Annotated in this window: 51 protein-coding genes, 7 tRNA genes and 1 pseudogene (1 of these 59 running past the window's edge); 47 read left to right on the top strand and 12 right to left on the bottom strand. The window is 62.0% G+C overall.

Annotated elements, in window-relative coordinates; translation table 11 throughout:
* The 3 genes from PM2_RS30985 to PM2_RS29530 all read left to right on the top strand — a co-directional run.
* Window positions 1-2,312, top strand: a 2,312-nt coding sequence (locus tag PM2_RS30985; RefSeq protein WP_042132125.1) for a hypothetical protein, incomplete at its 5' end; no start/stop codon positions are given.
* A 60-nt stretch (window positions 2,313-2,372) separates the two neighbouring features.
* Window positions 2,373-5,474: an RHS repeat domain-containing protein gene (locus tag PM2_RS15840; protein ID WP_051564702.1), complete on the top strand. Its 3,102-nt coding sequence runs from the start codon at window positions 2,373-2,375 to the stop codon at window positions 5,472-5,474.
* Between the two features lie 17 nt (window positions 5,475-5,491).
* A complete protein-coding gene (locus PM2_RS29530) occupies window positions 5,492-6,295 on the top strand; it encodes an RHS repeat protein (RefSeq protein ID WP_051564701.1) in 804 nt (267 codons plus the stop codon).
* Between the two features lie 162 nt (window positions 6,296-6,457).
* Here PM2_RS29530 and PM2_RS15845 read toward each other — a convergent pair whose 3' ends face one another.
* The 3 genes from PM2_RS15845 to PM2_RS15855 all read right to left on the bottom strand — a co-directional run bounded on the left by PM2_RS15845 (window position 6,458) and on the right by PM2_RS15855 (window position 8,484).
* Window positions 6,458-7,006: a fimbrial protein gene (locus tag PM2_RS15845; RefSeq protein WP_016715117.1), complete on the bottom strand. Its 549-nt coding sequence runs from the start codon at window positions 7,004-7,006 to the stop codon at window positions 6,458-6,460.
* Window positions 7,007-7,138: 132 nt separating this feature from the next.
* Window positions 7,139-7,864: a fimbrial biogenesis chaperone gene (locus PM2_RS15850; protein WP_016715118.1), complete on the bottom strand. Its 726-nt coding sequence runs from the start codon at window positions 7,862-7,864 to the stop codon at window positions 7,139-7,141.
* Between the two features lie 65 nt (window positions 7,865-7,929).
* Complete coding sequence (locus PM2_RS15855) at window positions 7,930-8,484, bottom strand: fimbrial protein (protein ID WP_016715119.1); 555 nt, start codon at window positions 8,482-8,484, stop codon at window positions 7,930-7,932.
* A gap of 367 nt (window positions 8,485-8,851) precedes the next feature.
* Here PM2_RS15855 and PM2_RS15860 point away from each other — a divergent pair, with 367 nt between their 5' ends.
* Window positions 8,852-10,357, top strand: coding sequence for a hypothetical protein (locus tag PM2_RS15860; RefSeq protein WP_016715120.1), 1,506 nt, complete (start codon window positions 8,852-8,854; stop codon window positions 10,355-10,357).
* Between the two features lie 8 nt (window positions 10,358-10,365).
* Here the strand turns inward: PM2_RS15860 and PM2_RS15865 are convergent, their stop codons facing one another.
* Entirely contained in the window at window positions 10,366-10,776 is a 411-nt protein-coding gene (locus PM2_RS15865; RefSeq protein ID WP_016715121.1) for a PA2817 family protein, read from the bottom strand.
* A 161-nt stretch (window positions 10,777-10,937) separates the two neighbouring features.
* Entirely contained in the window at window positions 10,938-13,385 is a 2,448-nt protein-coding gene (locus PM2_RS15870) for an acyl-CoA dehydrogenase (RefSeq protein WP_016715122.1), read from the bottom strand.
* A gap of 221 nt (window positions 13,386-13,606) precedes the next feature.
* On the opposite strand from PM2_RS15870, the gene PM2_RS15875 reads away from it, so the two are divergent.
* From PM2_RS15875 to PM2_RS15885, 3 genes are all read left to right on the top strand, one after another.
* Entirely contained in the window at window positions 13,607-14,230 is a 624-nt protein-coding gene (locus PM2_RS15875) for a glutathione S-transferase (protein WP_016715123.1), read from the top strand.
* Between the two features lie 134 nt (window positions 14,231-14,364).
* Window positions 14,365-15,297: an ABC transporter ATP-binding protein gene (locus tag PM2_RS15880; RefSeq protein WP_016715124.1), complete on the top strand. Its 933-nt coding sequence runs from the start codon at window positions 14,365-14,367 to the stop codon at window positions 15,295-15,297.
* Window positions 15,294-16,073, top strand: a complete 780-nt coding sequence (locus PM2_RS15885; RefSeq protein ID WP_016715125.1) for an ABC transporter permease — start codon at window positions 15,294-15,296, stop codon at window positions 16,071-16,073. Before PM2_RS15880 ends, PM2_RS15885 begins: the two co-directional genes overlap by 4 nt.
* A 9-nt stretch (window positions 16,074-16,082) precedes the next feature.
* On the opposite strand, the pseudogene PM2_RS15890 reads toward PM2_RS15885, so the two are convergent.
* A pseudogene (locus PM2_RS15890) lies at window positions 16,083-16,589 on the bottom strand (DUF2062 domain-containing protein); the annotation flags it as partial.
* A 142-nt stretch (window positions 16,590-16,731) separates the two neighbouring features.
* Here PM2_RS15890 and PM2_RS15895 point away from each other — a divergent pair.
* The 8 genes from PM2_RS15895 to murB all read left to right on the top strand — a co-directional run bounded on the left by PM2_RS15895 (window position 16,732) and on the right by murB (window position 23,608).
* The gene (locus PM2_RS15895; protein WP_028699304.1) at window positions 16,732-18,945 is read left to right on the top strand and encodes a DNA internalization-related competence protein ComEC/Rec2; all 2,214 of its coding nucleotides are present in this window, start codon (window positions 16,732-16,734) and stop codon (window positions 18,943-18,945) included.
* Window positions 18,946-19,069: 124 nt separating this feature from the next.
* Window positions 19,070-19,705 (top strand): flagellar polar localization protein PocA, encoded by a 636-nt coding sequence (gene pocA, locus PM2_RS15900; protein ID WP_016391244.1) that lies wholly within the window; start codon window positions 19,070-19,072, stop codon window positions 19,703-19,705.
* On the top strand, window positions 19,702-20,136 hold the full coding sequence (gene pocB / locus PM2_RS15905; protein ID WP_012271149.1) for a flagellar polar localization protein PocB: 435 nt from the start codon (window positions 19,702-19,704) through the stop codon (window positions 20,134-20,136). The genes pocA and pocB overlap by 4 nt, the downstream gene beginning before the upstream one ends.
* On the top strand, window positions 20,136-21,137 hold the full coding sequence (gene lpxK / locus PM2_RS15910) for a tetraacyldisaccharide 4'-kinase (protein WP_028699303.1): 1,002 nt from the start codon (window positions 20,136-20,138) through the stop codon (window positions 21,135-21,137). The genes pocB and lpxK overlap by 1 nt, the downstream gene beginning before the upstream one ends.
* Window positions 21,138-21,181: 44 nt before the next feature.
* The gene (locus tag PM2_RS15915) at window positions 21,182-21,367 is read left to right on the top strand and encodes a Trm112 family protein (RefSeq protein ID WP_003247142.1); all 186 of its coding nucleotides are present in this window, start codon (window positions 21,182-21,184) and stop codon (window positions 21,365-21,367) included.
* Window positions 21,364-22,128, top strand: a complete 765-nt coding sequence (kdsB, locus tag PM2_RS15920) for a 3-deoxy-manno-octulosonate cytidylyltransferase (protein WP_028699302.1) — start codon at window positions 21,364-21,366, stop codon at window positions 22,126-22,128. The genes PM2_RS15915 and kdsB overlap by 4 nt, the downstream gene beginning before the upstream one ends.
* The gene (locus PM2_RS15925; protein WP_016715130.1) at window positions 22,128-22,592 is read left to right on the top strand and encodes a low molecular weight protein-tyrosine-phosphatase; all 465 of its coding nucleotides are present in this window, start codon (window positions 22,128-22,130) and stop codon (window positions 22,590-22,592) included. The genes kdsB and PM2_RS15925 overlap by 1 nt, the downstream gene beginning before the upstream one ends.
* Window positions 22,589-23,608, top strand: a complete 1,020-nt coding sequence (gene murB / locus PM2_RS15930; RefSeq protein ID WP_028699301.1) for a UDP-N-acetylmuramate dehydrogenase — start codon at window positions 22,589-22,591, stop codon at window positions 23,606-23,608. Before PM2_RS15925 ends, murB begins: the two co-directional genes overlap by 4 nt.
* Window positions 23,609-23,785: 177 nt before the next feature.
* Here murB and rne read toward each other — a convergent pair whose 3' ends face one another.
* On the bottom strand, window positions 23,786-27,040 hold the full coding sequence (rne, locus tag PM2_RS15935; RefSeq protein WP_028699300.1) for a ribonuclease E: 3,255 nt from the start codon (window positions 27,038-27,040) through the stop codon (window positions 23,786-23,788).
* Window positions 27,041-27,836: 796 nt separating this feature from the next.
* Between rne and rluC the strand changes: the two genes are divergently transcribed.
* From rluC to PM2_RS15950, 3 genes are read left to right on the top strand one after another with little or no spacing between them, the layout of a single operon-like run.
* A complete protein-coding gene (gene rluC, locus PM2_RS15940; RefSeq protein ID WP_025754829.1) occupies window positions 27,837-28,793 on the top strand; it encodes a 23S rRNA pseudouridine(955/2504/2580) synthase RluC in 957 nt (318 codons plus the stop codon).
* A gap of 3 nt (window positions 28,794-28,796) precedes the next feature.
* Entirely contained in the window at window positions 28,797-29,471 is a 675-nt protein-coding gene (locus PM2_RS15945) for an HAD family hydrolase (protein WP_028699299.1), read from the top strand.
* Window positions 29,472-29,477: 6 nt separating this feature from the next.
* Window positions 29,478-30,467: a S49 family peptidase gene (locus tag PM2_RS15950; RefSeq protein WP_028699298.1), complete on the top strand. Its 990-nt coding sequence runs from the start codon at window positions 29,478-29,480 to the stop codon at window positions 30,465-30,467.
* A gap of 89 nt (window positions 30,468-30,556) precedes the next feature.
* Here PM2_RS15950 and PM2_RS15955 read toward each other — a convergent pair whose 3' ends face one another.
* Window positions 30,557-31,135 (bottom strand): Maf family protein, encoded by a 579-nt coding sequence (locus tag PM2_RS15955; RefSeq protein ID WP_016715136.1) that lies wholly within the window; start codon window positions 31,133-31,135, stop codon window positions 30,557-30,559.
* 96 nt (window positions 31,136-31,231) lie between these two features.
* Between PM2_RS15955 and PM2_RS30135 the strand changes: the two genes are divergently transcribed.
* From PM2_RS30135 to PM2_RS16035, 16 genes are all read left to right on the top strand, one after another.
* The gene (locus PM2_RS30135; RefSeq protein WP_012313431.1) at window positions 31,232-31,759 is read left to right on the top strand and encodes a YceD family protein; all 528 of its coding nucleotides are present in this window, start codon (window positions 31,232-31,234) and stop codon (window positions 31,757-31,759) included.
* A gap of 13 nt (window positions 31,760-31,772) precedes the next feature.
* Entirely contained in the window at window positions 31,773-31,955 is a 183-nt protein-coding gene (gene rpmF / locus PM2_RS15965) for a 50S ribosomal protein L32 (protein ID WP_003247154.1), read from the top strand.
* A gap of 3 nt (window positions 31,956-31,958) precedes the next feature.
* The gene (plsX, locus tag PM2_RS15970; protein WP_016715138.1) at window positions 31,959-32,969 is read left to right on the top strand and encodes a phosphate acyltransferase PlsX; all 1,011 of its coding nucleotides are present in this window, start codon (window positions 31,959-31,961) and stop codon (window positions 32,967-32,969) included.
* A 127-nt stretch (window positions 32,970-33,096) separates the two neighbouring features.
* Complete coding sequence (gene fabD / locus PM2_RS15975) at window positions 33,097-34,035, top strand: ACP S-malonyltransferase (RefSeq protein ID WP_028699297.1); 939 nt, start codon at window positions 33,097-33,099, stop codon at window positions 34,033-34,035.
* 15 nt (window positions 34,036-34,050) lie between these two features.
* Window positions 34,051-34,791 carry a 3-oxoacyl-ACP reductase FabG gene (gene fabG / locus PM2_RS15980; protein ID WP_016715140.1) on the top strand — a complete coding sequence of 247 codons (741 nt, stop codon included), beginning with the start codon at window positions 34,051-34,053 and terminating at the stop codon, window positions 34,789-34,791.
* Window positions 34,792-34,993: 202 nt separating this feature from the next.
* Window positions 34,994-35,230: an acyl carrier protein gene (gene acpP, locus PM2_RS15985; protein WP_016715141.1), complete on the top strand. Its 237-nt coding sequence runs from the start codon at window positions 34,994-34,996 to the stop codon at window positions 35,228-35,230.
* Window positions 35,231-35,417: 187 nt separating this feature from the next.
* Window positions 35,418-36,662 carry a beta-ketoacyl-ACP synthase II gene (fabF, locus tag PM2_RS15990; protein WP_016715142.1) on the top strand — a complete coding sequence of 415 codons (1,245 nt, stop codon included), beginning with the start codon at window positions 35,418-35,420 and terminating at the stop codon, window positions 36,660-36,662.
* Window positions 36,662-37,477, top strand: coding sequence for an aminodeoxychorismate lyase (gene pabC, locus PM2_RS15995; protein WP_016715143.1), 816 nt, complete (start codon window positions 36,662-36,664; stop codon window positions 37,475-37,477). The genes fabF and pabC overlap by 1 nt, the downstream gene beginning before the upstream one ends.
* Window positions 37,478-37,481: 4 nt before the next feature.
* On the top strand, window positions 37,482-38,672 hold the full coding sequence (mltG, locus tag PM2_RS16000) for an endolytic transglycosylase MltG (RefSeq protein ID WP_016715144.1): 1,191 nt from the start codon (window positions 37,482-37,484) through the stop codon (window positions 38,670-38,672).
* Window positions 38,673-38,681: 9 nt separating this feature from the next.
* Window positions 38,682-39,314, top strand: coding sequence for a dTMP kinase (tmk, locus tag PM2_RS16005; protein WP_016715145.1), 633 nt, complete (start codon window positions 38,682-38,684; stop codon window positions 39,312-39,314).
* Complete coding sequence (locus PM2_RS16010) at window positions 39,307-40,293, top strand: DNA polymerase III subunit delta' (RefSeq protein WP_016715146.1); 987 nt, start codon at window positions 39,307-39,309, stop codon at window positions 40,291-40,293. Before tmk ends, PM2_RS16010 begins: the two co-directional genes overlap by 8 nt.
* Before the next feature lie 30 nt (window positions 40,294-40,323).
* Window positions 40,324-41,106, top strand: coding sequence for a TatD family hydrolase (locus tag PM2_RS16015; RefSeq protein ID WP_016715147.1), 783 nt, complete (start codon window positions 40,324-40,326; stop codon window positions 41,104-41,106).
* A gap of 365 nt (window positions 41,107-41,471) precedes the next feature.
* Window positions 41,472-42,107 carry a TetR/AcrR family transcriptional regulator gene (locus PM2_RS16020; protein WP_003260720.1) on the top strand — a complete coding sequence of 212 codons (636 nt, stop codon included), beginning with the start codon at window positions 41,472-41,474 and terminating at the stop codon, window positions 42,105-42,107.
* A gap of 107 nt (window positions 42,108-42,214) precedes the next feature.
* Window positions 42,215-43,183, top strand: a complete 969-nt coding sequence (locus PM2_RS16025; protein ID WP_028699296.1) for a GTP 3',8-cyclase MoaA — start codon at window positions 42,215-42,217, stop codon at window positions 43,181-43,183.
* A gap of 66 nt (window positions 43,184-43,249) precedes the next feature.
* A complete protein-coding gene (locus tag PM2_RS16030) occupies window positions 43,250-43,855 on the top strand; it encodes a DUF4823 domain-containing protein (RefSeq protein ID WP_016715149.1) in 606 nt (201 codons plus the stop codon).
* A gap of 10 nt (window positions 43,856-43,865) precedes the next feature.
* Window positions 43,866-44,426, top strand: coding sequence for a DUF1285 domain-containing protein (locus PM2_RS16035; RefSeq protein ID WP_016715150.1), 561 nt, complete (start codon window positions 43,866-43,868; stop codon window positions 44,424-44,426).
* Window positions 44,427-44,515: 89 nt separating this feature from the next.
* Here the strand turns inward: PM2_RS16035 and PM2_RS16040 are convergent.
* Window positions 44,516-44,591, bottom strand: a tRNA-Asn gene (locus PM2_RS16040).
* A gap of 62 nt (window positions 44,592-44,653) precedes the next feature.
* Window positions 44,654-45,850: an amino acid aminotransferase gene (locus tag PM2_RS16045; protein WP_016715151.1), complete on the bottom strand. Its 1,197-nt coding sequence runs from the start codon at window positions 45,848-45,850 to the stop codon at window positions 44,654-44,656.
* A 287-nt stretch (window positions 45,851-46,137) separates the two neighbouring features.
* On the opposite strand from PM2_RS16045, the gene uvrB reads away from it, so the two are divergent.
* On the top strand, window positions 46,138-48,153 hold the full coding sequence (gene uvrB / locus PM2_RS16050) for an excinuclease ABC subunit UvrB (RefSeq protein ID WP_016715152.1): 2,016 nt from the start codon (window positions 46,138-46,140) through the stop codon (window positions 48,151-48,153).
* 70 nt (window positions 48,154-48,223) lie between these two features.
* Here the strand turns inward: uvrB and PM2_RS16055 are convergent, their stop codons facing one another.
* Window positions 48,224-49,774: an MDR family MFS transporter gene (locus PM2_RS16055; protein ID WP_016715153.1), complete on the bottom strand. Its 1,551-nt coding sequence runs from the start codon at window positions 49,772-49,774 to the stop codon at window positions 48,224-48,226.
* The gene (locus PM2_RS16060) at window positions 49,764-50,819 is read right to left on the bottom strand and encodes an HlyD family secretion protein (RefSeq protein WP_028699295.1); all 1,056 of its coding nucleotides are present in this window, start codon (window positions 50,817-50,819) and stop codon (window positions 49,764-49,766) included. Before PM2_RS16060 ends, PM2_RS16055 begins: the two co-directional genes overlap by 11 nt.
* 144 nt (window positions 50,820-50,963) lie before the next feature.
* On the opposite strand from PM2_RS16060, the gene gltX reads away from it, so the two are divergent.
* From gltX to PM2_RS16120, 12 genes are all read left to right on the top strand, one after another.
* On the top strand, window positions 50,964-52,445 hold the full coding sequence (gene gltX / locus PM2_RS16065) for a glutamate--tRNA ligase (protein ID WP_016715155.1): 1,482 nt from the start codon (window positions 50,964-50,966) through the stop codon (window positions 52,443-52,445).
* Window positions 52,446-52,734: 289 nt separating this feature from the next.
* Window positions 52,735-52,810, top strand: a tRNA-Ala gene (locus PM2_RS16070).
* Window positions 52,811-52,882: 72 nt separating this feature from the next.
* Window positions 52,883-52,958, top strand: a tRNA-Glu gene (locus PM2_RS16075).
* 53 nt (window positions 52,959-53,011) lie between these two features.
* Window positions 53,012-53,087, top strand: a tRNA-Ala gene (locus PM2_RS16080).
* A 42-nt stretch (window positions 53,088-53,129) separates the two neighbouring features.
* Window positions 53,130-53,205 (top strand) — tRNA-Glu (locus tag PM2_RS16085).
* 61 nt (window positions 53,206-53,266) lie between these two features.
* Window positions 53,267-53,342 (top strand) — tRNA-Ala (locus PM2_RS16090).
* A gap of 42 nt (window positions 53,343-53,384) precedes the next feature.
* Window positions 53,385-53,460 (top strand) — tRNA-Glu (locus PM2_RS16095).
* Between the two features lie 171 nt (window positions 53,461-53,631).
* A complete protein-coding gene (locus PM2_RS16100) occupies window positions 53,632-54,171 on the top strand; it encodes a TetR/AcrR family transcriptional regulator (protein ID WP_016715158.1) in 540 nt (179 codons plus the stop codon).
* 15 nt (window positions 54,172-54,186) lie between these two features.
* Entirely contained in the window at window positions 54,187-55,020 is an 834-nt protein-coding gene (locus tag PM2_RS16105) for an alpha/beta hydrolase (RefSeq protein ID WP_016715159.1), read from the top strand.
* Between the two features lie 69 nt (window positions 55,021-55,089).
* Window positions 55,090-55,524: an acyl-CoA thioesterase gene (locus PM2_RS16110; protein WP_015269427.1), complete on the top strand. Its 435-nt coding sequence runs from the start codon at window positions 55,090-55,092 to the stop codon at window positions 55,522-55,524.
* 51 nt (window positions 55,525-55,575) lie between these two features.
* Entirely contained in the window at window positions 55,576-56,547 is a 972-nt protein-coding gene (locus tag PM2_RS16115) for a tRNA dihydrouridine synthase (protein WP_016715160.1), read from the top strand.
* A 173-nt stretch (window positions 56,548-56,720) separates the two neighbouring features.
* Window positions 56,721-56,753, top strand: the 5' end (the start) of a protein-coding gene (locus PM2_RS16120; RefSeq protein ID WP_016715161.1) for an Hsp20 family protein. It continues 411 nt past the right edge of the window; 33 of the gene's 444 nt are visible here — the first part of the coding sequence; it begins with the start codon at window positions 56,721-56,723; the stop codon falls past the right edge of the window.

Raw genomic sequence — 56,753 nt, forward strand, 5'->3', positions numbered from 1 at the left:
TGATCGGCCGTGAGCTACAGGAGGCTTTTGGCTATATTCCAGCCTACCGGCGTAGCTATGCCATGGTGCGTTTTGACTTGCGTGACTTCGCACCGCTGAGCCCGGAACGCATGATGCTGCGAACGCAGGCCGCGCCATGGGGCGCAGACGCTGGTAAAAACCGTGAGGGCGATGGGGCCCTTCTGGTATTCATGAAACTGGGTGTCGACGTACGCGCAGGCGGGCAACCCGATCCTGAATTCGAATTCCCCTACCTCATCCCTGAAGAAGCCGTCGGCTTGCCGGCTACGCTCATTCTCGACCCAACGATCGAAGCGCTTGGTGCAGGTGGGCCGCTCGACGTACTGCGCACGATCAAGGTGGGCATTGATCATGTTTTCTCAGGCAAGGACATCCACCACCCGCTTGATTGGGTTATTTTCGGGGATTGGCAACCAGGTGAAAACAGCCTTGCGGTCCATCCCGGGGTTGCGCGTATTCGGGCAGGGCAACCGCAGGCCTTCCAGCTGCAAGGTGCGCCCGGGGAGGTAGGCTGGCAGGCAAGCAACTTGTTCCGGCCAGCGGTGTCCGGAACATTCCAGGGCAGCACCTACACGGCCCGGGGCGCTGCCGACTTTGTTCAGGATCAGCAATTGGTGGTGGTCACCGCTCGCTGTCAGCACGAGGGCGTGGAGGTCACGCGACACGCATTGGTGCAGGAGGGGCAAGCGGTAAGCATCGCCCCACGTATGGCAAGCTGGGTTGGCGGTCAGAAGGCTATCGAGTTGCGTGCCGACAGCCTCGACGGCGGAGAGTTGCGGTGGGAGCTGCTAGGAATCGCTTCGGGCGTGCTGACTGACCTGGGGGGCGGGAAAGCGACATTCCAACCTGACAAGCCTGACGATGTCGCGTCGCTCATCCGTGTCCAGCATATTCAGGTAACTGACAAGTCAACTGGCGAGAGAGCCATATGCTCTGTGGTCATCATGGACTGGCCGGCTGACCTGGTAATCGAGCCTGGCCATGTCGGACAACTGCAGTCCGGCGTGCCGATCAACTTCAGTGTCAGTAACTCCAATCGTCCGATCAAATGGTCAATGCTCGGTGAGGGGAACATCGATCAGGATACAGGTACCTATATTCCGAACGAGGAATCGACAGTGCCCGTCTGCGTGATCATTGCCGATGACGATGACGAACGCGCCGGCTATGCCATGGTGGAGTTCGTCCCGACCCACGGTGCCGCAGTGCCGCACAAGCAAGGCTGGACCGATTTGGCCACGTTCGAGCTGGTAGTAATCGGCCATGACACCTGTTATGCCAATGGCTGGCAGCAGATTGAAGTTGAAGTGAGGGTGGAGGCACAAACTGTCGGTGGGCAAGACGCAATCGTTTCGGACGCTGAACTGGCCACGTTGCAACTGATGGTGATGGGTTCGGACAATACGCTCCCGTTTCTGCAGGCGCACGAAGGGGGGATCGGCAAAGAGTCAGGAATGGAATGGGCTGTCAGCCGCTCAAGGAACGATGTCGATCCCCCGTCGACAAGTGACACTGCGGTGGCGGCATCGGTGCCGGTGTTGGGCGATAATGAAAGACGCGTTCGCTTCTTTATCCACTCTCGACAAGCAACCACGTTGGAAATCTATGCTGGCATTCAGAATGCCGACAGCCATGCGTGGACGTATTCAAAAGAGAAGAAAGAAGGCAAGGTAAACGTGAAGGCCAGGCCGGCGCTGAACTTTGCCAGGGAACAGTACGGGTTTGAGCGTGTACGACTTGTGGGTGAAAGTGACGCGTCACCTATCGCCGGTGATGACTTTATCTATGTCGATAATACGATGGACTACTGGCGCCTGAAACATGTTGTGGCGGGTGGGGTTGCGCGCAAGTTTATCAGTGCCTACATACCGCCAGGTGCAAACAAGAGCCTGCTGCGCTGGGCGTCGGAGCAGGCGGACGATCACTATTGCAGTTATACCGGCCTGCAATTCATTCCGTTTAAGGCGCCGGAGTCCGAACATCAGAGGCTGTTGATGGATGGGCTGCTTTATCGAATGGCCAAGCAGCGCAGTCACGTGCTCCCTGAACTCAATAAGGCGCTAGGCGCCAGGGCTGGCGAACTAATGATCAGCTTGCGTCGTACTGACGCCATGAAGCACTGGGATGATATCGCGACCGGTGAGCCTTACTACAGCCACCTCAAAGAGCCCATCACGATCGAGCTGATTGATCAGCAGGGTCATCAGCATACGTTGCATTTCGATTTTGGCGTGCCCGAGGGCGAAGATAAAGAAGCGCAAACACGTGATTGCCTGATCCTTACGCTCTGATGATGTCGGCCCTCCCTTGCGGAGGGCACTTAATAAATTTATTCAAGTCTGGAGGCCACTATGGCTAGCCGTAATATACTGCACTCCAATGCATTCAATTTTCAGAGTTTTATCCAGCGTAGTGTAGATCCCCGCACCGGGCAATATACGCTGGGCATCGCGTTGCCGGCCTTGATCGGCAATGATCTGGCCGGCCCACAACTACCGTTGCGCCTGCGCTTCAGTCCCATGAATGATGAAGACTCCGGCTTCGGCAAAGGCTGGAACTTGTCCCTTACCCAGTATGTGCCCGGTACCCACATGCTGACATTGCACACCGGGGAAGTGTTCAAAGTGACCGGTAGCGGTGCGCAGCCGGACATTCGGGAAAAAAAACTCGACACCTTCCACTTCCATGATGACAACCAGCACCCCACAGCCCCCCAGGACCGTTACCGTGTTGTGCATAAGTCTGGCTTGGTAGAAGTGCTGACCAAACAAGCCGGTACTTCTCCGGTTTACCTGGTGACCGAGGTTTATTCGCGCTCTCGCCATAAAGTTTCGCTTGACTATGGCCCAAGCACAGGCTACCTGGAACGCATCAGCTACCGTGACAGAGATAACGTGCTTTGCAAGCTGCTGGCACTGACCTATGCAACGGGTGGGGTGACCATTGACGTGCACCCCGATGCTGACCCAGGCAAGCCAGCGCATGCTCGTTATACGCTGGAAATGTCCAACCGCGAACTGCACAAGGTCACCCTGCCGACCGCGGACCTTGCCAACTGGCGCATTGCCTACGCCACGATAAAGGGCCTGACCTGCGTGACGAAACTGCATTCGCCATCCGGGGCGGTGGAAACCATCGCTTATGAAGACGATGGCCATGTATTACCTGTCAACGGCGAGCGTGTGGCCATACCGCGGGTCACTACCCATACGCTGGATCCAGGTGCCGGGCAAAAGCCTACCAAGACGACCTATACCTACCTTTATGTGGACCCAGAGACCCAGCAGTCCTTTGACCACAATTTTGTCGGTTACAACAGTGGCATCACTTGGAGCAATGACGGCGAAGACAACCTGTTCAGGGCTCAATCCAGCTACAAGTACGGTTCGACCGCGCACATCTGGAGCCTTGACCAAGACGGTAAAGAGGTTGAGTTGCGCACTGTAGAGCAGGTGTACAACCGATTTCACTTGATGGAGGCTGAAATCACCCGGCAGGCCGGGCACGTTCAGAGCGTGTTCACCGAGTACCATGGCGACGTAACCAAACCGTGGGGTGACCAACTGGGTAATTTCCAGTTGCCCAAGGTTTCTACCCGGAAATGGGAACTGCTTGATAAGCCGGGAAAATCCCGTAGCGAAGAGACCACAACCGTTTACAATCCCCTGGGTAACCTCATCGAAGAAATCCAGCCAAACGGGCAGCGTGTCGTCAATGAATACTACGCAGCCGAAGGTGAGGATGGCTGCCCGCCCGACCCGGAGCTGTTCGAGCGCTCGCTCAAGCACAGTACCGTGATTCCAGCTCCGCAGGGTGATGCTCCAGCCCCTGTGTTACGGACTGGCTACCGCTATCGGGCGCTCGCCACAGTGGGCGGCGAGGCTGAGACCTGGTTGGTGCAAGAGCAGATTTCACTGTGCGAGGTGATCGACGATGTAGAGCAGCCGCCTCTGCAGGTCACCCGCATCGAGCCCGTGGATGACGTGGCTGACTTGCTGCGCCATGGCCGCCCGTTGAAGCAAACCCTGGACATGAAGGGTTGCGTGACCACGCAAAGCTTCAGTTACGAGAAAGAGAAGGTCGACGTAAGAGAGGTGGTCGATAAAAAAGGGGGGGGCGGCGAGAAAGAGGTTGTCGTCAGGAAGGTGAAGGTCGACGAGCAGGAGCAAACTGTTCAGGAACCTGCGTTGGTGACTGAGCAAACGATCACCGGCTATGACCATGGCAACAGCGATGCTGACACCGGTTTGCCTCGGAATACGGTCAAGGTCATTACGAGCAAGCATTCGATCTTGACCGGCGAGCCTTTGCTCAACCGTGACGACAAAGATATCGAGATCGCCTATACCTATGACGCGCTGAACCGTACGACCAGTGAGACGGTATCGCCCAACCAGCCTGATTACACGGCCTCACGCTTCTACGAGTACTACCTGGTAGGCAGTGAGGGCCAGCAGGCGTCGCAGACCTCCACCGATGTCAAGGGCGTCAGTACCACTGCTTGGGTCGATGGCCTGAGTCGTGTGGTGAGCGAGCTGCGCCATGATGCCGATGCCGGCGATAGCGGCAACCGCAGGTCACTCCGGCTGCGCTATGAGGCGAGCTACGATGAGCTTGGCCAGTTGTTGGAACAAACCGATTATGACTGGCTGGCTGACCAGCAAATGCCGCTGAAAACCCGGTATCGCTACGACAATTGGGGCCAACGCTGCTGTGAAATCGGCCCGGACGGCGTGCGGCATTATGAGCAGACCGACCCGATTGGCACGTCTGAGTCGGGCAACTTGCCCATTCAGACGAGCTGGAGCGCGTCTGCGAATGGCAAGCTCACTCAAGGCAAGACAGTGACTTACCTGAATTTGTTCGAGCAACCGGACGTTGTGCAGCGTTTTGACCGCACTGATAAGGTGCTGAGTAAGCATCAGTACTTTTACGATGGCCTTGGGCGCACTGTTCGGGAGGTCGATGCGCGTAACGCCGAGACCAAAAACGTCTACGATGTGTTCGACCGCCTGGTCGATCAGACACTGGCTGATAGAAAAAGCGTTGTGCATCGTGACTACGCGCCACACAGCAGCGCCGATCTGCCGGTGAAGATAGCCGTGAATGGCGCGGTTCTGGGTGAGCAGACGTTCGATGGGCTGGACCGCATGACCGCGTCCATCACAGGCGGTCGCAAACGTGTGATGTTCTACGAGGCCGGTCAGACCAAACCGTGGAAGGTGCGTACGCCAGCTAACAGGGAAATTGAGTACGACTACACGCTGCAGCTGACCGATCAACCTGAGGTTCGCCGCGTGCTGCCCGCGCAGGGCAGACCCAGAAGGCTGCGGTCGAAGAGTACAAGTACGACCGCAAGAACGCGCGCCTTACCTACTGTGGTGAGCCGGGCCAGGAGGTGGCCCGTGATTACTTCAGCACTGGCGAACTCAAGCTGGAGACCCGAACGGTAGGCAGCGAATCCTGGAGCATGACCTACGGTGCCAGCTTACAGGGCCGTGCACTGACGTATGAAGACGTGCTCGGGCAGACGCAACATTATAAGTACGATAAGGCGGGGCGCCTGGAGAAAACCTGGTTGGGCGGGTTAAGGACCACGTTCGATTATGACGATCTTGGAAATCTCAAGTCCTACAAGACCTGCGATGGCATCGAGGGAGAGGATGAGGATGAGGCGGCGTGCGAGCGCTGGCTGCTTACCGAGCTTGAGTATGATGACCTCGGCAGGGAGGAACTGCGCCGCTTCACCTTCCCGGGCAGTGTTCAGGAACTCACTCAGAAATACAGTGCGCTGGACCAGCTCACGCTGCGCACTCTGACCGAGAACGGTGAGCTGTTGCGTGAGGAAACGTACAGCTACGACCTGCGCGGTCGGCTTGAAGGCTACACCTGCAAAGGGCCTCAAGCACCGCAGGATCCCTGCGGCAAAACCATTCGCGAGCAGCAGTTCCTGTTTGACAGCATCGACAATATTACCTGGGTGTACACGGCGTTCGACGGTGCTGGGGGCAAGCAGGACAGTAACGAGGCCACCTATCTGTTCGAAAACGAAGCTGACCCTGCGCAGTTGACCGGTATAGAAAACACGCATGCAGACTATCTGCCATCGGTAACGCTGACATATGACCCGGACGGCAACATGACTACCGACGAGCAGGGCAGGACGTACGACTACGACCCATTGGGGCGACTGCAAAGCGTCAAACTGCTGGACGGTACGGTCGCAGGATACGGCTACGACTCATTGGACCGTCTGGCCAGCCAGGACAGTTGAAACGCTTGTGGGTGTGAAGAGGGCGCTTGCGGCCTCCTTCAAAACTGCTGATCAGGGCCGCCCAGCGGCCCTTTTTGTTTTCCGCGCTAAATTTGCGCTAACGAAAAAATGCTCCGAATCTTGCGAAACGGAGCATTTCCAGAAAAGCCAATGCAGCAGCGTCTATGGAATATCCACATTGAAGCCGATATCGGCATTGGCGAAGCCAGCGGTAACACTGGCAGACGTGGCCTTGTACGCGGCAGAGAAGAGCATATCGGTGGGCTTGGTGTCATGCAGCGGGTAAGGCCGGGACGGCACGGTGGGGCTTAATGGTGCGCCGAGGTCATCCTTGATTATCAATGCCAGGCCCGTGCTGCCACCGGGCGCCAGGGCGAACAGCGTACCGGCGGCACCTGCGCCGCCGTATTTGCCGGTGAAGGTTACGGTGGCGCTGGCGCCGGGTATGAGTATGCAGCCGGCACCTGGGGTGAGGCGCAAACCGAAAGCCCGATTGGCCGCCTCGTCATCGGCTTGCTTGAACTGGGCAGCATCGACGTTGCCCATGAAGATTCGACTGACGGCCTGACCCGTTGACGGGTCGATGATCTCGACCGCGCAGGTGCCAGAATCGACGTTGCCAAAGAAGTGAACCGAGCCGGTGGCGACCGTCGCGGCAAATGTGGTGGCGCTGGTCATGCCCAGTCCCAGTGCAAGAAGAATGTTTCTCATAAGTGCTCCATGATCGTTCAGTCATGCAGTACGGCGATGTGACTCATGCCGAATGCTTGCGGCAACAACACGAATCGGGCCCTATGCGGCCCGATCAGGTGTTGACTGTACAACCAGCATGGCTGGCATCATTCAGGGGCGAAGTGACAGTGGCGTTTGCACCACGGGGGTAGCCACGCCGTAATCATTGATGGTGGTATAGGTCAGCTGCAGCCCGCTGGCCGACCTGAGCTGTTTCAGATCGTAGGCCTGCTGTGCGAACGGCGTTGCCATGGCCTTGGCCTGGATGGCTTCGGTCTTGCCGGCTACAGTGACTTCCAGGCGGCCAAATGTGTAGTGAAACGGTGTCGGGTTATCCACCACCAATTGCACCCGCCCTGCGCTTTGGCGCACAGACCACTGCAGCTCGCCAGCACGCTCGGCGGGCCGCCCCTTGATTTCGCTGGGGCGGTAGAAGAGCTTGAGTCGGGTGCGCAGCGCAATGTTGAGCACGTTCGCTTGCTCGGGGTTCGCCTCCGGTATTTCCTGCACATTCAGGTAAAACAACGTTTCCCGGTCTTTGGGCAGCGTGTTTGGCAAGCGGCTGATCTGCACCATCTGTTCCTTACGCGGGTCCAGCCGGAACAGCCCGGGGGAGGTGGCCAGCGGCACCGGTGTATCGGTATCGTCCTTACTGGTGTTTATCCAGGTTTGCACGGCGTAGGGGCGCGGGCTGGGGTTGGCGATAACCACGGATGTGCTGCGCTTGTCGCTGTCGAAAACAATGCGCGTGGTACTGACGGTCAACGCTGCCTGTGCGGGTAACAAGGTAGCTGCCAGGCAGGCACCCAAGGCAAGGCGACGCAGGTGATTTTTCATCTGGCATTACCCTTGGAGAGGGGACAGGCTCATCGGGCGCAGGGTGTGCGCCCGAGGGGCGCCGTTCAAGGAATATCGACGACGAACTGCACGCTGGTGTTGGCTGGGCCAGCGGTCACTCCCGCGGCTGTCGACTTATAGGCAGCGCTGAAGAGCATGGTGGTTGGCTTGGTGGGGTCCAGTGGATAGTCCTTGGAAGTCGAGCCATTGGCGATCGGAGTGCCCGTGTCGTCCTTGAGGACCAGGGCCAGGTTCTGCGCGCCGCCAGCTTCGAGGGCATACAGCGCACCACTAGTGCCTGCACCGCCAAAGGCGCCGGTGAAGGTCAGGTTGGCTACGTCGTTAGGGCTGACAGTGCAGCCGCCGCCTGGCGTGATGCGCATGCCGAAGGAGCGGGCAGCAGCTTCAGAGCCTGCAGCCGTAAACTGCGAAGCGTCGACATTACCCATGAGGATACGGTTGCCGCTCTCCGGGTTGCCGGTGATCGGGTCAATGATCTCGATCGGGCAGGTACTTGAATCAATTCTGCCGTAGAAGTGGATTGCTCCAGTGCCGACTGTAGCGGCGAACGTGGTGGAACTGGTGATGCCCAAGGCAAGGGCAAGTAAGGCTTTTTTCATATGAACTCCGGGTTGTTGTCAGGCTGCGGCTATACGTTTGCCAAATCATTCAGGGGTTTGGTTGGCGTGTGCATGCTAAAGCCGTGCCCTGGTAAAATATGTAGGAAAAGTCTGAGCATTTATCGTGATCAGCTTTCAAGACTGCAGGCCTCGCCAATAACAAACATCCCGGGATTAACGTGTTTGCGGTACTGCATTCACCCGCTGCTCGATTCAACAGGGCGTATTGATCTGGCCAGCTTTGAATGCACAGTAAGGAGCATGGCAGGCAGTAAAGGGGGTGTCTACTGGCAAAAATGTCAGTTGAACGCTCTGTGCATTTGACGCTTTATGTACAGCGTAACCAATCCTACATGCGGATTACGAAATGAGCATTGAGAATACCGAAAGTACTGCGAATCACGAAACCGCCGTGGTCGTCACGCTCTGGAGCAGGGTGGGGGATCTTAACAGTCTGTGGCATACTATCCCTCCCTCTGTTCAGTCAATGTACCTTGTCGAGCAATTGACCGACGGTGTATGGGAAACCAAATTGACCCGATTTGATAAGATCGAGTTGATTCGTACGGGTGTTCGTAGGAGCGAGGCTTACATATATCGACGCGATGAGACTCTGGTACGTGTGCTGACGAGCGCAGGCATTGAGGCGAAACAGATCGTGACGGTTAATGGTGTACAGCCGCTCACGGGTAAACTCAGGGTCTCCGTGGAACATGAAAAAAGTTGGCTTCGTTACAATGCGGCGACCGGCGGTGATCTCACACTCGAGTGGGCCGGGTCGGCCTCTTATGCCTTTTATGATCCTGGTTATACCGTAACCCCTCCGGGCTACGAAGCGTACTTCGAACAAGTCAAAAAACTCGCCATCGGTTTTTTTCCGCCCGTGAACAATGAGCTTCTTCAGCAACTGTATATCTACGTAACAGTATCTGAATCAACGGAATGGCCAGTGCACTTTTCGGTCAGCCGGCAACCTCTTGTCTATGCGGCTATTGTGCCCGCTTCGTACGAGGCCAGCGGCAATGAGGCGCAATCTAAGAGCTACGTGACCGCGCTGTTTCCTTCTTCCTATTTCCCGGAAGCGGCTGCTGGCCGCGAACCCGCGGAAGCGCAGTGGCTACAGCAACTGGTCGCGCCTCGCGGGCTGACCAGAGTGGTCGGTGGCGAAAGAGATGCAGGAGGTTGGATTACTCATTATGGAACCGGCACCCTTGCCGTTGAAGACGATCCCGCGCCGAGCGTGATTGCCAATGTCGATTCCCTCTCTCCTCTGGCACGGATTGTTTCGGCGGGCGCTACCAAGGAGCGGTTGGAGTTTGTCGGCACGCCTCTGAGCGGAGCCACCTGGACTTTGGCTGGCGAAGCCCGCGGGCGTCTCGAGAAAGAAGGCAACGATTACTTCTATGTGCCCCCCTTGGTGCTTGCACCGGCAGCGTCATTCAACACCTCCAGCGACATGGTGATTGCTGCCGCTTATCGAACCAGTATCGATGGGCTTCCGCTGGCCGTCGATGCAGTGCAGGCCGCTAACGCCTCACAGCGCGCCGCGGCAACGTTTGTGACCACGTTCGTGAAGCCCACCCACTTCATAAGGTTTTCCAGTGCTTCAGGTAATCTGCAACTGAACCTGTGCTGGATGACCAGAACCGGCGAGAAGCAGGTGCCGGCCAACATGGTCAAGTGGCATGTATTGGCGGGCAACGGTGCGGTATCCGCACAGGGCGTGTTCAGCCCAGCATCGCGTAGTCCGAGTGCCGTCACAATACTGATGGCGGAGGATTTGCAGGATATAACTGAGTGGCGCTTCGGCGTGATCATCGTCCCGCTACCGTTGTTCACGGTCCCTGACCTGCTGCGCTTGCAACAGGTCTGAACTGGGGCTCAGTGCTGGCGATCACCCTGATTAGCGCTGAGCAGCTGTTTTTCCTGGTTCCAGTCGAACGGCTCGTCATCCTGCTCGGCGGCAAACCGGCGCTCTTCGAGTTCCTGATAGAGGTCGAGTTCGTCATCGGGCATGAAGTGCAGACAATCGCCACCGAAGAACCACAGCAGGTCACGTGGCACCAGGTGGACGATCTGTGGATAACGTTGAATCACCTGGCAGAGCAGGTCCTGACCGAGGTACTGACTTTCCAATGGCGCTTGTGGCAACAGCGTGAGCAGTTCGTCAAAGCGTTCGAGAAACAGCGCGTGGTTTTCTTCCGGTACTTGCTCTGCTTCACCTAGGGCCACCAGGATGGTACGCAGGTGGTGCAGCAGGTGCAGGTGGTATTCCAGGTGGGCGTTGGCCATGGAAGGGTCCTCGGGGTAGCTGAAAACGGCCGCGGAGTATACGCCTGATTCGTCGCTGAGGGCAGCAAGGGGCGCCTGTCGGGTGACAGGCTGCGCCCTGGCGGCGGATCGATTGTCCAAAGGTGGCGGCCCTTGGTCAGTCCGCCACCGGGGAGCGGTTTTCAGCGAACCTTGCCTTCCTCAATGAGCAGAGCCTCCTTATCGAAGGCATCGACGTCAATTACCGCTCGCCGCGCTTTCTCGGCTGCGTGCAAGCGCTCACCTTGGCCAGCTTGCAGCACCCCGGCCGCTACGCCGGCGTCGATCTGCGACTGGCCAGGGGCTGGCTGCAGTTTGCCGTCCTTGATTGCCTGACGCAGCAGCGTGTGCAGTGGCGTCGTCTCGTCCAAGAGGTCGCTGGCGCGTTGCAGTGCCGCAACTGGATCACCGTCGGCCTGAGGCCGGTAGCAGCCCGCCAGTAATTCTTCGAGCGCCGGATCACCCTTGTGACGCCCAATCAACTCGGCCACCTCCGCGTCCAGTTCGTCGCTCGGCCCGGTATGTTGGCGCCCGAACGGGAACACCAACAGCCGTAGTGCGCAGCCGACGAAGCGGTTGGGGAAGTTGTCAAGCAGACGATCCAGAGCTTTTTCTGCCTGGCCCAGGCTTTCTTCCATGGCCCAGCGCAGCAGGGGTTGCATGTATTCGGGTGAACCAAGGTCGTGGTAACGCTTGAGCCCGGCGCTGGACAGGTACAGGTAGCTCAGGACATCACCCAGCCGGGCGCTCAGCCGTTCGCGCCGCTTGAGCGCGCCGCCCAGCAGCAGCATCGACAGGTCGGCGAGCAGGGCAAAGGCTGCGGCCTGGCGGTTCAAGGCGCGGAAGTAGCCCTGGCTCAAGGCATCGCCCGGCGCCCGCTCGAAATGACCCAGGCCAATGCCCAGGACAAAGGTGCTGGCCGCGTTGCTGACGGCGAACGAGATGTGCTTGAGCAGCAGATCATCGAACGTCCTCAGCCCCTGCTCACGGTCTTCGTGCCCAGCCGCGGCCATTTCCTTGAGGACGAACGGATGGCAGCGGATGGCGCCCTGGCCAAAGATCATCAGATTGCGCGAGAGAATGTTCGCGCCTTCGACGGTGATGAAGATCGGTGCACCCTGCCAGTTGCGGCCCAGATAGTTGTTCGGGCCCATGATGATGCCCTTGCCGCCGTGCACGTCCATGGCGTGCTGGATACATTCACGGCCGCGCTCGGTCAGGTGGTACTTGAGGATTGCCGACAGCACCGAAGGCTTTTCGCCCAGGTCCACGGCCTTGGCAGTCAGCAGGCGGGCACTGTCCATCAGCCAGGCGTTGCCGCCGATGCGTGCCAGCGATTCCTGGATGCCCTCGAAGGCCGCCAGCGGCACGTTGAACTGCTCGCGTATGTTCGCGTACTGGCCGGTCACCAGGCTGGTGTACTTGGCCGCGCCGGTGCCAACCGCAGGCAGGGAAATTGAGCGGCCCACCGACAGGCAGTTCATCAGCATCATCCAGCCTTTGCCGAGCATGGCCTGGCCGCCGATGAGGAAGTCCAGCGGTACGAACACGTCCTTGCCGCTGTTGGGGCCGTTCATGAAGGCGGCGCCCAACGGCAGGTGGCGTTTGCCGATCTCGACACCGGGCGTATCGGTGGGGATCAATGCCAGGCTGATGCCCAGCTCTTCCTCGTCACCCAACAGGTGGTCCGGGTCATGGGCCTTGAAGGCCAGGCCCAGCAAGGTCGCGACCGGGCCCAGGGTGATGTAGCGCTTTTCCCAGTTCAGGCGCAGGCCCAGCACTTCTTCGCCATTCCACTGGCCCTTGCAGATGATGCCGGTGTCGGGCATGGCGCCGGCGTCGGAGCCGGCCAGCGGGCCGGTCAGGGCGAAGCAGGGGATCTCGTCGCCGCGGGCCAGGCGTGGCAGGTAGTGGTTGCGTTGTTCATCGGTGCCGTAATGCAGCAGCAGTTCAGCCGGGCCCAAAGAGTTAGGCACCATTACGGTGGAAGCCAGGTCACCGCTGCGTGTGGCCAGTTTCATCGCCACCTGCGAGTGCGCGTAGGCAGAGAAGCCTTTGCCGCCGTATTCCTTGGGGATGATCAGCGCGAAGAAGCCATGCTGCTTGATGTGATCCCAGGCTTCGGGCGGCAGGTCCAGGTCTTGGCCGATCTGCCAGTCGCTGACCATCGCACACAGGTCTTCAGTGGGGCCGTCGATGAACGCTTGTTCTTCTTCGGTCAGCTTCGGTGCCGGGTAGGCCAGCAAGGTGCGCCAGTCGGGGCGGCCGCTGAACAGTTCGCCGTCCCACCACACCGTGCCGGCATCGATTGCTTCGCGCTCGGTTTGTGACATGGGCGGCAGGGTGCGTTGGAACCAGTTGAACACCGGGCCGGTGAACACCTTGCGGCGCCACTCCGGGAGCGCAACCAGGGCGACCTTCAAGGCCAGTACGATCCAGATCACAGCCAAAAGCCAGCCGGGCGCACTGCTGAAAATGCCCATCAGCAGCACATAGGCAGCCATGATGCCGAGAATCTGCAAGGGCGCCAGGCGCCGATGCGTGAGGTACGCCGCGCCAATCACCAGCACTACCAACCACAACAGCAACATAATCGGTCCTCCTTGGAACCAGGGGCTTAGCCGTCCCAGACAGCTTAGACGCAATGCTGTGAGCGGCATGTTCAGAACAGTGACAGGGTGTGGCAGCGGGAGTTTCAGTTCATTGTTCGCCTGTACCGGCCCTTTCGCGGGCATGCCCGCTAAAGGGCCGGTACAGGCGGCGAAGGTCTGGAGTAGACTGCACCACCACCGCATTTCATAAGGACGTTGCCATGCTGAAGATCTGGGGCCGCAAGAATTCGAGCAATGTGCGCAAGGCGCTGTGGATCGCCCACGAGCTGGGTCTGGACTTCGAATCCATCGACGCCGGCGGCGCCTTCGGCGTGGTCAACGAGCCGCACTACCGCGCCCGCAACCCCAACGGCCTGGTCCCCATGCTCGAAGACGGCGACCTGACCCTGTGGGAGTCCAACGCCATCGTCCGCTACCTGTGCGCCGAGTACGGCGCCGAGCAAGGCTGGTACCTGGAAGACCCGCGTCAGCGCGCCCTGGCCGACAAGTGGATGGACTGGACCACCTCATCCTTCGCCACACCGTTCCGCCCGTTGTTCTGGGGCCTGCTGCGCACCCCGGAAGACCAGCGCGACTGGGTGGCGATCAACGCCGCGCACAAGCAGTGCGCCCAGTTGCTGGCCATTGCCGATGAAACCCTGGCCAAACAGCCGTACCTGTCCGGTGACCAGATCGGCATGGGCGACATCCCACTGGGTAGTTTCATCTATGCCTGGTTCGAAATGCCCATAGAGCGCCCGGCCATGTACCACCTGGAAGCCTGGTATGAACGCCTGAAACAACGCCCGGCCTACCAGGCTGCGGTGATGACCGCGCTCACCTGACCCTGCTTCGATAGTCATTATCAATAGATGTGACTGTACTTGTGCGGCCTGGCCTTGCACCATTGGCCGCACTCACTGCGCCAGTGACTTTACCTGGCGTGTCCTGCACCTTTTTCCTCGGTAAGTGACCCGCTATGAGTTCCGCCCTGTCCATCCGACAGCTCACCAAGACCTACGGCAACGGCTTCCAGGCCCTCAAAGGCATCGACCTCGATGTTGCCGAAGGCGACTTCTTCGCCCTGCTCGGCCCTAACGGCGCCGGCAAATCCACCACCATCGGCATCCTGTCCACTTTGGTGAACAAAACCAGCGGCACGGTCAATGTGTTCGGCCATGACCTGGACCGCGAGCCCTCGGCGCTCAAGCGTTGCCTGGGCGTGGTGCCGCAGGAATTCAACTTCAACCAGTTCGAGAAAACCTTCGACATCGTCGTGACCCAGGCCGGCTACTACGGCATCCCGCCCAAGGTGGCCAAGGAACGCGCCGAGCAGTACCTGACCCAGCTGGGCCTGTGGGACAAGCGTGATGTGCAGTCGCGTTCGCTGTCGGGCGGCATGAAGCGCCGCTTGATGATTGCCCGCGCGCTGATCCACGAGCCGCGCCTGCTGATCCTCGACGAGCCGACTGCAGGTGTGGACATCGAACTGCGCCGCTCGATGTGGAGCTTCCTCACCGAGCTGAACCAGAAAGGCATCACCATCATCCTCACCACTCACTACCTGGAAGAGGCTGAGCAGCTGTGCCGTAACATCGGCATCATCGACCACGGCACCATCGTCGAGAACACCAGCATGCGCCAGTTGCTGGGCAAGCTGCATGTCGAAACCTTCGTGCTCGACCTCAAGCAGGACCTGGCCAGCGCGCCGGTGCTGCAAGGCTACCCGTGCCGGCTGCTGACCCCGCACACCCTTGAGGTGCAGGTGGAAAAGGACATTGGCATCACCGCACTGTTCGGCCAGCTGGCGCTGCAGAACATTGAGGTGCAAAGCCTGCGCAACAAAACCAACCGGCTTGAGGAGCTGTTCGTGTCCCTGGTGGAAAAAAACCTGTCGAAGGTGGCCGTATGAGTGTGGAACTGCGCACCAACTGGGTCGCCCTGAACACCATCGTCTACCGTGAAGTGCGGCGGTTCTTGCGCATCTGGCCGCAAACCTTGCTGCCGCCAGCCATCACCATGGTGCTGTACTTCGTCATCTTCGGTAACTTGATCGGCCGGCAGATCGGCGACATGGGCGGCTTTACCTACATGCAGTACATCGTGCCGGGGCTGATCATGATGTCGGTGATCACCAACTCCTACGGCAACGTGGTGTCGAGCTTCTTCGGCAGCAAGTTCCAGCGCTCGATCGAAGAACTGATGGTGTCGCCGGTATCGCCGCACACCATTCTCGTGGGTTATGTGCTGGGTGGCGTGCTGCGCGGGCTGGCGGTGGGGGTGATCGTGACCATCCTGTCGATGTTCTTCACCGACCTGCAGGTGCATCACCTGGGCGTGACCGTGGCTGTGGTGGTGCTGACGGCCACCATCTTCTCGCTGCTGGGCTTCGTCAATGCGGTGTTTGCGCGCAACTTCGACGATATTTCGATCATCCCCACCTTCGTGCTGACGCCGCTGACCTACCTGGGCGGGGTGTTCTACTCGATCAACCTGCTGCCGCCGTTCTGGCAGACCGTGTCGCTGGCCAACCCGGTGCTGCACATGGTCAACTCGTTCCGCTACGGCATTCTAGGGGTGTCGGATATCAGCATTGGTACGGCGATCACCTTCATGCTGGTCGCCACCGCAGTGCTCTATGGGGTGTGCGTTCGCTTGCTGGTCAGCGGCCGCGGCATGCGGGCCTGAGGCCTTGCACCGGCATTGGCGACGGCGCCATTGCCGGCCCACCCACCAGCGCCAGTACAGCATGGTGGCGAAGTAGCCGGCGATGCCCAGCACCACGCCGCACACCACCGAACCGAGCAGGAAGGGCTGCCACAGTGTCGACAGCTGGTCGGTGATCCATTGGAAAGTCAGCTCGTCGGGCAGGGTGCGCGGCGGCACCTGCATCAGCCAGGCGCCGGTCATGTAAGTAACGAAGAACACCGGCGGCATGGTCAGCGGGTTGGTCAGCCATACCAGGCTGACGGCGATCGGCAGGTTGCCGCGCACCGGAATGGCCAGCGCGGCGGCCAGCAGCATTTGCGCCGGCATCGGGATCAACGCTGCGAACAGGCCTACACCCATGGCCCGTGCCACCGAATGGCGGTTCAGGTGCCAAAGGTTCGGGTCGTGCAGCAGTTTGCCGAAAAAGCGTAAGGACTTGTGTTCCCGAATGCTGGTCGGGTCCGGCATGTAGCGTTTGAAAAGTCGGCGCGGCATGTAGGCTCCCGGAGCGTTTATCCGGGCAGTATGCCCTGATTCGGATTCAGCCTCGTTTAGAGTTTGTGACAATTGTTGAGCAAGGGTTGCCGGCAATTGGGCTATGCCTCAGAGGGTGATTTGCTTTCTGGAGCTCTACCTCATGCGCACAGGGATGTTTGCGCTCGCGCTCGGGCTGTTGTGCCTGGGCTTTCTCCCCGTACTGCCATCGGTCGGATGGTTGATCGCGCTGGCTGCCTGCGCTGTCGCCAGCCTGTTCACCCGCGTGTGGCCGTTGGGTTGTTTTCTGCTGGGTTTGTGTTGGGCTTGCGGGTCTGCTCAGCTGGCCCTTGATGATCGCCTGGCTGCCGGCCTGGATGGCCGCACCTTGTGGCTGGAAGGGCGGGTGGTCGGCTTGCCGGCCCGAACGGCACAAGGTGTGCGCTTCGAGCTGGACGCGGCACGCTCGCGGCGGGCCGAGCTGCCGCAGCGCCTGCAACTGAGCTGGTTCGGTGGGCCGCCTCTGCGGGCGGGCGAGCAGTGGCGGCTGGCCGTGACCTTGCAGCGCCCGGCCGGGCTGTTGAACCCGCATGGGCCGGACCGCGAAGCGCAACTGCTGGCGCGGCGGGTGGGTGCCACGGGCACGGTCAAGGCAGGGCAGCTGCTGGCGCCAGTAACCGGTGGTTGGCGCGATGCGCTGCGTCAGCGCTTGCTCGCAGTCGAGGCCAATGGCCGAACGGCGGCGTTGGTGGCGCTGGTGCTGGGCGATGGGGCGGGCCTGGCCCGGGAGGACTGGCAGACGTTGCAGGCCACTGGCACGGTGCACCTGCTGGTGATTTCTGGCCAGCACATCGGCCTGGTGGCCGGTTTGCTGTATGGCCTGGTCGCCGGGCTGGCGCGTTGGGGGCTGTGGCCTGTACGGCTGCCGTGGCTGCCTTGGGCGTGTGGCCTGGCCATGGCCGCTGCGCTGGCGTACGGTTGGCTGGCCGGTGCGGGCGTGCCAGTGCAGCGCGCCTGCCTGATGCTGGCCGTGGTGTTGCTCTGGCGTCTGCGTTTTCGCCACCTCGGTGCACTGTTGCCGCTGTTGCTGGCGCTGGTCGTGGTGTTGCTGGTCGAACCGCTGGCGGCATTGTTGCCTGGGTTCTGGCTGTCGTTTGCCGCCGTGGCCACGCTCATTTATTGCTTCAGTGCCCGTTTGGGCGGTTGGCGGCCCTGGCAGGCCTGGACGCGTGCGCAATGGGTAATTGCCATCGGTTTGCTACCGGTACTGTTGGCTACTGGCTTGCCGGTGAGCCTGAGTGCGCCGCTGGCGAACCTTGTAGCGGTGCCATGGGTCAGCCTGGCGGTGCTGCCGTTGGCGTTGCTGGGCGCGGTGCTGCTGCCGCTGGGCGGGGTAGGGGAGGCGCTGCTGTGGCTGGCGGGAGGCCTGCTGGATGGGCTGTTCCAGCTGCTGGCGCTGGTGGCACAGCAGCGCCCGGCATGGGTGCCGCCGGCCTTGCCACTGTGGGCCTGGCTGCTGGTGTGTCTGGGCGCGCTGTTGGTTTTGCTGCCCCGTGGTGTGCCGTTGCGTGGGTTGGGGGGGGTGATGCTGCTGGCCCTCTGGGTGCCCAGGGAGCCGGTGCCGCTAGGGCAGGTCGAGGTCTGGCAACTGGACGTTGGCCAAGGGCTGGCGGTGCTGTTGCGTACCCGGCATCACAGCCTGCTGTACGACGCTGGGCCGGCCAGAGGCGAAACCGACCTGGGCGAGCGGGTGGTGCTGCCGACCTTGCGCAAGCTGGGGGTGGGCAGCCTTGACCTGATGGTGATCAGCCATGCGCATGCCGACCATGCGGGCGGTGCTGCGGCCATACAGCGTGGTCTGCCGGTCAGGCGGCTGATCGGCGGGGAAGCGCTGGAGGATGTGCCATTGCAGCCTTGCGTCGGTGATGAACGGTGGGAGTGGGATGGTGTGCGTTTTTCGCTATGGCGCTGGGCAGACGGGCAGAGCAGCAATGACCGCTCCTGTGTCTTGCTGGTAGAGGCGCAGGGCGAGCGCCTGTTGCTGGCGGGGGATATCGAAGCCGCTGCCGAACGGGCCTGGCTGGCAGACGCTGAAGCGCCGCGCATCGACTGGTTGCAGGCACCGCACCATGGCAGCCGCAGTTCGTCCACCGAGGCGTTCATCCGTGCTACCGCACCGCGGGGGGTATTGATTTCGAGAGGGCGTAACAACAGCTTCGGGCACCCGCATGTGCAGGTGGTGGAGCGTTACCGGCGGCATGGGCTGGCGGTGCATGACACGGCGGTGGACGGGGCATTGCGGTTGGTGTTGGGGCGGCAGGGGGAGGTTGAGGGCGTGCGCCGGCAGCGGCGGCTCTGGCGGGCTCAACTGGATTAGGGGGGCGGACACCTGTCAGCCCAAACCGCAACCCAACCCCAACCCCAATTCCCTGACCTCCGGCAGATGAGCCCTCGGCGCGCCTATGGTAGAGTGGCGGCCTTTTTCCGAAGGGGCGTTTACTGTGTGGGAATTGGTCAAGTCCGGTGGTTGGATGATGCTGCCGATCATTCTGAGTTCCATCGCTGCCATGGCTATCGTCGTCGAGCGCCTGTGGACCCTGCGCGCCAGTCGCGTCACCCCGCCGCACCTGCTGGGCCAGGTGTGGATGTGGATCAAGGACAAGCAACTGACCAGTGACAAGCTCAAGGCCCTGCGCGCCGATTCGCCGCTGGGCGAAATCCTTGCCGCAGGCCTGGCCAACTCGCGCCATGGCCGCGAAATCATGAAAGAGTGCATCGAGGAAGCCGCCTCGCGCGTCATCCACGAGCTGGAGCGCTACATCAGCACCCTCGGCACCATTGCCGCCATGGCCCCGCTGCTGGGCCTGCTGGGCACTGTGCTGGGCATGATCGACATCTTCAGTGCCTTCATGGGCTCGCAGATGACCGCCAACGCCGCCGTACTGGCCGGGGGGATCTCCAAGGCCCTGGTGACCACCGCAGCAGGCCTGATGGTCGGTATCCCGGCCGTATTCTTCCACCGTTTCCTGCTGCGCCGCATTGATGAGCTGGTGGTGGGCATGGAGCAGGAAGCGATCAAGCTGGTGGAAGTGATCCAGGGCGATCGCGAAGTGGAAGTGGCCGGAGGCAAGGCGTGAAGTTCCGGCGCAATCGCCAGCGGGAGAACGTCGACATCAACCTGGCGTCGCTGATCGACGTGGTGTTCGTCCTGCTGCTGTTCTTCGTGGTGACTACCACCTTCACCCGTGAGACCCAGCTGCGTGTCGAGCTGCCCGAGGCCGCCAGCGCCGAGCAGGCGCCTGCCGACCAGGGCAAGCTGGTGGAAATCACCATCAGCGCCGAAGGCGTGTATTCGGTGAACAACCACCTGCTGCCTAAAAGCGACCTGGCCACCTTGAGCGAAGCCATCGAGCGTGAGTCGGGCGGCGACAACAAGCTGCCGCTGGCCATCAGTGCCGACGGCAAGACGCCGCATCAGGCTGTGGTCACTGCAATGGATGCCGCCGGCAAGCTCGGTTTCAGCCAGTTGCGCATGACCACCGTCGAGGCGGCCCAGGGCACGCCTTGATGGCTTTCGCCGACCGTTTGCTCGCCGCCTGGTACAATGGGCACCCTGCGCTGGCCCTGCTGCGCCCGCTGGAGGCGCTGTACCGCCGCGTGGTCACACGTAAACGGGCGCGTTTTCTCAGCGGTGAAAGTGCCAGCTACCGGGCGCCGGTGCCGGTCATCGTGGTGGGCAACATCACCGTCGGTGGCACCGGCAAGACGCCGATGATTCTCTGGCTGATCGAACACTGCCGCCAGCAGGGGCTGAAGGTGGGTGTGGTCAGCCGGGGCTATGGCGCCAAGCCGCCGCAGTTGCCTTGGCGCGTGCAGGCCGATCAAGCTGCCGGGCAGGCCGGTGATGAGCCGCTGCTGATCGTGCAGCGCACTGGCGTGCCGCTGATGATCGACCCCGACCGCTCCCGTGCCGTGCAGGCGCTGTTGGCCAGTGAACCACTCGACCTGATCCTGTGTGACGATGGTATGCAGCACTACCGCCTGGCCCGCGACCTGGAACTGGTGCTGATCGATGCCGCCCGTGGCCTGGGCAACGGCCGCTGCCTGCCCGCCGGCCCGTTGCGTGAGCCGGCCGGGCGCCTGCAGGCTGCGGACGCGGTGCTGTTCAATGGCGCCAGCACAGACCGCACCGAAGGTTTTGGCTTCTGCCTGCAGCCGTCCGCACTGGTCAACCTGCGCAGCGGCGAGCACCGCGCGCTCGACCATTTCCCCGCAGGTCAGCGCCTGCACGCGGTGGCCGGTATCGGCAACCCGCAACGTTTCTTCAATACCCTGCTGGGGCTAAACTGGCAGCCGGTGCCGCACCCCTTCGCCGACCATGCGCAGTTCAGCGCCCAGAGCCTGGCGTTCAGCCCGCCGCTGCCGTTGGTCATGACCGAGAAGGATGCGGTGAAATGCCGGGCCTTCGCCGCTGACGACTGGTGGTACCTGGCCGTCGAGGCGCAGCCCACACCGGCGTTCAGCGCCTGGTTCGACAGCCAGCTGCAGCGCCTGCTGCGCAAGCCCTGAGCCCGTTTTCAATTTCCGGCCACCTGGCCTAAAGGAAGCCTCCAATGGACACCAAACTGCTCGATATCCTGGCCTGCCCGATCACCAAGGGCCCGCTCAAGCTCAGCGCCGACAAGACCGAGCTGATCAGCAAGGGCGCCGGCCTGGCCTACCCGATCCGCGACGGCATCCCGGTCATGCTGGAAAGCGAGGCGCGCACCCTGACCGACGACGAGCGTCTGGACAAATGAGCCTGGACTTCACGGTAGTGATTCCCGCCCGGCTGCGCTCCACGCGCCTGCCGGGCAAGCCGCTGCTGCCGATTGCCGGCAAGCCGATGGTGCAGCATGTGTGGGAGCAGGCGCGCAAAAGCGCCGCCAGCCGCGTGGTCATTGCCACCGACGACGCCAGCATCTTCGAAGTCTGCCAGGCCTTCGGTGCCGAAGTGCTGATGACCCGCGCCGACCACGAGTCGGGCACCGACCGCCTGGCCGAAGTGGCCGCTCAGTTGGGCCTGCCGGCTGACGCCATCGTGGTCAACGTGCAGGGCGACGAGCCGCTGATTCCGCCGGTCATCATCGACCAGGTGGCCGCCAACCTGGCGGCGCATCCGGAGGCTGGCATCGCCACCCTGGCCGAGCCGATCCATGAGCCGGAAACCGTGTTCAACCCCAACGCGGTCAAGGTGGTCAGTGACAAGAACGGCCTGGCCCTGACCTTCAGCCGCGCACCGCTGCCCTGGGCTCGCGATGCCTTTGCCAAGGACCGCAATGTGCTGGCGCAGGGCGTGCCGTATCGCCGCCATATTGGCATGTACGCCTACCGCGTCGGCTTCCTTCAGGACTTCGTTGGCTGGGGGCCATGCTGGCTCGAACAGACCGAAGCGCTGGAGCAGCTGCGTGCCCTGTGGCATGGCGTGTGCATTCATGTCGAGGACGCCATCGAGGCGCCCGCCGTGGGTGTGGATACCCCTGAAGATTTGGAGCGCGTACGGCGCTTGCTGGAGGCCTGATGCGCGTTTTGTTCGTGTGCCTGGGCAACATTTGCCGTTCGCCCACTGCAGAAGGCGTGCTGCGCCACCAATTGCAGGCCGCCGGGCTGGCCGACAAGGTGCAGGTGGCGTCTGCCGGCACGGGTGACTGGCATGTGGGCAAGGCGCCTGACAGCCGTACCAGCAAGGCGGCGCTGGCGCGTGGTTACGACCTTTCGCAGCAGCGTGCCCAGCAGGTCAAGGCGGCGCACTTCGCCGAATATGACCTGGTTCTGGCGATGGACGAGAGCAACCTGCGCGACCTGCGCGCCCTGCGCCCGCACAACGCAGTGGGCGAGCTTGACTTGTTCCTGCGCCGCTATGGTGCTGCGCTGGATGAAGTGCCAGACCCGTATTACGGCGGCGCAGACGGCTTCGAGCAGGTGCTGGACCTGGTCGAGTCGGCGTGCCAGGCGCTGGTGCTGGAAATCAAGGGGCGGCTATGACAGTGCAGTGGCAGGAGCAGGTATCGCTCAAGCCGTACAACACCTTCGGCATCGACGTGAAAGCCCGCTATTTCAGCCAGGCGCAGGATGACCAGCAGGTACGTCAGGCGTTGAGCCAGGCGCATCAGCAGGGCCTGCCGGTGCTGGTGATCGGCGGCGGCAGCAACCTGCTGCTGACCCGTGACATCGATGCGCTGGTGCTGCACATGGCCAGCCGTGGTCGCCGTGTGCTCAGCGACGATGGCGAACGTATCGTGGTCGAGGCAGAGGCGGGTGAGCCATGGCACCCGTTCGTGCAGTGGACGCTGGCGCAGGGCTATTGCGGGCTTGAAAACCTTAGCCTGATCCCTGGCACCGTGGGCGCCGCGCCGATGCAGAACGTGGGCGCCTATGGGGTAGAGATCAAGGACGTGTTTGCCGGCCTGACGGCGCTGGACCGCGAGACAGGTGAGCTGCGTGAGTTTGGTTTGGCGGACTGTGCTTTCGGTTATCGCGACAGCGTGTTCAAGCGCAACCCTGGCCGCTGGTTGATCTTGCGTGTGCGCTTCGCCTTGAGCCATAGCCTGCAGGCCCATCTCGATTACGGCCCGGTGCGCCAGCGCCTGACGGAGCAGGGCGCGACCGAGCCGACTGCCCAGGCGATCAGTGATGCCATTTGCAGCATTCGCCGCGAGAAGCTGCCAGACCCTGCGGAGTTGGGTAATGCCGGGAGCTTCTTCAAGAACCCGGTGGTGTCGGCCGCGCAGGTCGAGCGTATTCGTGCGCATTACCCTGGCGTGGTGGCTTATCCTCAGGCCGAAGGCCAGGTGAAGCTGGCGGCGGGCTGGTTGATCGAGCAGGCGGGCTGGAAGGGGCGTCGCGAGGGGGATGCCGGTGTTCATCGCTTGCAGTCGCTGGTGCTGGTCAACTACGGCCAGGCGAGCGGGGCGCAGATGCATGCGCTGGCTCAACGCATCCAGGCCGATATCCTGGAGCGGTTCGGGGTTGAGCTGGAGATGGAGCCTAACCTTTATTGATGCATTGCCAGTGCCGGCCCTTTCGCGGCTAAAGCCGCTCCCACACTGATCGGTGGAAATGCCCCGATCAGTGTGGGAGCGGCTTTAGCCGCGAAGAGGCCAGCACAGGCAAAACACAAGGCCAAGAAAAAGCCCCGCCAGTTCGCACTGGCGGGGCTTTTTATTCAGCCTTGGCTATCAACCGTGATGAGGCTTGTGCTCATCGGCGGCTTCCAGGGCGGGCTCTTCGGAGGCAGCAGCAGCTTCCTGTGCAGCTTTGGCGGCAGCCTCGGCCTCACGCTTGCGGCGGCGCACTTCACGCGGGTCGTTCGGCGCACGGCCGTTGGCCAGCATGACAGTAGCAGGCTCTGCCGCTACCGGGGCTTCGACCGGTGCCGGCTCGACCGCCACAGGTGCAGGCTCGGCCACAACTTCTGGCTGGGCTTCAACAACCGCTGCAGGCTGCTCGACAACCGGAGCGGCTGCGACCACGGCCGGGGCCTGTTCGATTTCACCGGCTTCGACCACCTGGGCCTCCACTGGCGTCTCGGCAACCACAACCGGCTCGGCGGCAGGTGCTTCCTCAACGGCTGGCTGCGGGGCGACTTCGACCACTGGCGCGGCAGTGACTTCGGCCACGACCACCGGCTCGCTGACAGGCTGCTCGACCACTGGGGCCACGGCAACTTCCTCGGCCTTGGCGACCGCTTCGGCCTGCTCCACTTTTTCAGCCTGTTCAACCGGCTGGGTGGCTTTGCTGTTGTCGGTCTCTGCAACGACGGCAACTTCAGCGGTAGCACGCTCGGCCTGCTGGTTGGCCTGGGCCTCGGCGTCGGCACTGATGTTGCTGCTGGCGACAGCGGCAGTTACTGCCAGGCCAGCGGCCAGTTCGGCACCCAGCTCGGTGGCCTGGTGCTGTTGTGGCTGCTCTTCGCTGCTTTCTTCTTCGCCGTCGATCAGCTCGCCATTGGCGTTGCGCTGACGCTCGCGACGGTTGCTGCGACGACGCTGGCCACGGGAGCGGCGGCGCGGGCGCTCGCCATCGGTGCCTTCCTGCTCGTCTTGCAGCAGCTCTTCGTTTGGCAGTTGCTCTTCGGCCAGTTCGGCAGCCTGTTCAGCTGCTTCTTCGGCTACCCGTGGCTGACGCTCTTCGCGTGGTGGGCGTGGAGCACGCTCTTCGCGTGGGGCGCGTTCTTCACGCGGAGCACGTTCTTCGCGTGGGGCACGCTCTTCACGCGGAGCACGTTCTTCGCGTGGGGCACGCTCTTCACGCGGAGCACGTTCTTCACGTGGTGCGCGTTCTTCACGCGGGGCACGTTCTTCACGTGGCGCGCGCTCTTCACGGGCTACACGTTCTTCGCGTGGCTGACGCTCTTCACGTTCGGCTGGCGGGGTGGCATCCAGCGGCTCGCGCAGTTCGCGCACGCGCTCTTCGCCACGGTTGCTGCGGCGGTCTTCGCGCGGCTGGCGTGGTGCGCGTTCTTCACGCGGTGCACGCTCTTCGCGTGGGGCGCGTTCTTCACGTGGCGCACGCTCTTCGCGCGGCTGGCGTTCTTCGCGTGGCGCGCGCTCGGCACGCTCTTCACGCGGCTTGCGCTCTTCGTCGCGGCGGCCGTTGCGGTTGCGGCTTTGCTGGCGGCCGTTGCGGCGCTCTTCGTTGCGCGGGCTGCGTTCGGCAGCCGGTTTTTCGGCGGCGGTAGTAACGACCGGTGCGGCAGCAGGCTCGTCCTTGCCGGCGAACAGGCTGACCAGCGACTTCACCAGGCCCTTGAACAGGCTTGGCTCCGGTGCGCTCGGAGCAGGGGCGACCGGTGCGGCAGGCTGCTGCTCTTCAGCGGCGGCGGTTACTGGCGCATTGGCGCGGGCCGGAGCGGTCTTCACTGCGGCTTCCTGGCGTACCAGGGTGCGGGTGGCGGTCGGCTGCGGTGCTTCTTCGGCTTCGGCGGCGGCGATTTCGTAGCTGGACTGGTTGTTCAGCACTTCCGGGTTGTCGTCGCGCAGGCGCTGGACTTCGAAGTGCGGGGTTTCCAGGTGGTCGTTCGGCAGGATGATGATGCGCGCACGGGTGCGCAGTTCGATCTTGGTGATCGAGTTGCGCTTCTCGTTGAGCAGGAACGCGGCTACCGGGATCGGAACCTGAGCACGGACTTCGGCGGTGCGGTCCTTCAGGGCTTCTTCTTCGATCAGGCGCAGGATGGCCAGCGACAGCGACTCGACGTCACGGATGATGCCGGTGCCGGAGCAGCGCGGGCAGACGATGCCGCTGCTTTCGCCCAGCGACGGGCGCAGGCGCTGACGGGACATTTCCAGCAGGCCGAAGCGCGAAATGCGGCCAACCTGTACGCGGGCGCGGTCGGCTTCCAGGCATTCGCGAACGCGCTCTTCCACGGCGCGCTGGTTCTTCGCCGGGGTCATGTCGATGAAGTCGATGACGATCAGGCCGCCGATGTCACGCAGGCGCAGCTGGCGGGCGATTTCTTCGGCCGCTTCCAGGTTGGTCTGCAGGGCGGTTTCTTCGATGTCGCTGCCTTTGGTGGCGCGCGCCGAGTTGATGTCGATGGACACCAGGGCTTCGGTCGGGTCGATCACGATCGAGCCACCGGACGGCAGGTCGACTACGCGCTGGAAGGCGGTTTCGATCTGGCTTTCGATCTGGAAGCGGTTGAACAGCGGCACGCTGTCTTCGTACAGCTTCACTTTGCTGGCGTACTGCGGCATCACCTGGCGGATGAAGGTCAGGGCTTCTTCCTGGGCGTCGATGCTGTCGATCAGCACTTCACCGATGTCCTGGCGCAGGTAGTCGCGGATGGCGCGGATGATGACGTTGCTTTCCTGGTAGATCAGGAACGGCGCGGCGCGGTCCAGGGACGCTTCCTTGATGGCGGTCCACAGTTGCAGCAGGTAGTCGAGGTCCCACTGCATCTCTTCGCTGCTGCGGCCGAGGCCGGCAGTGCGTACGATCAGGCCCATGTCGCCCGGCACGGTCAGGCCGTTCAGGGCTTCGCGCAGTTCGTTACGCTCTTCGCCTTCGATGCGGCGGGAGATGCCACCGGCACGCGGGTTGTTGGGCATCAGTACCAGGTAGCGGCCGGCCAGGCTGATGAAGGTGGTGAGGGCGGCGCCTTTGTTGCCGCGCTCTTCCTTCTCGACCTGGACGATGACTTCCTGGCCTTCGCTGAGCACTTCCTTGATGTTGACGCGGCCTTCGGGGGCCTTCTTGAAGTATTCGCGGGAGATTTCTTTCAGCGGCAGGAAGCCGTGACGTTCGGAACCGAAGTCGACGAAGGCGGCTTCGAGGCTGGGTTCGATGCGGGTGATCTTGCCTTTGTAGATGTTGGCCTTTTTCTGCTCGCGCGCACCGGACTCGATGTCCAGGTCGTAGAGACGTTGGCCGTCCACCAGGGCTACACGCAACTCTTCGGGTTGAGTCGCGTTAATCAGCATTCTTTTCATGTTGTACCGTCGGTTTCCGGGCTGCCGGAAACGGCGTTCGGCACACACGACGTCTCATGGTCGGTGCCAAGGTGCGCAAAGGGTGGCCGGGCCACCCCCGTGTCGAGCGACGTTCGGCACCAGCCGGTTGCCCAGCCTGCCGTTGTCGCGACGACGCGTCCTGTTTGCTGCGGTGCCAACAAGGCCCCGGTGGCTTCGAATAGGAATCCGAATCAACCAAGCGGGCCTTGTGCACTCAGTCAGGAGGAGGAATCAACCGTCAGCCGTGGACGCCCGGGGGCATCTGTTCAGGACCTTATCCGCTCGCCAGCCGTCAGTGGGCTGGTGGCCGGACGCGGTGCTACACGGTCCGAGGGCTGTGCATCTCCACCCTGCACGTATCCCTGATAATTCGGGTGCTGCCGCGCGCTGAATCCGCAACGGGTTGCATTTTTCGCCACTGCAGGTACTGCACTGGCGCCATTCATGTCCAAGGCAGGTATTTCCGAAGCATTCGCCGTGCGTTGCGTGGAAGCGACGGGGCGGGCAGAGGTGCAGCGAAAAGAATCGGGTAAGCAGGTGAAACACCGCACTTGTCGTTTTTTTTCGGTCTTCTCTACACGGCGCTGGTGGCGATTCCAGGCAATTCGGTAAACTGGCGAAAACCCCGTAGGACGGCCTCGCGTCCTGGAGAATTGCGTTGGTCAGGGCCGGCAAAGAGCCTGGTGCCGCTGGCCTGCCGCTTTTGGCGGCGTTCGCGACTATAGCAGCAATGATTAAGTGCTTCAATTCCATAAAAAATTGTTATGATCCCGCCATGACGACCAATACCCCTCCGACTTCCGGCGTTCAGCTGATCGAAGTCGCGCCGGAGCTTGCCGGCCAACGCATCGACAATTTCCTCATCACGGCCCTCAAGGGCGTGCCCAAAACCTTGGTCTACCGCATCCTGCGCAAGGGTGAAGTGCGGGTGAACAAGGGGCGGGTCAAGCCGGAGTACAAGATCCAGGCTGGCGACATCGTGCGGGTGCCACCCGTCCGCCTGCCGGAGCGCGACGAGCCGGCGCCGGTGGCCCAGGGCCTGCTGCAGCGCCTGGAGGCCGCCATTGTCTACGAAGACAAGGCGCTGATCGTGATGAACAAGCCGGCTGGTATTGCCGTGCACGGCGGCAGCGGCCTGAGCTTTGGCGTGATCGAAGCGCTGCGCCAACTGCGGCCGGACGCCAAGGAACTGGAGCTGGTGCATCGCCTGGACCGCGACACCTCCGGCCTGCTGATGATCGCCAAGAAGCGCAGCATGCTGCGCCACCTGCATGCCGCGCTGCGCGGCGACGGTGTCGACAAGCGTTACATGGCGCTGGTGCGCGGCCACTGGCCCACCTCGAAGAAGCAGGTCAATGCGCCCTTGCTCAAGAGCAACCTGCGCTCCGGCGAGCGCATGGTCGAAGTGAACGAGGAGGGCAAGGAAGCGCTGACCCTGTTCCGCGTGCTGCGCCGCTTTGGCGAGTTCGCCACCATTGTCGAGGCGCGTCCGATCACTGGGCGTACCCACCAGATCCGCGTGCACACCTTGCATGCCGGGCACATGATTGCCGGCGACAGCAAGTACGGTGACGAAGACTTCAGTCGCGAAATCCGCGAGCTGGGTGGCAAGCGCCTGTTCCTGCACGCCTACGCGCTGACCGTGCCACTGCCGGACGGTGGTGAGCTCAAGCTTGAAGCGCCCGTGGATGAAGTGTGGGCGAAAACCGTTGAGCGTCTGAGTGCGTCCTGATCTATGAAAAAAGGCTATGAGCTACTGATCTTCGACTGGGACGGCACACTGGCCGATTCCATCGGGCGCATCGTCGAGGCCATGAACGCCGCTGCCGATCGTGCCGGTGAGGCGCAAAGCAGTGACGAGGCGGTCAAGGGCATCATCGGCCTGGCCCTGGGCGAGGCCATTCATACCTTGTACCCGCACCTGGCACCTGCGCAGGTCGAAACCTTCCGTCAGCACTATGCCGATATCTACATGGCGCTGGACCAGCAGCCTTCGCCGTTGTTCGACGGCGTTGTCGAGTCGCTGGACGCCTTCCGTGCCGAGGGTTACCGCCTGGCGGTGGCTACCGGCAAGGCGCGTCGCGGCCTGGATCGGGTGCTCAGGGCCAATGGTTGGGAGGCGTTCTTCGATATCACCCGCGCCGCCGACGAAACCTGTGGCAAGCCGCATCCTTTGATGCTTGAGGAAATCCTCGGCCATTGCGGCGTCGAACCCGGGCGTGCGCTGATGGTCGGAGATTCGGCGTTCGACCTGCAAATGGCCAGCAATGCCGGTATGCATTCGGTGGCGGTGGGCTATGGTGCCATGTCGCTGCAGGCGCTGGCCGAATTCGGCCCGCAGGTGTGCATCAACCACTTTTCCCAGCTGCGCGAGTGGCTGGCTGGTTCCGCAATTCCACTTCCAAGGTAGGTAAGCATGGCAGATGAATGGAAAGCCCCCGAGGCCGAGCCCGAGGAGCGTGAAGAGCGCAAAAGCTGGAAGCTGCTGGAGAAGACCCTGCTGGCCAGCGTGCAGGAGCAGCGTCGGTCGCGGCGCTGGGGCATCTTCTTCAAGCTGCTGACCTTCGTCTACCTGTTCGGCATCCTGGCGTTGTTCACGCCGCTGATGGACATGGACAAGGCCGCGTCGCGCAGTGCCAGCCATACCGCGCTGGTCGAGGTGCGCGGGGTGATTGCCGATCAGGAGGCCGCCAGCGCCGACAATATCGTCAAGAGCCTGCGCGAGGCGTTCAAGGACAGCAAGACCAAGGCTGTGGTGATGCGCATCAACAGCCCGGGTGGCAGCCCGGTGCAGGCGGGTTATGTGTATGACGAAATCCGCCGTTTGCGGGCCGAATACCCGGCCATCAAGCTGTATGCGGTCATTGCGGACCTTGGTGCTTCCGGTGCCTATTACATCGCCAGTGCGGCGGACGAAATCTATGCCGATAAAGCCAGCCTGGTCGGTTCCATTGGTGTGACGGCGGCCGGCTATGGTTTTGTCGGCACCATGGAGAAGCTCGGCGTGGAGCGGCGTTCTTACACGTCGGGTGAGCACAAGACGTTTCTCGACCCGTTCTCACCGGAAAAGCCTGATGAAACCCGGTTCTGGCAGGGCGTGCTGGACACCACGCACAACCAGTTCATTGCCATGGTCAAGCAGGGCCGTGGCGAGCGCCTGAAGGACAAAGAGCATCCAGAGTTGTTCAGTGGCCTGATCTGGTCGGGTGAACAGGCCAAGGCGCTGGGGTTGGTGGACGGGCTGGGCAGTGCCAGTTATGTGGCGCGTGAGGTCGTTGGTGAGAAAGAGTTGGTGGACTTCACCGTTCAGGAGTCGCCGTTCGACCGCTTCTCCAAGCGTGTAGGGGCTAGCGTGGCCGAGCACCTGGCGATGTGGATGGGGTTCCAGGGGCCGCAGTTGCGCTGAAGGTTCGTTGCGCGGTCTGCGGCGCCTGATTAATCGAGCGCCGCCCGCGCGGCGCTCGATCTGTCGGGCGCAACAAATCTCAAGGCGGGCTAAGGGATAACCACGCCTTCCTTGGTCAGCATATCCACCAGCCGAATCAACGGCAGCCCGATCAGGCTGGTTGCATCGCACCCATGCGTGCTCTGGAACAGGCTCACCCCCAATCCCTCAGCCTTGAAGCTTCCTGCGCAATCCAGTGGCTGTTCCGCCGTCACATAGCGCTCCACCCGCTCCCTGCTCAATTCGCGCAGCGTCACCGTAAACGGCACGCAGTCCACCTGGCAGTGCCCGGTCGCAGTATTGAGCAATGCCAGCCCGGTCAGAAAACTCACCTGCTGCCCGCTGCACTCCAGCAGTTGCTCGCAGGCCCGCTCGAACGTGTGGGGTTTGCCCAGCACCTGTTCGCCCAATACTGCAACCTGGTCCGAGCCGATGATCAGGTGTTCGGGGTGGCTTCCCGCCAAGGCTTCGGCCTTTTGCCTGGCCAGCCGGCGCACCAGGTCCACGGCGGGTTCATCAGCCAGGCGCTGCTCGTCTATATCGGGGCTTGCCCAGGTGAAGGGCAGGCGCAGGCGTGCGAGCAGTTCGCGGCGATAGGCAGAGCTGGAAGCCAGTAGCAAAGGAAGCATGGTAGACTCCTGAATCAGTTGAACAAATTCTATCACGCACGATGCCGCCTAATTTCCTTTGACAGGGGCGGGGGGCATCCCTATTATGCTGCGCCTATGTTGAATGACCCGATTCCACCTCACGTTGACCCGCGCAAATTAGCCGATCGTGGCGTAACCCTTAACGGTTCGCTGCAACTCGCTGATTTGGAAAGACTCTGCGACCCGCTTTCCGACAATGTCGGTACGGTGCAGGCGAAGTTCGATTTTGAACGAGATGAACAGCACGTCGTGGTTATCCACAGCGAACTGGACGTCGAAGTCAAGATGGTTTGCCAGCGTTGTCTTGAGCTGGTCACCCTGCCGATTCACAGCGAATGTACTTACGCCGTGGTGAAGGAGGGTGCGAATACCCAGTCGTTGCCGAAAGGCTATGACGTGCTGGAACTGGGCGAAGATCCTTTGGATCTGCAGGCATTGATCGAGGAGGAGCTTCTGCTCGCCTTGCCAATCGTGCCTGCTCATCATCCGGAAGAATGCCAGCAGCCGGCGGGCGCAGACGAGCCCGAATCGAGCAAGGACGAGGTATCGCGGTCCAACCCGTTCAGTGTTTTGGCGCAGTTAAAGCGTGACCCAAACGTTTAGGAGTTAATCAATTATGGCTGTTCAGCAGAACAAAAAATCCCGCTCTGCCCGTGACATGCGCCGTTCGCACGACGCCCTGTCGGAAAACGCGCTGTCGGTAGAGAAAACCACCGGTGAAGTTCACCTGCGCCACCACGTTTCGCCAGAAGGCGTATACCGTGGTCGCAAAGTGGTCGACAAGGGCGCTGACGAGTAATCCTTGTCCGCTCAGATCATCGCGATCGACGCAATGGGCGGGGACTTCGGTCCCCGCAGCATTGTCCAGGCTAGCATTGCCTGCCTTTCTGCTACTCCCTCGCTGCACCTGACCCTCGTCGGTCAACCCTCACTCCTGGAAGATCTTGTCAGCGGCCTTGCGGCTGCGGATCGCGCGCGTCTGCAGATTGTCGCCGCCAGTGAGGTGGTCGGCATGGATGAGCGGCCCTCCCAGGCATTGCGGGGCAAGCCGGATTCGTCGATGCGCATCGCCCTGGAACTGGTGCGTGACGGCAAGGCCCAGGCCTGCGTCAGTGCCGGCAATACCGGCGCGCTGATGGCGCTGTCCCGTTTCGTGCTCAAGACCTTGCCGGGTATCGACCGGCCCGCCATGGTGGCCGCAATTCCGACTCAGGCGGGTTACTGCCAGTTGCTCGACCTGGGTGCCAATGTCGATTGCAGTGCCGAAAACCTCTACCAGTTTGCCGTGATGGGCTCGGTGGCTGCTCAGGCCCTGGGTGTGCATCGTCCACGGGTGGCGCTGCTGAACATCGGCACCGAGGACATCAAGGGCAATCAGCAGGTCAAGCTGGCTGCCAGCCTGTTGCAGAATGCCCGTGGGCTTAACTACGTGGGTTTTGTCGAAGGTGACGGGCTGTATCGTGGTGAGGCCGATGTGGTGGTGTGCGATGGGTTCGTCGGCAATATCCTGCTCAAGTCCAGCGAGGGGCTGGCGACGATGATCGCTGCGCGCATCGAGCAGTTGTTCAAGGGCGGCGTGTTGTCGCGGGCGGCCGGGGCGGTGGCCATGCCGCTGCTCAAGCGTCTGCAGGCCGACCTGGCGCCGGCGCGGCACAATGGTGCCAGTTTTCTGGGGTTGCAGGGCATTGTCATCAAGAGTCATGGCTCGGCGGGCGTGCAGGGCTTCCAGAGCGCCATCCAGCGGGCGTTGATCGAGATACAGGAAAACCTGCCGCAGCGCTTGCATGGGCGCCTTGAAGACCTGTTGCCTTAGGCATTTTGCCCATGAAGTGCTTAAATGTGACCGCTTGGTCTGTGTATCCATCCAAGTTTTCAGATTCCGCGCCTGGCCCAGGGCCTGGCGCACCCTATCCGACGACAAGATCATAAGGGCTTGTTCAATGTCTGCATCTCTCGCATTCGTCTTTCCCGGTCAAGGTTCCCAGTCGCTGGGCATGCTCGCCGAGCTCGGCGCCGAGAAGCCAGTGATCATCGAAACCTTCAAGGAAGCGTCCGAAGCACTGGGTTACGACCTGTGGAAGCTGGTCCAGGAAGGCCCTGAAGAGCAACTCAACCAGACCGACAAGACCCAGCCGGCCATCCTCACCGCGTCCATCGCGCTGTGGCGCCTGTGGCTGGAAGAGGGCGGCGCGCAGCCAGCCTTCGTTTCTGGCCACAGCCTGGGCGAATACAGCGCCCTGGTCGCTGCGGGCAGCATCACCCTGAAAGACGCTGTTCGCCTGGTCGAGCGCCGCGGTCAGCTGATGCAGGAGGCCGTACCGGCGGGTCATGGTGCCATGGCTGCCATTCTCGGCCTGGACGACGCTGTGGTCGTTGAAATCTGCGCCGAAGCCGCTGAAGACCAAGTGGTCAGCGCCGTCAACTTCAACTCGCCAGGCCAGGTGGTCATCGCTGGCAATAAAGCTGCCGTGGATCGCGCCATGGAGCTGTGCAAGGCCAAGGGCGCCAAACGCGCCCTGCCGTTGGCGGTCAGCGTGCCGTCGCACTGCGCCCTGATGAAACCGGCGGCCGAGCGCTTTGCCGAGTCGGTCAACGCCATCGAGTGGAAGGCCCCGCAAATTCCAGTGGTGCAGAACGTCAGCGCTGCTGTTGCCGCCGACCTCGATGCACTCAAGCACGACCTGCTGGCGCAGCTGTACCAGCCTGTGCGTTGGGTGGAGTGTGTGCAGACCCTGGCCGCCAACGGTGCGGTCAACCTGGTCGAGTGTGGCCCGGGCAGGGTCCTGGCTGGCCTGAACAAGCGTTGCGCCGATGGCGTGACCACTTACAACCTCAACACCCCTGATGCCGTTGCCGCCACCCGCGCGGCACTGGCCTGATTTGGAGAAGCTTGCATGAGCCTGCAAGGTAAAGTTGCACTGGTCACCGGCGCCAGCCGTGGCATTGGCCAGGCCATCGCCCTCGAGCTGGGCCGCCAGGGCGCGACCGTGATCGGCACCGCCACTTCGGCGTCCGGCGCCGAGCGCATCGCTGCCACCCTGAAAGAGCACGGCATCACCGGTACCGGCATGGAGCTGAACGTGACCAGCGCCGAGTCCGTTGAAGCGGTACTGGCCGCCATCGGCGAGCAGTTCGGCGCACCGGCCATTTTGGTCAACAACGCCGGCATCACCCGCGACAACCTGATGCTGCGCATGAAAGACGACGAGTGGTTCGACGTGATCGACACCAACCTGAACAGCCTCTACCGTCTGTCCAAGGGCGTGCTGCGTGGCATGACCAAGGCACGTTGGGGCCGTATCATCAGCATCGGCTCGGTCGTGGGTGCCATGGGTAACGCCGGTCAGGCCAACTATGCGGCCGCCAAGGCTGGCCTGGAAGGCTTCAGCCGCGCCCTGGCGCGTGAAGTGGGCTCGCGTGGCATCACCGTCAACTCGGTGACCCCGGGCTTCATTGACACCGACATGACCCGCGAGCTGCCAGAAGCGCAGCGCGAAGCCCTGCAGACCCAGATTCCGCTGGGCCGCCTGGGCCAGGCTGACGAAATCGCCAAGGTGGTTTCGTTCCTGGCATCCGACGGCGCTGGCTATGTGACCGGCGCTACCGTGCCGGTCAACGGCGGGATGTACATGTAACACTGCAACTCAATGTGACGGATTTCGTAAAAAAAGAGTCATACTGCGAGCCTAAAATCCGTTATAAAGCTGCAACCAGATTCCAGGCAGCGGGTGGGGTGGCTAGCTTGAAGGTGCGTTTCGCTTGAAAAGCGAACGTCTTTCTATAAAATTAGCCACCGGCCAGCTGCCTGACATATATCCATTAGGAGTAAACCTAGGTATGAGCAACATCGAAGAACGCGTCAAGAAAATCGTCGCCGAGCAACTGGGCGTCAAGGAAGAAGAAGTGACTCTCGAGAAGTCCTTCGTTGATGACCTGGGTGCCGATTCGCTTGACACCGTTGAGCTGGTGATGGCTCTGGAAGAGGAATTCGAGACCGAAATCCCTGACGAAGAAGCCGAGAAGATCACTACCGTTCAAGCTGCTGTAGACTACGTCAAAGCCCACCAGGCCTAAGACGCTTTAGTCGACGCTTCTTGTCGGGGAAAACCGCACTGCCTTCGCTGGCGTGCGGTTTTTTCTTTGCGAGCGCCCCGCATTTTCAAGGCTGCTTCGTTCACCGCGCACCAAGAGCCTGTTGCCATTCCATTCCTGCGCTTGAATGCAATGCCAAGAGACTCTGTTATTAGAAAAGGAGAGTACTGTGTCGCGTAGACGCGTCGTGGTCACCGGTATGGGTATGCTGTCGCCACTGGGTACCGATGTACCGAGCACCTGGCAGGGCATTCTGGCTGGCCGCAGTGGCATTGGTCCGATCGAACACACGGACCTGTCTGCCTACTCCACCCGTTTTGGCGGCTCGGTGAAAGGCTTCGAAGTCGAGCAATACCTGTCGGCCAAAGAGGCCCGCAAGCTCGACCTGTTCATCCAGTACGGGCTGGCGGCCGGTTTCCAGGCGGTGCGTAATGCCGGCCTGGAGGTCACCGACGCCAATCGCGAGCGTATTGGCGTGGCCATGGGCTCGGGTATCGGTGGTCTGACCAACATCGAAGAAACCAGCCGCACCCTGCACGACTCGGGGCCGCGCCGCATTTCGCCGTTCTTCGTGCCGGGCTCGATCATCAACATGATCTCCGGGTTCCTGTCGATCCACCTGGGTCTGCAAGGGCCGAACTACGCCATTGCCACCGCCTGCACCACCGGCACCCACTGCATCGGCATGGCCGCACGCAATATCGCCTATGGTGAGGCCGATGTGATGATCGCCGGTGGCGCCGAAATGGCCGCCTGCGGCCTGGGCATGGGCGGTTTCGGTGCTTCGCGCGCGCTGTCCACCCGCAACGACGAGCCAAGCCGGGCCAGCCGCCCGTGGGACAAGGGCCGTGACGGCTTCGTGTTGTCTGACGGTGCCGGTGCCTTGGTGCTCGAAGAACTGGAGCACGCCCAGGCGCGTGGTGCGACCATCTATGCCGAGCTGGTTGGCTTTGGCATGAGCGGCGACGCCTACCACATGACTTCGCCGCCCGACACTGGCGAAGGTGCTGCCCGTTGCATGGCCAACGCCCTGCGCGATGCCGGCATCAAGCCGGAAGAGGTCAGCTACATCAACGCCCACGGCACTTCGACCCCTGCGGGCGACGTGGCCGAAGTGGCTGCGATCAAGCGCGTGTTCGGTGAGCATGCCTACAAGCTGGCTGTCAGCTCGACCAAGTCGATGACCGGTCACCTGCTGGGTGCTGCCGGCGCGGTGGAGGCGATCTTCAGCGTACTGGCCATCAACAGCCAGATGGCACCGCCCACCATCAACCTGGACGAGCCGGACGAAGGTTGTGACCTTGACTTCGTGCCGCACCAGGCGCGCAGCATGCCGATCGACGTGGTGTTGTCCAACTCGTTCGGCTTTGGCGGCACCAACGGCTCGCTGGTGTTCCGCCGGTTCGCCGGTTGATGCACGGCTGGATCGATGGCCAGCCGGCGGCTGCACTCAACCTGCAGAACCGTGGCCTGGCCTACGGCGATGGCCTGTTCGAGACCATTGCCGTGCGCGGCGGTCGCCCCAGCTTGCTGGACGGCCACCTCGCACGCCTGGCGCTGGGCTGCCAGCGCCTGGCGATCAACGCCGACCTGGCGCTGGTGCGCGACGAACTGCTTCGCTATGCCAACCAGCTCGGTGAAGGCGTAGCCAAACTTATCCTCACCCGTGGCGACAGTCAGCGTGGCTATGCCCCGTTAGCCGATGCCGCGCCACGGCGCATCCTGCAGGGCAGTCCGTTGCCCGGCTATCCTCTTGAGCATGCCGAGCAAGGCGTGCGGTTGTTCCCTTGCCAGACCCGGCTTGGGGAACAACCGCTGCTGGCCGGGCTCAAACACCTCAACCGCCTGGAGCAGGTGCTGGCCCGTGCCGAATGGCAGGACAGCGAACACGCCGAAGGCCTGATGCGTGACGGGCAGGGCAGGGTAATCGAAGGGGTATACAGCAATCTGTTCCTGGTGCGCGATGGCGTGCTGCTTACCGCCGACCTCAACCGCTGTGGTGTGGCTGGGGTGATGCGTGCGGCGTTGCTGGAGCAGGCCGTAGTGCTGGGTATCCCGGTGCAGGTCTGTGACCTGCCGTTCGAGGCGCTGGAGCACGCAGATGAAGTATTTGTTTGCAATAGCGTTTACGGCATCTGGCCCGTGCGTGGCGTAGCCGCGCTAAACTGGTCGCCGGGCCCGCTCACCCGTAAACTGCAGGCCGTTGCCCGTACGTTACTGGAAACCTGAATTCGTGAGACGTAAATTCCTGCTGCTGCTGGAAATGGGCTTGATCCTTGCCGGCCTGGCGCTTGGCTGGTCGGCCTGGAAGGTCAACGCCGTCCTGGAGCAGCCCTTGCACATCACGCAGGAGCGCCTGCTCGATGTGCCCAATGGCACCACCCCCAACCGCATGTTCTATCGCATGCAGAGCGAAGGGTTGCTCGACGACGCCGTCTGGCTGCGCTTGTACTGGCGCTTCAACATGGCTGGCACCCCTCTGCACACCGGCGAGTACCGCCTTACCCCGGGCATGACCGTCGAGCAGCTGTTCGATGCCTGGCGACGTGCTGATGTGGTGCAGTACAACCTCACGCTGGTCGAAGGCTGGACCTTCCGCCAGGTACGCTCGGCCGTGGCCAAGCATGAAAAGATCAAGCACACCCTGGACGGCCTGTCGGACTCCGAGGTGATGGACAAGCTCGGCCATACCGGCGTGTTCCCGGAAGGGCGCTTCTTCCCGGACACGTACCGCTTCGTGCGTGGCATGAGCGATGTCGAGTTGCTGCAACAGGCCTACATGCGTTTGGACGAAGTGCTGGCCAAGGAATGGGCCGAGCGCACCACCGACCTGCCATACCGCGACCCGTACCAGGCGCTGATCATGGCTTCGCTGGTGGAAAAGGAAACCGGTATCCCCCAGGAACGTGGGCAGATAGCCGGCGTGTTCGTGCGGCGCCTGCGCCTGGGCATGATGCTGCAGACCGACCCGACGGTGATCTACGGCATGGGTGAGCGTTACAACGGCAAGATTACCCGCGCCGACCTGCGCGAACCGACGCCCTACAACACCTATACCATCACAGGGTTGCCGCCGACCCCGATTGCCATGGTCGGTCGCGAAGCGATTCATGCGGCGCTCAACCCGTCGAGCGGCACTAGCCTCTACTTCGTCGCCCGTGGCGACGGTAGCCACGTGTTCTCCGACGACCTCGATGACCACAACTCGGCGGTACGCGAGTTCCAGCTCAAGCGCCGTGCAGACTACCGCTCCAGCCCCGCCCCGCAGCAAGAGGCACAACCGGCTGCTGAAGACGCCCAGCCCGAGGTGCCTGCGGCGGATGAGCCGGCTACGCAGCCGGCACCCGATGAGCCACCTGTGCAGGACGCCCCTGCCGGTGGCGCGCAAGCGGCCGAACGGCCGACGCCTGACGAACAACATTAAGGACTGCCTGTGAGCGGCTTGTTTATTACGCTGGAAGGCCCCGAAGGCGCGGGCAAGAGCACCAATCGTGACTACCTGGCCGCGCGCTTGCGCGAGCAGGGCCTGGATGTGGTATTGACCCGGGAGCCTGGCGGTACGCCGCTGGCCGAAAAAGTGCGCGAACTGTTGCTGGCTCCCAGCGATGAAACCATGGCAGCCGACACTGAGCTGCTGCTGGTATTCGCTGCGCGCGCCCAGCACCTGGCACAGGTCATTCGTCCGGCATTGGCTCGCGGGGCCGTCGTGTTGTGTGACCGCTTCACGGACGCCACCTATGCCTATCAAGGGGGTGGCCGTGGTTTGTCTGTCGAGCGTATCGCTGCCCTGGAGCAATTTGTACAGGGCGACTTGCGCCCAGATCTGACCCTGGTGTTCGACCTGCCGGTCGAAGTTGGCCTTGCCCGCGCCGCCGCTCGCGGTCGCCTGGACCGTTTCGAGCAGGAAGGCCAGGCCTTCTTCGAAGCCGTTCGCCAGGCGTATCTGCAGCGGGCCCAGCGCGAGCCGCAGCGCTACAGCCTGCTGGACGCCGCGCAATCCCTTGAGGCGGTGCAGCGGGCCATTGACGTGCTGCTGCCCGGCATCGTGGAGCGTTGCCGTGGCTGAGGCCTACCCTTGGCAGCAGGCCCTCTGGCAGCAGCTGGCTGGCCGAAGCCAGCACGCCCATGCCTATCTGTTGCACGGGCCACAGGGTATCGGCAAGCGGGCCTTGGCAGAGCGCCTGATGGCCCGTTTGCTGTGTCAGCAGCCTCAAGGGCTGGACGCCTGCGGTGGGTGCAAGTCTTGCCTGCTGCTCAAGGCGGGTAGCCACCCGGACAACTTCGTCCTCGAACCTGAAGAGGCCGATAAGCCGATCAAGGTCGACCAGGTGCGCGAACTGGTAGCCTTCGTGGTGCAGACGGCCCAGCTGGGCGGGCGCAAGGTCGTCTTGATCGAGCCGGTGGAGGCGATGAACGTAAATGCCTCCAACGCACTGCTCAAAAGCCTTGAAGAGCCCTCTGGCGATACCGTGTTGCTGTTGGTCACACACCAGCCTAGCCGCCTGCTGCCCACCATCAAGAGCCGCTGCCAGCAGGTCGCCTGCCCGCAGCCCAGCTTGGCCCAGAGCCAGGCTTGGCTGGCCGAAGCGTTGCCCGACAGTGACCAGGCCGAACGTGACGAGCTGCTGACGTTGGCGGCCGGTTCGCCATTGATGGCAGTCAGCCTGCAGGCGCAAGGCGTGCGTGAGCAGCGTGCGCTGGTTACCGATGGGGTGAAGAAGCTGCTCAAACAGCAGCAATCGCCCAGTCAGTTGGCCGATGCCTGGAACGGTGTACCGTTGTTGTTGCTGTTCGACTGGTTTTGCGATTGGTCGCACCTGATCCTGCGCTACCAGTTGACCCAGGACGAGGAAGGTTTAGGCTTGGCCGATATGCGCAAGGTGGTGCAATACCTGGCGCAGAAGAGCCGCCAGGCCAAGGTGCTGGAGGTGCAGGCTTGGATCCTGGAGCAGCGCCAGAAGGTGCTGGGCAAGGCCAACCTCAACCGTGCCCTGTTGCTAGAGTCGCTGCTGGCTCACTGGTTGCAATTGCCGGGCGCCCGCTGATTTCCCATTTTTCATGTGTGCTGTTATCCCATGCTCGTAGATTCCCATTGCCACCTCGACCGTCTTGACCTGAGCGCCCATCAGGGCTCCCTCGATGCTGCCTTGCAGGCGGCGCGTGAGCGTGGGGTGGGGCACTTCCTCTGTATCGGTGTCAGTGCCGAGAACGCCGGCGCGGTGAAAGCCCTGAGCGAGCAGTACGCCGATGTTGATTGCTCGGTAGGTGTACACCCGCTGGACCTGGCGCCGGGTGAAACCCCAGCGCTGGAGTGGCTGCTGCGCGAGCTGGCCCACCCGCATGTGGTAGCGATTGGCGAAACCGGGTTGGATTATCACTATGAGCCCGAAGCTGCCGAACTGCAGCAGGCTTCGTTCCGCCTGCACCTGGAAGCCTCGCGGCAGACTGGCAAGCCGGTGATCGTGCACACCCGGGCGGCACGCGCCGATACCCTGGCGTTGTTGCGCGAGGCCAACCTGCCGCAGGCCGGCGTGCTGCATTGCTTTACCGAAGACTGGGACATGGCCAGGGCGGCGCTGGATTTGGGGTATTACATTTCCCTGTCTGGCATCGTGACGTTCCGCAATGCCGAAGCCCTGCGCGAAGTGGCGCGGCAGGTGCCGGTCGATCGGCTGCTGGTGGAAACCGATTCGCCGTACCTGGCGCCGATTCCGCACCGGGGCAAGCCGAATTTGCCACAGTATGTGCGCGAGGTGGCGGAGTATGTGGCCTCGTTGCGGGGGGCCAGTTATGAGCAACTGGCGGAGCAGACCACGGCGAACTTCAAGCGGTTGTTCCCCTTGGCGCGAGTGCGCTGATCGCTCGAACTGTATCCCCTGGCCAGTCCACCCTGCGAGGCGCGCAAAAAAAACCCGGGTTCTGGGGGGGGAATCCGGGTTAAGACCATTAGGAGTAAAACAAAGGTACGCGGTCCCTGAGCACCTTTATCGGCGCGCCACTTGGGGGGGATGCGCCGCGCCAACACTTCAAGTATTGGTCAGGTTTGGCGCCGTGCCAGTGCATATTGGTCGTTTTTTAAACAGATTTGGAATACACCGAGGTGCCATTCCTCCCGCAGCGCATGGCCATATGCATCGTGAAACACAGACATGCTTGGATGATCCGTGCAATTTCCCGCAAGTTAGGCATAATAAACCGCTTCGATTGTCATCCAGTCCTTCCCATGCAGAAAGAACCTCGTAAGGTCCGTGAGTTTCGCCGTCGCGAACAGGAAATCCTCGACACCGCGCTCAAGCTGTTTCTCGAACAGGGTGAAGACAGCGTCACCGTCGAGATGATCGCCGACGCCGTGGGCATCGGCAAAGGCACGATCTACAAGCACTTCAAGTCCAAGGCGGAGATCTACCTGCGCCTGATGCTCGACTATGAGCGTGACCTGAACGCACTGTTGCACTCGGCCGACGTCGACCGCGACAAGGAAGCCCTGTCGCGTGCCTACTTCGAGTTCCGCATGCGCGACCCGCAACGTTACCGGCTGTTCGACCGCCTGGAAGAAAAGGTGGTCAAGGGCAATCAGGTGCCGGAAATGGTCGAGCAACTGCACAGCATTCGGGCCTCCAACTTCGACCGCCTGACCCAGCTGATCAAAGGCCGCATCAGCGAAGGCAAGCTTGAAGACGTGCCGCCCTATTTCCACTATTGCGCCGCCTGGGCACTGGTGCATGGCGCCGTGGCGCTGTACCACTCGCCGTTCTGGAGCAATGTGCTGGAGGACCAGGAGGGCTTCTTCCAGTTCCTGATGGACATTGGCGTGCGCATGGGTAACAAGCGCAAGCGCGATCCGGAACCTTCGAACTGAAGCGCAGCTTCCTTCGCTGCTGATACCCGGTATGAAGCGGGGGCTTGCAAAAACCTGATTTATGAGTCAGGTTTTGCCAGCCCTCATCATCCATGCCGGAGTCATTCATGATTGTCGATCGTCAAGGCAGGCGTTTTCGCAACCTGCGCGTCAGCCTGACGGCTGCCTGCAATTACGCCTGCACCTACTGCGTACCAGACGGCAAGCGTCTGGTGGCGGCGCAGGACGAATTGTCGGCGGATGCCCTGGCCCGTGGCGTGGCCTACCTGATCGAAGCGGCCGGTATCGAGCGGCTGCGCATCACGGGCGGTGAGCCGTTGGTCAGCCCACGCCTGGATGCCTTTCTGGCCGCTGTCGCCGAACTAAGCCTCGATGATATTTCGTTGACCACCAATGGCCAGTTGTTGGCGCGCAAGTTGCCCCAGTTGCAGGCAGCTGGCATCCGCCGCCTGAATGTTTCGCTCGACACCCTTGACCCTCAAGCCTTCCGCCGCATTGCGCGGGGTGGCGACCTGGCCAATGTGCTGACAGGTATGGAGCAGGCGAGTGCGATGGGGATGCGCATCAAGGTGAACATGGTGCCGATGCGTGGGCAGAACCTCGACCAGGTATTGCCCCTGCTGGATTACTGCCTTGAACGCGGCTTTGAGCTTCGCTTCATAGAGCTCATGCGCATGGGCCACCTGGCGCGTGACCGCAATACGTTCCTGCAACAGTTCGTCGGCCTGGACACACTGCTCACGCTGATTGGCAGCAGGCACACCTATGCCCAGGTCGATGCGCCAGTGGACGCCACGGCTTTGCGCTATCAAATACCTGGGCGTGGGCACTTTGGCGTCATTGCCAACGAAAGCCTGCCGTTCTGCCGCACCTGCTCGCGTTTGCGTTTGTCCTCTACAGGCTGGTTGCATGGCTGCCTTTCGTCCAGCAATCGCCACTTCGTCGGCGATCTGCTGGATAAGCCACGCCATCAAGCATTGCCGGCCCTGCAGCGCTTGCTGGTCAAGGCCTTGGCTGACAAGCAAGAGCAAGCGTTTGCCGGGGATGTGATGGTGATGAAAGTGATCGGCGGCTGAAGCTGGCGCAAAAGCTGCATCCGCCGGCTATTCGCCGGTTTTTCGTCACCGGCCACTGGAGGAAAGATGCGTAGCCTGGTCTTGCTGCTGGCGCTGATGGCGCTGGGCGGTTGCATGAATGTCAGCGATATGGGCGAGGGCGTTCGTTATCACATGAGCGATGCCGGTCTGCTCGACCACAACGATACCCGTCGCACCCTGTCGATCCGTCTGCAGCCCGATTCGTTCATCTTCATTGGCCAGGGCGCGTTCGTGCCACCGGGCAAGGGGCCGGTGCCACGGCAGAACGTGGTGGCCGAGCAGGCCTTCAAGAGCTTCGTCGAGTATTTCCCGCTGGTGCGCCGTGCCCAGGGGCCGCTGGGCCTGGAAGAAGCCGTTGCCCAGGCACGTTCGGTAGGTGCGGACTACGTGTTGTACACCCGCTTCGCCCGTACCGACGACCGCATCGGCAATGGCGACGAATGGTATGACGAACAGGCGGTCGACCGCTTGGGTTGGGACAGTGGCGTGGTGCAGATGATGCTGATCGAAACCAATACCCGCTACCTGATCGATACCGCACGCATCAAGAGCCGTGGCGGTTTGTTGACGTTCCACGACAATACCCCCGAGGATTTGCTTGGCGCACCGATGCGCGAGTACGCTCGTAGCCTTCTGGGCATGAGCGAATGAGGCAGGCGTGATGAGCGATTCCGGCAAGGCCAATGATCTTCTGGCGCAGATCCCCAAGGCCAAGGGGTTGCCGCCGGTGCATCTGTGGAACCCGGACTTCTGCGGCGACATCGACATGCGGATCGCTCGCGACGGCACCTGGTACTACCTGGGTACGCCGATCGGGCGCAAACCGATGGTGCGGCTGTTCTCCACCATCATCCGCCGCGATGGCGATGACTACTTCCTGGTGACTCCGGTAGAAAAGGTTGGCATCCGCGTGGATGACGCGCCGTTCGTGGCGGTGGCGCTGGAGGTGCTGGGGGAGGGCGAACAGCAGGTGCTGCGCTTTACCAGCAATGTCGAGGATCAGGTGGATGCCGGCCCGGACAGCCCGCTGCGCGTGGTGATCGACCCGGTGACGCAAGAGCCGTCGCCCTATGTGCTGATGCGTAGCAACCTTGAGGCGCTGATTCATCGCAACGTGTTCTACCAGCTGGTGGAACTGGCGGTGCCGCGTGTGATCGACGGTGACGAGTGGCTTGGGGTGTGGAGCCAAGGGGCGTTTTACCCGATCGGGCGGAGTAGCTGAAGGCGCTCGATCTGCCAGGCGCTGACATCCTTCCGGTGAGCCACGAAAAAGCCCCCGGTTGCTTGCGCAACCGGGGGCTTTTCAGTGTTTGGCTCCGCGACCTGGACTCGAACCAGGGACCCAATGATTAACAGTCATTTGCTCTACCGACTGAGCTATCGCGGAATCTGCGCGTATCTTACTGATTGCCAAGAGGATGTCAAGCTACCCCTTGGCAAAACAATGAGTTACAGCACTTCTACGATGGCTTTGGTGACCACGTGGATGTTGCTCTGGTTCAGCGCGGCCACTGCGATGCGGCCGGTGTCCAGGGCGTAGATGCCAAAGTCGTTCTTCAGGCGGGCAACCTGTTCAACGGTCAGGCCCGAGTAGGAGAACATGCCAACCTGACGGCCAACGAAGCTGAAGTCGCGGTTGGCGCCATATTCGGCCAGCAGCGAAACCATCTGCTTGCGCATGCCGTGGATGCGCTCGCGCATTTCGGCCAGTTCGGTTTCCCACATCTGGCGCAGTTCGGCACTGTTCAGTACGGTGGCCACGATGGTGGCGCCGTGGGTTGGCGGGTTGGAGTAGGTGGTGCGGATCACGCGCTTGACCTGCGACAGCACGCGGGTGCTCTCGTCCTTGGATGCGGTGACGATCGACAGCGCTCCCACGCGCTCGCCGTACAGCGAGAACGACTTGGAGAACGAGCTGGAAACGAAGAACTCCAGGCCCGACTCGGCGAACAGACGCACGGCGAAGGCGTCTTCGGCGATGCCGTCACCAAAGCCCTGGTAGGCCATGTCGAGGAACGGTACATGGCCTTTGGCCTTGACCACTTCCAGGACGTTTTTCCAGTCATCCAGGCTCAGGTCGACGCCGGTCGGGTTGTGGCAGCAGGCGTGCAGCACCACGATCGAGCCGGACGGCAGGTTGTTCAGGTCTTCGAGCATGCCGGCGCGATTGACGTCGTGGGTCGGCGCGTCGTAGTAGCGGTAATTCTGCACCGGGAAGCCGGCCGATTCGAACAGGGCGCGGTGGTTTTCCCAGCTTGGGTCGCTGATGGCAACCACGGCGTTTGGCGAGATACGCTTGAGGAAGTCGGCGCCAATCTTCAGTGCGCCGGTACCGCCGACGGCCTGCACGGTAACCACGCGGCCAGCGGCCAGCAGTGGCGACTCGGCGCCGAAGATCAGTTTTTGCACGGCCTGGTCGTAGGTGGCGATACCGTCGATCGGCAGGTAGCCGCGCGAGGCGTGCTGGGCGGCACGCTGGGTCTCGGCTTCGATCACGGCGCGCAGCAGCGGAATGCGGCCTTCCTCATTGCAGTACACGCCAACGCCCAGGTTGACCTTGTCGGTACGTGGGTCGGCGTTGAATGCTTCGTTGAGGCCCAGAATAGGGTCGCGGGGTGCCAGCTCGACAGCGGAAAACAGGCTCATTGTTACCTTGGCTCTGATTGGAGAGTGATAGGACGTACACGCTCCAGCCGAATGCACTGAAGCGGTGCACAAACGGGGAGTCAGTATAGTGATACCGACCGGTCACTGCGACACTCTGGCACAGCTTTTCCGGCTATTTGCGCAAATATTTTTCGACCATTGGTCGAATTGCCGGGTCCACCGTTACACGCGCTCACAGCTACGCCTTGAAAGCGCCCCCGGGCGGGCGCATTTGGGTATAGACTACTGGCTAAATTTACAGTTGCTGCAGCACCGCGAGGTCCGTCATGTCCGAGTTCCAGCTCGTCACCCGTTTCCAGCCGGCCGGCGACCAGCCCGAGGCCATTCGCCAGATGGTCGAAGGCATCGAGGCGGGGCTGTCGCACCAGACGTTGCTCGGGGTGACCGGGTCGGGCAAGACCTTCAGCATTGCCAATGTCATCCAGCAGGTGCAGCGCCCGACCCTGGTGCTGGCGCCTAACAAGACCCTGGCCGCGCAGCTGTACGGCGAATTCAAGGCGTTTTTCCCCAACAATGCGGTGGAGTATTTCGTTTCCTACTACGACTACTACCAGCCTGAAGCCTACGTGCCGTCTTCGGACACCTTCATCGAGAAGGACGCCTCGATCAACGACCATATCGAGCAGATGCGCCTGTCGGCGACCAAGGCACTGCTGGAGCGGCGCGATGCGATCATCGTGACCACCGTTTCGTGCATCTATGGTTTGGGTAGCCCCGAGTCCTACCTGAAAATGGTCCTGCACGTAGACCGTGGTGACAAGCTTGACCAGCGTGCGCTGCTGCGCCGGCTAGCTGATCTGCAATACACCCGCAACGAAATGGACTTTGCCCGTGCCACGTTCCGCGTGCGTGGTGATGTGATCGACATTTTCCCGGCCGAATCGGACCTTGAGGCCATCCGTATCGAGCTGTTCGATGACGAGGTGGAAAATATCGCCGCCTTCGACCCGCTCACCGGCGAGGTCTTCCGCAAGTTGCCGCGTTTTACCTTCTACCCCAAAAGCCACTACGTCACGCCGCGGGAAACCCTGCTGGAGGCGGTGGAGGGTATCAAGGAAGAGTTGAAGGAACGCCTGGAGTACCTGCAAAAGGCCAACAAGCTGGTGGAGGCGCAGCGTCTGGAACAACGTACCCGCTTCGACCTGGAGATGATTCTGGAGCTGGGCTACTGCAACGGCATCGAGAACTACTCGCGCTACCTGTCTGGCCGCCCGGCCGGCGCACCGCCGCCCACCTTGTACGACTACCTGCCGCCGGATGCGCTACTGGTGATCGATGAATCCCACGTCAGTGTTCCGCAGGTCGGCGCCATGTACAAAGGCGACCGCTCGCGCAAGGAAACCCTGGTCGAGTACGGCTTTCGCATGCCCTCGGCGCTGGATAACCGCCCCATGCGTTTCGATGAATGGGAGAATGTCAGCCCGCAAACCATCTTTGTGTCCGCTACCCCTGGCCCCTACGAGGCTGAGCACGCCGGGCGCGTGGTGGAGCAGGTGGTGCGCCCGACCGGCCTCGTCGACCCGCAGGTCGAGGTGCGCCCGGCACTGACCCAGGTGGATGACCTGTTGTCGGAGATCCGCAAGCGTGTGGCCCTGGGCGAGCGGGTGCTGGCCACCACGCTGACCAAGCGCATGGCCGAAGACCTGACCGACTACCTGGCCGACCATGACGTGCGGGTGCGCTACCTGCACTCGGACATCGATACCGTGGAGCGGGTGGAAATCATCCGCGACCTGCGGCTGGGTACTTTCGATGTGCTGGTCGGTATCAACCTGCTGCGTGAGGGCCTGGACATGCCGGAGGTGTCGCTGGTGGCGATCCTCGATGCCGACAAGGAAGGGTTCCTGCGTTCCGAGCGGTCGCTGATCCAGACCATCGGGCGTGCTGCGCGTAACCTCAATGGCCGGGCGATCCTGTACGCCGACACTGTCACCGGTTCGATGCAGCGGGCGATTGACGAAACCGAGCGCCGCCGCGAGAAGCAGATCGCGTTCAACGAAGCCAACGGCATCGTGCCCAAGGGCGTGGTCAAGGACATCACCGACATCATGGAAGGTGCCACCGTCCCTGGCGCGCGCAGCAAGAAACGCAAGGGCATGGCCAAGGCGGCGGAGGAGAGCGCCCGTTACGAAGCCGAACTGCGTACGCCGGGCGAGATCACCAAGCGTATCAAACAACTGGAAGAGAAGATGATGCAGTTTGCCCGCGATCTGGAATTCGAGGCGGCGGCGCAGTTGCGCGACGAGATCACTCAACTGCGGGAGCGGTTGATTACCAGCTGAAGCCTGTCGCCGGCCATGCGGGAGCGGGCGTGCCCGCTCCCGCATGGGGCGCATTTAATCTGAAATAGCCTCAGTGGGCTTCCCCGGCTTTCAAGCCTTCCGGCAACTTCCGGGTCAGCAACACCGCCACCATACTCACCGCCAACCCAATCCCAACGAAGTGGAACGCATCGTTGTACGCCATGATCAACGCCTGCTGGTGAGTAATCTCGCTCAACTTCCCCAGCGCCGCATTGTCATTCCCCAGCCTTTCGGCCAGCTGCGCCAGCCGCTCCGCCACCTGCGGGTTGCTCGGCACCACCGCCTCCCGCAGGTAATCGAAGTACACCTTGGTCCGCGCATCCAGCAGGGTGGCCAGCAAGGCAATGCCAATCGCTCCACCCAGATTACGCAGGATATTGAACAGGCTCGAAGCCGACCCGGCATCCTGCGGCTGGATGTAGGCTGTGGCGATCAACGAAATGGTCACCATGATCATCGGTTGGCCCAAGGCGCGGATGATCTGGATCTGGTTGAACTGCGGCCCGGCAAAATCCGGGTTGAGCACCCCCGAGCCGAAACTGGCCGCACCGAACAGGCAGAACCCCAACGCACACAGCACCTTGGGCGAAACCACTTTCATCAGTTGCGGTACCAGCGGAATCAGGAACAGCTGCGGAATCCCCATCCACATGATCACCTCGCCGATCTGCAAGGCGTTGTAACCCTGCACCTGCGCCAGGTACAGCGGCAACAGGTAGATCGACCCGTACAGCCCCACGCCCATGCCCAGGCTGGCAATGCTCGACAAGCCAAAATTACGGTTGCCCAGGATGCGCAGGTTGATCAGCGGGTTTGGCCTGGAAAACTGCAGGATGACGAAGGTGATCAGGCTGACCAGGGCGATGCTGCCCAGGCCCACGATGAGGTGCGATTCCAGCCAGTCCTTGCGGTGGCCTTCCTCCAGGAACACCTGTAGGCAACCCAGCCCCAGGCCCAGGGTGACGATGCCGGCGTAATCGGTGCTTTTCAGCAGTTCCCAGTGCGCTTCCTTCTTTTCCAGCCCGTACAGCAGGCCGGCGATCATCACCAGCCCCGGCGGGATGTTGATGTAGAAGATGTACTCCCAGCCCCAGTTTTCGGTCAGCCAGCCGCCCAGAGTGGGGCCGATGGACGGGGCGAAGGTGGCCGTCATGGCAAACATGGCCATGCCTTTGGCGCGGTGGTGCTCAGGCAGTTTGATCAGGGTAAGGGTGAAGGCCAACGGGATCAGTGCGCCACCGGTAAAGCCTTGCAGGGCCCGGAACAGGATCATGCTCTCCAGGTTCCAGGCCATCGAGCACAGCAGCGACGACAGCAGGAAGCCTGCAGATACCCACACCGCCAGGCGCCGCGCCGACAGCAGCTGCACCAGCCAGGCGGTTAGCGGGATCATGATGATTTCCGCTACCAGGTACGAAGTGGAAATCCATGAACCTTCTTCCAGCGTGGCCGACAGTGCGCCCTGGATGTCTTTGAGCGACGAGTTGGTGATCTGGATGTCCAGCACCGCCATAAAGGCGCCGAGCATCACGCTCATCACTGCGATCCAGTCGCGTCGGGTTGGCTCGGCTGTAGGCCTGAGCAGTTGATCACCGGCCATCGTGGCCTTCGTTTTCGCTGCGCAGGTCGACGGTGGCGGTTACCGACATGCCGGGGCGGATGCGCCCGTGCAGCGGGTTGTCGGCGCGGAAGGTGAGTTTTACCGGGATGCGCTGCACCACCTTGGTGAAGTTGCCGGTGGCGTTGTCGGGCGGCAGCAGGCTGAATTGCGCGCCCGACGCGGCGAACAGGCTGTCGACCCGGCCTTCGATGGGCGTGTCGGGGTAGCTGTCGAACAGCAGTTCAGCGCGCTGGCCGGGCTGCATGTGGCCAATCTGCGTTTCCTTGAAGTTGGCCTGCACCCAGATGTCTTCATCGGGCACGATCGACAGCAGGTAGGCGCCGGCCTGCACCACCTGGCCATTGCGCGCATTGCGCTGGCCAATGGTGCCGCTGATCGGTGCGCGGATCTCGCAGCGGGTCAGGTTCAGCTCAGCCTGGGCCAGGTCGGCGCGGGCATTGGCGATTTGCGCATCGAGGCGCTTGAGGTCGGCGTTCAGCGCGTTGACTTGCTGGCGCTGGCTTTGCAGGTCGGCGCGGGCCTTGTCGACCTGAGAACCGGCGACGTGGCTGTCTGCCGACAGGGTGGTGACCCGTTCTTCGGATACAAAGCCAGGCTTGCGCAGCTTCTCGGCGCGGCTCAGGTCTAGCCGTGAACGGTCGAAAGTGGCTTGGTTGGCCGCCACCTGGGCCTGGCCGGCAGCAATCAGGCTGCCTTGCTGGGTCAGGCGGCTTTGCGCCTGTGCGTACTCGGCTTCGCGGGTGGCGAGGGCGGCATTGGCGCGCTCAACCGCCAGCTCGAAGTCGGCGGCTTCCAGGCGCACCAGCAGGTCGCCTTTGTTGACGTGCTGGTTGTCCTCGACCGGCACCGTGTCGATGCGGGCGCCCAGCTGGCTGGAAATGCGCGTGATTTCGCCCTGTACATAGGCGTTGTCGGTGCTCTCGTAGAAGCGGCTTTTGAAGTACCAGTGGGCCAGGAAGGCGAGGGCGATGAGGGTCACGAGGGTGAAAAAGACCAGCAGGCGACGTTTGAGTTGGGCGGGCATGGGGGACTATCGTTCCAGAATTGTAAATAAATTTAACAGCGGCACAGGGCCTGTCGACAAGTGACGTTCGCGCCATTGCTGGAGCCCGGTGCCTGCCTCCTGCTAACATCCCGCCTTTGTTTCATCTTTCGTTCGAGACCTTCCATGACCACCGTACGCACGCGTATCGCGCCATCGCCTACCGGCGACCCCCATGTCGGCACTGCCTACATCGCCCTGTTCAACTACTGCTTTGCCAAGCAGCACGGCGGTGAGTTCATCCTGCGCATCGAAGACACCGACCAGCTGCGCTCCACGCGCGAGTCGGAACAGCAGATCTTCGACGCCCTGCGCTGGCTCGGCATCGAATGGAACGAAGGCCCGGACGTCGGCGGCCCGCACGGTCCGTACCGGCAGAGCGAGCGTGGCGAGATCTACGCCAAGTACGCCAAGGAACTGGTCGACGCCGGCCACGCCTTCTACTGCTTCTGCACCGCTGAAGAGCTGGACCAGATGCGTGCCGAGCAGCAAGCCCGCGGCGAAACCCCGCGCTACGATGGTCGCGCATTGCTGCTGAGCGCCGAGGAAGTGCAGCGCCGCCTGGCCGCTGGCGAGCCACATGTGATCCGCATGAAGGTGCCGAGCGAAGGCATGTGCGTGGTCCCGGACATGCTGCGCGGCGATGTCGAAATCCCGTGGGACCGCATGGACATGCAGGTGCTGATGAAGAACGACGGCCTGCCGACGTACTTCCTGGCCAACGTGGTCGACGACCACCTGATGGGCATCACCCACGTACTGCGTGGCGAAGAGTGGCTGCCGTCGGCGCCCAAGCTGATCAAGCTGTATGAGTACTTCGGCTGGGAACAGCCAAAGCTGTGCTACATGCCGCTGCTGCGTAACCCGGACAAATCCAAGCTGTCCAAGCGCAAGAACCCGACCTCGGTCACCTTCTACGAGCGCATGGGCTTCATGCCCGAGGCGATGCTCAACTACCTGGGCCGCATGGGCTGGTCGATGCCGGACGAGCGCGAGAAGTTCTCGCTGGCCGAAATGGTCGAGCACTTCGACCTGTCGCGTATTTCGCTGGGCGGGCCGATTTTCGACATCGAGAAGCTGTCGTGGCTCAACGGCCAGTGGCTGCGCGAGCTGCCGGTCGAGGAATTCGCGGCACGCCTGCAGAAGTGGGCATTCAACAGCGACTACATGATGAAGATCGCCCCGCACGTGCAGGGTCGTGTGGAAACCTTCAGCCAGGTTGCCCCGCTGGGCGGGTTCTTCTTCGAAGGCGCGCTGAAGCTGGATGCCAAGCTGTTCGAAAGCAAGAAGCTGTCGGCCGACCAGGTGCGTCAGGTGATCCAGCTGATCCTGTGGAAGCTCGAAAGCCTGCGCCAGTGGGAAAAAGAGCGCATCACCGGCTGCATCCAGGCCGTGGTCGAGGCGCTGGAACTGAAGCTGCGTGACGCCATGCCGCTGATGTTCGCCGCCATCACTGGCCAGGCCAGTTCGGTTTCGGTACTGGACGCCATGGAAATCCTTGGCCCGGACCTGACCCGTTACCGCCTGCGTCAGGCCCTGGACTTGCTGGGTGGCGTGTCGAAGAAAGAAAACAAGGAGTGGGAAAAGCTGTTGGCCTCGATTGCCTGACGGCGTTTCCCAGCCTGTAGCTGAAACCTGTGGGAGCGGGTTCACCCGCGAATACGATGGCGCTTGCACTGCCGCATTCGCGGGTAAACCTGCTCCCACAGGGTTCGATGCTGAGGTTTTGGTAGGGCAGGGCGGTAAGTGATTGTTATCTGTGAAAATTTTTTTGATTATTTTAAAAAATTAGTTTGACAGCCCTGCAATCCGAACTTAATATGCCCCCCGTCCACAGCGATGAACGAAAACGAAACGCGAGCCGCCCAGCCAGCGATTCTGTTCAGAGCGACATTGTGGGGCTATAGCTCAGCTGGGAGAGCGCCTGCATGGCATGCAGGAGGTCAGCGGTTCGATCCCGCTTAGCTCCACCAAATTCCGCTTGGCAGCCAAGGCTGTCGAGCAAGACCGGGTCCAGCAACCGGGTCTTGAAGGTAAGAAGGTTCGTCCCCTTCGTCTAGTGGCCTAGGACACCGCCCTTTCACGGCGGTAACAGGGGTTCGAGTCCCCTAGGGGACGCCAGTTTTGCACAAGCGATGTTTCACGATGTCGCTGGGCCGAGAGGCTAGAAATCCGGGGCTATAGCTCAGCTGGGAGAGCGCCTGCATGGCATGCAGGAGGTCAGCGGTTCGATCCCGCTTAGCTCCACCAATTTTGCCGCGGTTCGCGTAAGCGGATCGGCACGAAGGTTACGTCCCCTTCGTCTAGTGGCCTAGGACACCGCCCTTTCACGGCGGTAACAGGGGTTCGAGTCCCCTAGGGGACGCCACTTTTCCTGCGTTTTGCAGGGCTTAAAAAGGCTCGTCGTTTATTGATGAGTCTTTTGTTTCGGGGCTATAGCTCAGCTGGGAGAGCGCCTGCATGGCATGCAGGAGGTCAGCGGTTCGATCCCGCTTAGCTCCACCATTTCTGCCAGGGTTCACGCAAGTGGATCTTCGCGAAGGTTACGTCCCCTTCGTCTAGTGGCCTAGGACACCGCCCTTTCACGGCGGTAACAGGGGTTCGAGTCCCCTAGGGGACGCCATTTTGCCCGCGTTTTGCGGGACCTTTAAGGCTCATTCGATTATTGAATGGGCCTTTTGTTTTTCTCCCTCCCGAAAAATTCGCAACCGACAGGCGGCGAGAAATTCTGCTTGCCAAAAAATATGATGAGAATAATATTTCAATCATCATATTTTGTCCGGCGAATGTTCAGATGAGCGACAAGAAGAGCAAAACCCGCGAACGCATCCTGGAAGCCGCACGCAGTGCGCTGATCCAGCATGGCCCCGCCGAGCCCAGCGTGAGCCAGGTGATGGGGGCTGCCGGGCTGACGGTGGGTGGGTTCTATGCCCATTTCGACAGCAAGGACGAGCTGATGCTCGAAGCGTTCCGCCAGCTGTTGGGTGAGCGTCGCGCCTTGCTCGCCCAGATCGACCCCAGCCTCGATGGGGCAGGGCGGCGGGCGCTGGCCAGTGCCTTCTATCTGTCGCGCAAGCACCGCGATGCTGAGGTGCATGCCTGCCCGTTGCCCAACTCGCTGGGCGAGATGCAGCGCCTGCCGGAAGTCTTCCGTGAGGTATTGGCCGAACACATCGAGCTGATGACCGCTGCCATGGTCGATCGCCCCGAGGATGCCGACAAAGCCCTGGCCGATCTGGCGTTGATGGTCGGTGGCCTGGCCCTGGCCCGCGCTCTGGGTACCAGCGAGTTGTCAGACCGCATTCTGCGCGCCGCCAAATCGGCGGTGCTTTAACCCTGGAGCATGGCAATGACTACCCTGAGCTGGATTCGTGGTGTCAATGGCACCCTGGGCCGTCTGGCCCCCGAGCATGTCGCGGGCAAGATGCGCCGTGCCTTCATGACGCCACGCAACTTGCCGCCGCGGGATTGGGAGCTGCCCGTGCTGGCCAGTGCCGAGCGCATTACCCTGCGCTTCGGCTTGTCGGCCCTGCGCTGGGGTAATGGGCCGACCGTGCTGCTGATGCACGGCTGGGAAGGGCGCCCGACCCAGTTTGCCGCTTTGATCGAAACCTTGGTCCGGGCCGGGCACACGGTGGTGTCACTGGAGGGGCCGGGGCATGGGCGTTCGCCTGGCGAGCAGGCCAATGTGGTGCTGTTTGCCCGGGCCCTGCTGGAGGCCGCCGCCGAGCTGCCGCCGCTGCGTGCGGTCATTGGCCATTCCATGGGCGGTGCCAGTGTGCTGCTGGCCTTGCAGATGGGGCTGCGTACAGAGGCTGCTGTCAGCATTGCAGCCCCGGCACGGCTGTTGGGTGTGTTGCGTGGTTTTGCTCATCGCCTGGGGCTGCCAGCACGGGCGCGGGCGGCGTTCATTCGGCAGATTGAGCGGGATGTGGGGATGCAGATAGCCCGGCTGGATGTGACGGGTTATCAGCTGGAGTTGCCGGGGCTGGTGGTGCATGCCGCTGATGACGCCTTGGTGGCCGCCGATGAGGCTCGGGTTATCCATAAAGCGTGGTTCGACAGCCGGCTGATGCTGCTGGAGGCGGGTGGGCATCAGCGTGTACTGTCCGACCCGCGGCTGGGTGAGGCAGTGCTCGAATTGCTCGCCCGCGCTGCTGCACCGGCGCGTCAAAGCGCCTGACTGGCAGCAGGGCTGGACATTCCTTCACCTGTCACGGCTAAATTCACTTTTTCCGCCAAGGAAGCGAACATGAGCTGGGACCTGGCAACACCCTTCGTCATCGACCTGCGCGTGGGCAGCGAGGATATTGATGGCCTCGGCCACGCCAACAACGCGGTGTACGTCACCTGGCTGGAGCGCTGCGCCTGGCGCCACTCCCAGCGCCTGGGCCTGGACCTGGCCGAATACCGTCGGCTAGACCGCGCCATGGCGGTAGTGCGTCACGAAATCGACTACCTGGCCGCCGCCTACGAGGACGATGAACTGCAACTGGCCACCTGGATCATCGATTGGGACCAGCGCCTGCGCATGACCCGCCGTTTCCAGCTCAAGCGCCCGCGTGACGGCGTGACTCTGCTGCGTGCGCAAACCACCTTCGCTTGCATCGAGCTGTCCAGCGGTAAGCCCAAACGCATGCCAGCAGAATTCCTCGACGGTTACGGCCCGGCGCTGATCGGCGCCTGAAACTCCGGCAATTTTTGTTAGACTGCCGGCTTTTTCCGCCGAGACCCCGACATGCAAATTGCCCTGGCCCCCATGGAGGGGCTGGTCGACAACATCCTGCGCGACGTACTGACCCGCGTGGGCGGCATCGACTGGTGCGTCACCGAGTTCATTCGTGTTTGCGACCGCCTGCTGCCGCCTTCTTCGTTCGACAAGCTGGCGCCCGAGCTGCGCCAGGGCGCGCGCACGGCTGCAGGGGTGCCCATGCGTGTGCAGTTGCTGGGTTCGGACCCGGTATGTCTGGCGGAAAACGCTGCGCTGGCCTGCGAACTGGGCGCGCCGGTGATCGATCTGAACTTTGGCTGCCCGGCCAAGACCGTGAACAAGTCGCGTGGTGGTGCCGTGCTGCTCAAGGAGCCGGAACTGCTACACGCCATCGTGCGCGAAGTGCGCCGTGCCGTGCCGGCCGATATCCCGGTGACGTCGAAGATGCGCCTGGGCTTCGACAGCCCTGATGGTGCGCTGGAGTGTGCCACGGCGCTGGCCGAAGGCGGCTCGGCGCACCTGGTGGTGCATGCACGGACCAAGGTCGAAGGCTACAAACCGCCAGCGCACTGGGAGTGGGTGGCGCGGGTGCAGGATGTGGTGAAGGTGCCGGTGTTCGCCAATGGCGAGATCTGGACTGTCGACGACTGGCGGCGTTGCCGTGAGGTCAGTGGGGCTGAAGACATCATGCTGGGCCGTGGGCTGGTGTCGCGACCCGACCTGGGTCTGCAGATTGCTGCGGCGCGTGACGGGCGCGATTATCAGCCGATGAGCTGGGATGACCTGCTGCCGCTGCTACGCGAGTTCTGGCGCCAGGCTCAGCACAAGCTGTCGCCGCGCTATGCGCCGGGGCGGATGAAGCAGTGGTTGGCGATGCTGACTCGCAGTTATCCCGAGGCGGTGGTGCTGTTTGCCGAGCTGCGGCGGGAGGATGATTGCGCGCGGATCAGCCGGTTGCTGGGGGTTGAGGCTGCTTTCTTCGAGGCTTGCGTTGCCTGATCCGGCCCTTTCGCGGGTTTACCCGCGCGAAGAGGCCATTAGATCCAGTGCAAGAATCAGATTTTTTCTACATGCCCCTTGAAAGCATTTCCACCGGCCATATCTCTTGAGTACGCGATGCCGAAGTCGGGTCGCGTAATGACTTACTTGCTGATTCTCAGGAGTTTATGACCATGACTACCGCTTTCTCTCTCGCACCCCTGTTC

The sequence above is a fragment of the Pseudomonas monteilii NBRC 103158 = DSM 14164 genome, assembly GCF_000730605.1.
Lineage (GTDB): Bacteria > Pseudomonadota > Gammaproteobacteria > Pseudomonadales > Pseudomonadaceae > Aquipseudomonas > Aquipseudomonas monteilii.

Bases quoted from the DNA above. Each gene is read 5' to 3' on its own strand.
- PM2_RS15840 (WP_051564702.1), top strand. From the start codon at position 2,373: ATGGCTAGCCGTAATATACTGCACTCCAATGCATTCAATTTTCAGAGT.
- PM2_RS29530 (WP_051564701.1), top strand. From the start codon at position 5,492: ATGACCTACGGTGCCAGCTTACAGGGCCGTGCACTGACGTATGAAGAC.
- PM2_RS15845 (WP_016715117.1), bottom strand. From the start codon at position 7,006: ATGAGAAACATTCTTCTTGCACTGGGACTGGGCATGACCAGCGCCACC.
- PM2_RS15850 (WP_016715118.1), bottom strand. From the start codon at position 7,864: ATGAAAAATCACCTGCGTCGCCTTGCCTTGGGTGCCTGCCTGGCAGCT.
- PM2_RS15855 (WP_016715119.1), bottom strand. From the start codon at position 8,484: ATGAAAAAAGCCTTACTTGCCCTTGCCTTGGGCATCACCAGTTCCACC.
- PM2_RS15860 (WP_016715120.1), top strand. From the start codon at position 8,852: ATGAGCATTGAGAATACCGAAAGTACTGCGAATCACGAAACCGCCGTG.
- PM2_RS15865 (WP_016715121.1), bottom strand. From the start codon at position 10,776: ATGGCCAACGCCCACCTGGAATACCACCTGCACCTGCTGCACCACCTG.
- PM2_RS15870 (WP_016715122.1), bottom strand. From the start codon at position 13,385: ATGTTGCTGTTGTGGTTGGTAGTGCTGGTGATTGGCGCGGCGTACCTC.
- PM2_RS15875 (WP_016715123.1), top strand. From the start codon at position 13,607: ATGCTGAAGATCTGGGGCCGCAAGAATTCGAGCAATGTGCGCAAGGCG.
- PM2_RS15880 (WP_016715124.1), top strand. From the start codon at position 14,365: ATGAGTTCCGCCCTGTCCATCCGACAGCTCACCAAGACCTACGGCAAC.
- PM2_RS15885 (WP_016715125.1), top strand. From the start codon at position 15,294: ATGAGTGTGGAACTGCGCACCAACTGGGTCGCCCTGAACACCATCGTC.
- PM2_RS15895 (WP_028699304.1), top strand. From the start codon at position 16,732: ATGCGCACAGGGATGTTTGCGCTCGCGCTCGGGCTGTTGTGCCTGGGC.
- lpxK (WP_028699303.1), top strand. From the start codon at position 20,136: ATGGCTTTCGCCGACCGTTTGCTCGCCGCCTGGTACAATGGGCACCCT.
- PM2_RS15915 (WP_003247142.1), top strand. From the start codon at position 21,182: ATGGACACCAAACTGCTCGATATCCTGGCCTGCCCGATCACCAAGGGC.
- kdsB (WP_028699302.1), top strand. From the start codon at position 21,364: ATGAGCCTGGACTTCACGGTAGTGATTCCCGCCCGGCTGCGCTCCACG.
- PM2_RS15925 (WP_016715130.1), top strand. From the start codon at position 22,128: ATGCGCGTTTTGTTCGTGTGCCTGGGCAACATTTGCCGTTCGCCCACT.
- murB (WP_028699301.1), top strand. From the start codon at position 22,589: ATGACAGTGCAGTGGCAGGAGCAGGTATCGCTCAAGCCGTACAACACC.
- rne (WP_028699300.1), bottom strand. From the start codon at position 27,040: ATGAAAAGAATGCTGATTAACGCGACTCAACCCGAAGAGTTGCGTGTA.
- rluC (WP_025754829.1), top strand. From the start codon at position 27,837: ATGACGACCAATACCCCTCCGACTTCCGGCGTTCAGCTGATCGAAGTC.
- PM2_RS15945 (WP_028699299.1), top strand. From the start codon at position 28,797: ATGAAAAAAGGCTATGAGCTACTGATCTTCGACTGGGACGGCACACTG.
- PM2_RS15950 (WP_028699298.1), top strand. From the start codon at position 29,478: ATGGCAGATGAATGGAAAGCCCCCGAGGCCGAGCCCGAGGAGCGTGAA.
- PM2_RS15955 (WP_016715136.1), bottom strand. From the start codon at position 31,135: ATGCTTCCTTTGCTACTGGCTTCCAGCTCTGCCTATCGCCGCGAACTG.
- PM2_RS30135 (WP_012313431.1), top strand. From the start codon at position 31,232: ATGTTGAATGACCCGATTCCACCTCACGTTGACCCGCGCAAATTAGCC.
- rpmF (WP_003247154.1), top strand. From the start codon at position 31,773: ATGGCTGTTCAGCAGAACAAAAAATCCCGCTCTGCCCGTGACATGCGC.
- fabD (WP_028699297.1), top strand. From the start codon at position 33,097: ATGTCTGCATCTCTCGCATTCGTCTTTCCCGGTCAAGGTTCCCAGTCG.
- fabG (WP_016715140.1), top strand. From the start codon at position 34,051: ATGAGCCTGCAAGGTAAAGTTGCACTGGTCACCGGCGCCAGCCGTGGC.
- acpP (WP_016715141.1), top strand. From the start codon at position 34,994: ATGAGCAACATCGAAGAACGCGTCAAGAAAATCGTCGCCGAGCAACTG.
- pabC (WP_016715143.1), top strand. From the start codon at position 36,662: ATGCACGGCTGGATCGATGGCCAGCCGGCGGCTGCACTCAACCTGCAG.
- PM2_RS16015 (WP_016715147.1), top strand. From the start codon at position 40,324: ATGCTCGTAGATTCCCATTGCCACCTCGACCGTCTTGACCTGAGCGCC.
- PM2_RS16020 (WP_003260720.1), top strand. From the start codon at position 41,472: ATGCAGAAAGAACCTCGTAAGGTCCGTGAGTTTCGCCGTCGCGAACAG.
- PM2_RS16025 (WP_028699296.1), top strand. From the start codon at position 42,215: ATGATTGTCGATCGTCAAGGCAGGCGTTTTCGCAACCTGCGCGTCAGC.
- PM2_RS16030 (WP_016715149.1), top strand. From the start codon at position 43,250: ATGCGTAGCCTGGTCTTGCTGCTGGCGCTGATGGCGCTGGGCGGTTGC.
- PM2_RS16035 (WP_016715150.1), top strand. From the start codon at position 43,866: ATGAGCGATTCCGGCAAGGCCAATGATCTTCTGGCGCAGATCCCCAAG.
- PM2_RS16045 (WP_016715151.1), bottom strand. From the start codon at position 45,850: ATGAGCCTGTTTTCCGCTGTCGAGCTGGCACCCCGCGACCCTATTCTG.
- uvrB (WP_016715152.1), top strand. From the start codon at position 46,138: ATGTCCGAGTTCCAGCTCGTCACCCGTTTCCAGCCGGCCGGCGACCAG.
- PM2_RS16055 (WP_016715153.1), bottom strand. From the start codon at position 49,774: ATGGCCGGTGATCAACTGCTCAGGCCTACAGCCGAGCCAACCCGACGC.
- PM2_RS16060 (WP_028699295.1), bottom strand. From the start codon at position 50,819: ATGCCCGCCCAACTCAAACGTCGCCTGCTGGTCTTTTTCACCCTCGTG.
- gltX (WP_016715155.1), top strand. From the start codon at position 50,964: ATGACCACCGTACGCACGCGTATCGCGCCATCGCCTACCGGCGACCCC.
- PM2_RS16100 (WP_016715158.1), top strand. From the start codon at position 53,632: ATGAGCGACAAGAAGAGCAAAACCCGCGAACGCATCCTGGAAGCCGCA.
- PM2_RS16105 (WP_016715159.1), top strand. From the start codon at position 54,187: ATGACTACCCTGAGCTGGATTCGTGGTGTCAATGGCACCCTGGGCCGT.
- PM2_RS16110 (WP_015269427.1), top strand. From the start codon at position 55,090: ATGAGCTGGGACCTGGCAACACCCTTCGTCATCGACCTGCGCGTGGGC.
- PM2_RS16115 (WP_016715160.1), top strand. From the start codon at position 55,576: ATGCAAATTGCCCTGGCCCCCATGGAGGGGCTGGTCGACAACATCCTG.